The sequence below is a fragment of the Flavobacterium hercynium genome (assembly GCF_002217285.1).
Classification (GTDB): Bacteria; Bacteroidota; Bacteroidia; order Flavobacteriales; family Flavobacteriaceae; genus Flavobacterium; species Flavobacterium hercynium.
In genome coordinates this window covers 1-57216 of the sequence record NZ_MUGW01000062.1, presented here as the reverse complement: position 1 = coordinate 57216, position 57216 = coordinate 1, and the positions used below count along the sequence as shown (strand labels likewise).

Below are 57216 nucleotides of genomic sequence, written 5' to 3'. Positions count from 1 at the left end.
TAATTATAAAAATAAACACTACATTTATAAAAAATACACAAATAAGGATTTTATTGAAAATAATGCGATAAAAGTGCTGATTTTCAACTATGAAATTTGTTATTAAATCAAATTATAAAACATTACTAATAAAAATACATATTAATAATTATGAAATTCATAAATGTAATTTTACTCTTATTTTTATCTCTTATACTACCTACAACATCAACAGGACAAGTAAAAAGTATAGGATTACCTGACATTAAAAATTACAAGCGAACAGAATATAAAGGCGGAACACAAAACTGGAATATTGACCAGGATAAAAACGGAAATCTTTATTTTGCTAATAATAGTGGTCTTATTAAGTTTGACGGAGCAACATGGTACAAATACTCCTTACCAAATGGTGAAGCAATACGAAGTTTAAAAATTGATGCTACAGGAAGGATTTTTGTGGGAGGAAATAATGAATTTGGTTATTTTGAAAGCAACAATAAAGGTGCTTTAAAATACACTTCTCTTTCGAAACTAATCGACAAAAAAGCTAATACCAACATCAATCTGATTTGGAGGATACATTTATATAATGGAGAAATTATTTTTCAATCTTTCACCAAAGTTTTCTTTTACAAAAACAACAAAGTAAGATCCATTGATGCTCCAAATAAGTTTCAATTCTCCTTTTTGGTTAATAACAAACTTTACTTTCAGGATAAAGTACTTGGAATATTAGAGTACCGCAACAATAAACTAGTTGCTTTAAAAGGAACTGAGGTCTTTAATGATAAAGAAATTTGGTCGGTGTTTCCTTTACCTAACAACAGACTACTTTTAGCGACCTTAGAAAAAGGTTTATTTGTTACAGATGGAAAAACAGTTCAGCCTTGGGAAACTGAAGCAAATGACTTTATAAGAAAGAACAGTTCACTTGGCGGTTGCATCATTAGAAACAAATTCATCATTCTTAATTCTGTTTTAAACGGCTTTATCGTATGTGATCTCAACGGAAAGATAGTCCAACACTTAAACCGTCAAAAAGGACTTCAAAACAACACCATTCTAACTTCATTTGTTGATAATAAAAATAATTTATGGCTGGGATTAGATAATGGAATAACATTCGTAAACGAAAATTCGCCTTTTACTTTTTTCGATTACAGTTACAACATAGGAACAGTGTACTCATCTGTTTTGCACAATGGCATCTTATATGTTGCCACCAATCAAGGTTTATTCTATCACACCTGGAACAAACCTTTTAAAGACGAACCCTTTAACAGAATCGAAGGAACAATTGCTCAGGCCTGGAATGTACAGATCATTAACAATACACTACTATGCGCCAGCAATAGCGGCGCATTGGTCATTAAGGATAATAAGGTTTCAAAAGTACTGGACAATAAAGGATATTTTGGTTTTAAAGCGATTCCCAATCATGAAAATTATTTTATTGGAGAAAGTTATAATGGTTTTTCTATTTTTAGAAAAGATGCAAATGGAATTGAATACGTTAATCAGGTCGAAGGATTTGACGAAATAACCAACACCTTTGAAACCGAATTAGACCAAAATTATCTGTGGCTAAAGAAAGATCCTTATTTATACCAAATGACACTTTCAGATGACTTAAAGAGATTTGAATCGATCAAAAAACACACTCAAATAGCGCAGACACATAAAGGCATCAACAGCATTCAGGTCATCAATAAGAAAATTTATTTTCAGGTTAAAAATCACTTTTACCGCTTTTCAAGAGAGCAGGAAGCTTTTTTTGAAGATGTAAAAATGACTACCCTTTTTAAAAACACACCACAAATCAATACGGTTATTGAAGATTCCAATGGAAACCTCTGGTACGGTTTTAACGAATCTTTAGGCGTACTATTTAAAGATAAAACGGGTGCTTTTACTAAAAAAGAAGCTCCTTTTTCTAACCTCGCCGGAAATCTGGTCAACAATTATATATCGGTAAATACAATTGATCCAAATAATATTTTTATTGGGCTAACGGACGGTTTAACGCATTATGATTCTAAAATTTCAGAAAAATTCATTACCAAACCGAAGGCTTTTATTGAGAGCTTTTCGTTTCCAAATGACACTATTCTAATAGGAAATCTACGTGCAGTGACAGATAACGAAATTACTTTACCATACAGCTCTAATCACGTAAAATTCACCTTTTCCTCTCCTACTTATGAAAATCAGGAAAAACTATTGTACTCTTATAAATTAGAACCTTTTGACGACAATTGGAGGAATTGGTCTACCGTGGCAATAAAAGAATACACCAACTTAAGAGAAGGCAATTACACTATGAAAATCAGAGCGAAAAACAGCTACGGAGTAATCTCTGATATAAATGAAGTTGCTTTTAAAATAGCACCGCCCTGGTACAGACATTTCATTGCATATTTAATTTACTTCCTGCTTGTAATCGGTGCAATCTACATTACTTCCAATAGAGTTCAGTCAAAAATCAGAAAGAACAAATATTACGAAACAATCGAACAACGAAGATTGTATCTTGAAAAAGAATCTAAGATCAGACACGAACAGCACGAACTTGAAAAAGAAATTGAGAAACTAAAAAGCGACAAACTTCAAATAAAAATTCTGGCGAAAGACAAGGAATTGGTAAGCAATTCACTTCAGGTTGTAAAGAAAAACAAAGTATTAAACGGGATTATTCATAAACTAAAAGACATTGACACAAACATTCTGGATGATACTACAAAATTCGAATTCAACAAATTACACCGAAGCATTGTAAAAGAAGTAAACACAGACAAAAGCTGGAAGGATTTAGAAAAACACATTAAAAACGTACACTTTGAATTCCTTAAAAGATTAAAAGAAAAATACCCTACTATTTCACCTCGTGAACTGGATTTATCCACTTATCTTTTGATGAATATGTCGACAAAGGAGATAGCCGAGATCATGAATATTTCCGGTGGAGGTGTCGAACTTGCACGTTATCGTTTAAGAAAAAAACTAGGCTTAAACAAAAAAGAAAACCTAATCGGTTTTCTAATGAGTATTTAACCAAAACAATAACGCCATCATAATGATGGCGTTATTGTTTGTGTTTGTTTTTATAAAAATTAAATAAAATCCAATGATCGCTCTAACGCCATTCCTCTGGAACCTTTAATTAAAATAGTACTGTCATTAAAAGCTATTGTTTTTAAATAAGCAGCAAAAGCATCAAAGGTTTCAAAAAACTGAACATGATCGTTCGAAACTTTATGCTCATAAAACGCCTTACCAATCATATAACAATTCGCCTTGTTTTGATTTAAAAGCAAATCCAGAAGAAGCTTGTGCTCCTCTTTACTTTCATCACCCAATTCGAACATATCGCCCAGTATCATAATTTTGTTTTGATTCTCCAATTGCAAAAAGTTAGCAATAGCAACTGCCATACTACTAGGATTAGCATTGTAAGCATCTAAAATAATCTGATTTGATCCTTTTTTCAATAATTGTGATCTGTTGTTATCCGGTACATAACTTTCAATCGCTCCTTTTATAGCAGTTTTATCCACCTCAAAGTAAGTTCCAATTGCTACCGCAGCATTAATGTTATTCGCATTATACAAGCCAATAAGATTCGATTTTACATTGAAGCTATCATATTCAACATTCACTAAAGGATTTGCTTCTACAGCCTTAATTTTAAGATCTGCATGTTCCTTTAGTATTCCAAATGTAAATGCTTTTAGGTCTTTTGTTTTTTCTACCTGGATAGGATCTTCAAGATTAACAAAAACCCTTTTATTATTTTTAGAGAGATACTGATACATTTCACTTTTACCCTGTATCACACCTTGTACTCCACCAAAACCTTCTAAATGTGCTTTTCCAAAGTTGGTGATATAACCATAATCCGGAAGTGCTATTTCACATAAAAATTCAATTTCTTTTTTGTGATTCGCTCCCATTTCAACAATACCAATCTCAGTATCTTTTGTAAAAGACAATAATGTTAGCGGAACTCCAATATGATTATTTAAATTTCCTATAGTCGCTTTTGTCCTGAACTTTTTAGACAAGACCACATTAATAAGCTCTTTGGTAGTTGTTTTTCCATTACTTCCTGTTAGCGCGATAATAGGCAACTTCAAATAAGAACGGTGAAATTTTGCCAGCTCCTGAAGTGTTTGCAAACTATTTTCGACTAAAATGGTTCGATCATCGATCTCATAGTCTTTATTATCAATTACAACAAACAAAGCCCCTAGATCAAGCGCTTGTTGTGCAAAAGTATTGGCGTCAAAATTTTCGCCTTTAATAGCAAAAAACATAGAATCTTTTTCAATCTTTCTTGTATCAATTGAAACAGACTTACATTTCAAAAACAAATTATGAATGTCCTGAATATTCATTTATAAACATTTTTAAAAAACAAAAGCCCTTATAAAGGGCTTTTGTTACAATTAAATATATTGTTAGTTTCTTGGTGACTTTCTCTTTTCAGCTTTAGAACCAACTCTTGACATAGCACATCTAAATCCGATGTAATCTGTTGCCATATCCTGAGGGAAGTATCTTCTTTGAGCAGGATCTAACCAGTAAGCTCTATCTCTCCATGAACCTCCTTTGTAAACTCTTACTTTATCATCGATCAAAGTAGTACGTTTACTAGAATTGTCATATTTTCTACTCATTTGACCTAAACTGTCTGTTGTAATATTATGCTTAGGCGCATTGTACATAGTTTGATCATTTTTAGCTCCAGATTCTGGATCTCCAAAATCAAAATACTTAGATGATTGTTTATCACCATCTCTAAAGTTGATATTGTCGCTTGTACTAAAGTTTAATCTTAAGTATGTTTCGTTTTCATCAACTGGTACCTGAGCAATTTCTCCCGGAAGATTTCTTGCTACAACTTTACCATTACTTAAAGTATCGTATTTGATATTATCTTTAGTGATGATTTCAAGTTTACCATCTTTACCAATTTTGTTTTTACCGTATTGATTTCCTCTGTAGTAGTTGAAATCATTCGCTTCATTATCAATAATTGGTCTGTAAACGTCAGCAACCCATTCTGCAACGTTACCTGCCATATCGTACAATCCGAAATCGTTTGGCGCGTAACTTTTTACAGCATTTGTAATATCTGCTCCATCATCTGACCAACCAGCAATTCCACCGTAATCACCGTTTCCTTGTTTGAAGTTAGCCAATTGATCACCTCTGTTTTTACGTTTGTTTGAACGAGTGTAATCTCCAGACCAAGGATATTTCTTTTGTCCTTTGTATATATTGTACTCTCTTTGTCCAACATCTGCAGCTGCAGCATACTCCCATTCTGCTTCAGTAGGAAGTCTGTATTCAGGAAGAATAACTCCTGAAGAACGCTGTACATATACATTTTTAGCTTCCGGTGTAGTACCGTCTTTACCTGGTTTCAATCTTTTTCCACTTGGATTTTTCTTCAAAACAAGTTCTTCGTTTCCTCCGTAAGTAGTAGAAGGAGATGCAAGATAAGCTTCTGTATTAAATACACTTTCAGCACTTACATCTTGTGTTTTAGCTCCTCTTTTAAGGTAACCTTCTTTTTCTAAAACAGCTTCGTTTACACGGTCTGTTCTCCATTTACTAAATTCAACAGCCTGAATCCAGTTAACTCCAACTACTGGGTAGTTAGCGTAAGCAGGGTGTCTTAAATAGTTGTTTGTCATCGTTTCGTTGTATCCTAAACGATTTCTCCAAACTAATGTATCAGGAGATGCTCCTGCATAAATATTTCTGTAATTTTCTTCTGTTGGTGGAAAAACTTTCTTAAGCCATTCCAAATACTCTAAGTACATACCATTCGTAACCTCAGTTTCATCCATATAAAAGGACTGAACGTGCTGTTGCGTTGGAGTATTATTCCAATCATGCATAACATCATCTTGTACTTTACCCATAGTAAACGTACCTCCTTCAACAAAAACCAAACCAGGACCAGCCTGTTGTTTTTTTCCTGCATTTCTAGCAGCAGTTCCATTCTGACTATCTACATCCCAACCGGTTGCTTTAGAAGCTCGACTATTGGAACTCGATTTTTTGCTACAACTAGCCGTGCCTAACATCAATACTATTGACATCATTAAGTGCAGGGCCACAATTTTGTTTACTTTCATACTCATTCTTAGGTGATAAATTTAGGTGTTGCAATATAATAATTAACATTTAATTAGCAACATTGTTTCTAATAATTTTATTTAGTTGTTTTTTACTAGAAATTAGCCTATAGTTATGGATGCAAAAATAAGATATTTATCGTTCACTTTAACATAAAATACTATATTTTTACTTACTAAAAATAAATTAAATTTAATTCTGTTTTCAAAACAAGATGAAACAAGCCCTGATCGTATATCTTTTACTTCTCTCTTTTACCTCATTTTCCCAGATAAATGGGAGCTTTACGCTGGATTGGCAAAGCAAAAAAGAGACGAGTTTTGGTACAGAAAAAATAATCATACCCACCTTCACAGGAAACTCATTTAGATTCGATATTACTAAAAAAAGCATAACATTGTTAACAAAGTTACCCGAATCAAACTACTCAATTAGTAATACTTTACTCCTGTCTAACATAATTTATGAATCAGTTTCGAGTACAGAGCTGGGAAATTTAACACTTGAAAACATCCCAAACCAACCCAATGAGACGCTAAAAATTGCAAGAACGAGAAGCAGGAACGATGCTTTTATTTCTCTCCATCCGATTGTAAGAGACGGAAGCGGTTTTAAAAGAATCAAATCCTTCACTTATTCTGTAAATACAAGTACATCGCAAAGCATTAATTTTTCTTCTCAAAAGACAAAAGCAATTTCCAATTCTGTTTTAGCAACAGGGGAATGGTACCGCTTTTACATCGAAAAATCAGGCGTGTATAAAATTTCCAGATCGTTTTTACAAAGCCTTGGTTTTGACCCGGGAAAATCGGATCCCAGAAGAATTAAAATCTATGGAAATGGCGGAAAAATGCTTCCATTAGCCAATAACCAATACACAGCTGACGATTTAACTGAGAACGCTATTCAAATAATTGGAGAAAATGACGGAACGTTTAACAATGAAGATTACATTCTATTTTACGGAGAAGGAGTAGACAATTGGAATACAGAAAGTCAAACCAATCTTAATTTATACAACACTAAATCCTATTATTACATAACGGCTTCAGGAAACGAAGGAAAGCGCATCGCCCCATTAAATCAGCCTACCGGAAGCAGCACATTAGAAATTAATACGTTTGATGACTACCAGTACCACGAAATAGACCAAACAAACATTGCACGATTAGGACGTCAATGGTACGGAGAATCATTTGATATCAACAATGAACAGGAATTTGACTTCAACTTTCCTAATATAGAAGTTTCTGTCCCTGTAAAAATAGCTATAAGCGCCGCTTCTGCAGCCTACACCCCTACTTCGTTTTCCGTTACTGCCAACGGTCAAAATATAGGCACAATAAATTTTAATGCATTGGCCGCAAGTTCAGAAACAAGGTTTTACGATGGGCAATTACCCTCAAATACTACATTTACAGGAGCACAAAACATAAAAATAAAGCTTACCTATAATAATAACGGTGTTCCGGGATCAAAAGGTTATCTGGATTACATCAATTTAATTGCCAAAAGAAAATTGTTAGGAACCGGAAAGCAATTTAAATTTCAATATGACTTAGCAGCATCAAACATAGGAATTGTTAACTACACTATTGGAAACGCTTCAACTATTCCGCAAATTTGGGATATTACAGACCTATATAATGTATCCAAAATCGAAAACGCAAATCAAGCTAGCTTTAGCTTTAAAGCCAACCTAGGTGAAATCCGAAAATACATTGCACTTGAAGCTTCCGATTATTTTACTCCTTTAAAAGAAAGCCAATCAAAAGTTACCAATCAAAATCTCAAAGGGACTCTACTTAAAAACACCCAAAACAGCTTTCAAGACATTGACTACGCTATTATAGCACCTAAAAACTTGGTTTCTCAAGCTGAAAAACTGGCGAGTTTCCATCGCACCACATCCAATTTAAGTGTGAAAGTGATTCCGTTAGAGAACATCTATCATGAATTTTCTTCAGGCAAACAAGACATTGCAGCCATTAGAAATTGCATTAAATACATTTATGACAATGCGTCTTCTGCAGATAAGAAAATCAAATACGTCAATCTGTTTGGCGATGCATCATTTGATTACAAGGACAGAATTTCAAACAACACTAATATTGTACCTATATATCATTCATTAATTAGTAATACTATAGGAGAAATTGCTTTTGCATCAGATGATTTTTATGGCCTTATGGATGCTGATGAAGGAAATGTAGTCTCTTTTTTTGGAGGTATTGATATTGCAATTGGAAGAATGCTTGTTTCAGATAACGCACAAGCTCAGGAAATGGTCAACAAAGTACTGGAATACCATGACATTAAATCATACGGAAACTGGCGAAACAACTTTGTATTAATCAGCGATGATTCTGACAAGAGTTCTGACGCTACGCTGCAAGTACGCCAAAACAACTTAGCCGACGTTATTGCAACTGAAAAGCCTTTTTTTAACATTGACAAAATATTTCTTGACTCTTATACACAGGAGGCTTCTGCCGGAGGATCACGATATCCAAAAGCCAGAACCGACTTTTTTAACGCTTTCGAAAAAGGTGCTTTAGTCTTTAATTATTTAGGACATGGTGGAGAAGATGGTTTGTCAAGTGAAAGAATCTGGGAGAAATCAGATAGCCAAAATTTAAACAACCAATACAAATATCCATTATTCATAACGATTACCTGCGAATTCTCAAGATTCGATGATCCAACGAGACCGACAGCAGGTGAATATATTTACTGGAATACAAAGGGCGGCGCCATTTCTCTGCTTACGACTATTCGATCTATAGGACAAACAAATGCAGAAAACTTCAATGACGGATTAACGAAAAACCTGCTCTCCTACAATTCAAATCAGTATCCTACGATTGCCGAAGCACTTAGAATCTCCAAAAATGAGAATCCAAGTTCCGCAAGCAATGTTATTTTTTATATTGGTGATCCAGCTTTAATGCTGGCAATTCCAAAACCTAAAATTAATTTAACAAAGGTAAATGACATCGTGATTTCACAACCTATTCCGGATTTGAAATCACTCTCAAAAATCAAAATCACCGGAGAAATTACAGACGAAAATAATACCCTTTTAAGCAATTACAATGGCGAATTGGCAACCGCAATTTTTGACAAGATTGTAACACGTTCTACATTAAACAACGATGGTTATAGCCCTGCGATGTCATTTAAAAATTTAGGTGAAACCATTTTTAGAGGAAATGCTTCTGTAAAAAATGGTCAGTTTGAATTTAGTTTTGTTGTTCCCAGAGACATCAGAATTCCTGTTGACAATGGCCGAATCAGCTTTTACGCCAAAAAGAACAGTGCTCTTGAAAATCAGACAGGTTATAATAATATCATAAAAATAGGTGGTATTAATGAAAATGCACCTGAGGACAATATAAGTCCAAAAGTTAAGTTATATATGAATGATGAAACATTTGTTTCAGGCGGAATTACAAATAGTTCCCCATTTTTATTAGCCTTTTTAGAAGATGAAAACGGAATAAATACCGCCAGCGGTATAGGGCATGATATTGTAGCAATTTTAGATGGAGACGAGAGTAATCCTTTTATTTTAAATGATTATTACCAAACAAAATTAGACGATTATACCAACGGAAACTTGCGTTTTCCGTTACGAAATTTAGAAGCAGGATTACACACAATAAGTTTTACAGCGTGGGATGTTTACAATAATCCTGTTACAAGCGAAATACAATTTATAGTTGTTGGAGATGAATCTCTAACTTTATCACACGTTCTTAATTATCCAAATCCATTTTCGACATACACCCAATTTTGGTTTTCACACAACAGACCTTACGAACCACTGGACGTTCAGGTGCAAGTAATGACCATAACTGGAAAGGTTGTCTGGACCAAAAATCAAGTAATTACAACAGAAGGTTTCCTATCTCGCGAAATAACTTGGGACGGAAAAGACGATTTTGGTGATAGAATCGGAAAAGGTGTTTATATTTACAAGCTGACTGTAAAATCTAATTTAACAAATAAGAAAGCAGAAAAGTACGAAAAACTCGTCATATTGTAATAATCAATCTATATATTTGTACCATAAATTCATATTTGCATAAATGAAAAAAATATCTCTACTATTAACTTGCCTATTTATTATTTCGATCGCGAAAGCTCAAGACATCGTTCGTCCGATTACAACCGGAGTACCCTTTTTATTAGTTGCTGCAGACGCAAGAGCAGCCGGACTCGCTGATCAGGGTGTCGCAACATCTGCCGATGCTTTTTCTCAACAATGGAATCCCGCAAAATATGCTTTCGCAGAAGACAAACATGGTTTTTCAGTAAGTTATACGCCTTACTTAACCGATTTAGCAAACGACATCTCTCTGGGTCAAGTAACCTATTACAACAAATTCAATGAAAGAAGTGCCTTTGCAGGAAGCTTCAGATATTTTGGCTTTGGAGACATTGAGCTAAGAAGAACCGGAGAACCTAACGAAGTACCAAATGTTGTATCGCCAAATGAATTTGCCTTTGACGGTTCGTACTCATTAAAACTGAGTGAAAAATTCTCTATGGCTATTGGTGCAAGATATATTCGTTCTAACTTAAAAATTGCTTCAGAAGATGTTGATGCATCACCTGCAAGTACTTTTGCAGTTGACGTAGCAGGTTTCTATCAGTCTGAGGAAATTGCTTACAGCAGTTTTAACGGTAGATGGAGAGGTGGTTTTAACCTTCAAAACTTAGGTCGAAAAATAAGTTATGACAATGACGATTTAAGTGCAAACTTCTTACCTGCTAACCTAAGAGTTGGTGGAGGATTCGATTTTATTCTGGATGATTACAATAAGATAGCCGTAAGTGTCGAGCTAACAAAACTTTTAGTACCAACTCCTCCGGGACCTGGAACTCCTGTAGATCTTAATGGTGACGGAGATTATACAGATGATGGAGAAATTACGCAAGAGCAAGCGAATACGATAAGCTACAATAAATACAATGACATAAACTGGGTTTCTGGAATATTCAAATCTTTTGGAGATGCACCTGATGGATTTAGTGAAGAGCTAAAAGAAATCACATATAGTGTAGCTGGTGAATATACCTATCAGGATTCATTTGCAGTTCGAGCAGGATATTTTCATGAAAGCCCGATGAAAGGTGCAAGACAATTCTTCTCTTTAGGAGCAGGATTCAAATACAATGTTGTAAAAGTTGACGTTTCATACTTATTTTCATCATCAAAAGTTAAAAATCCGTTAGAAAACACACTTCGTTTTTCTTTAACGTTTAACTTTGGCGACAAATATGAAACCTATTAAGCTAAAAAATTAAAAACTAATTATATAATCCAAATTTCTACAACAGTAGAGATTTGGATTTTTTTTCCCTTAAAAAGAATGAAAGAAATAAGCATTACAACATCATTTTTAGAATACGATTCGCTAACAGATCTTCCACAAGACATACAGAGTTTAATGGATCAGGCTGTTGAAGTCCGTAAAAAAGCATACGCACCTTACTCGCAATTTAGAGTTGGAGCAGCTTTACTTTTAGATAACGGCAAGGTAATCGTTGGATCTAATCAGGAAAATGCCGCTTATCCATCGGGATTGTGCGCAGAACGTGTTGCCATTTTTCATGCAGGAAGTGTTTATCCTGAAGCGAAAATTTTAAAAATGGCAATTACTGCAGCTTCGGACACGAATCAGACAAAAGCACCAATTCCACCGTGCGGGTCTTGCAGACAGTCAATTGCAGAATATGAAATCAAGCAGGACACTCCAATCGAGATTTATTTTATGGGTGAAATTGGCACTATTTACCAATCGGCTTCCTTAAAAAATTTGCTCCCTTTTATGTTCGATAAAAAGTTCTTGTAAAAAAAGAACCAAAAAGTACCTTTTAAATTTTAGTTCTTAAACGGAATGTCTTATTTTTGCATCCCGACCTTTCGGGCGCAAATTTGTGGGAGGAAACTATTTTGCGTTACAGGCAACAATCGATAACACAAACAAACTTTAGCAAAAGAAAGAATTCAGATGAAAGAAATTACAAAAGAGGTATACTTAAAGTGGTACGAAGACATGCTACTTTGGAGAAAGTTTGAAGACAAACTTGCAGCATTATACATTCAACAAAAAGTTAGAGGTTTTCTACACTTATATAATGGACAGGAAGCTGTACTAGCAGGTGCTTTGCATGCTATGGACCTGACTAAAGACAAAATGATTACTGCTTACAGAAATCACGTTCAACCAATTGGTATGGGCGTTGATCCAAGACGTGTAATGGCTGAACTTTTAGGAAAAGCAACAGGAACATCTAAAGGTATGGGTGGTTCTATGCACATTTTCTCAAAAGAACACCGTTTTTACGGAGGTCACGGAATCGTAGGTGGACAAATTCCGGTAGGAGCTGGTTTAGCTTTTGCTGATAAATATTTTGAAACTGGCGGCGTTACTATGACTTATTTTGGTGATGGAGCTGCTAGACAAGGTTCTTTACACGAAGCTTTCAACATGGCTATGTTATGGAAATTACCTGTTGTATTTATTGTTGAAAACAATGGTTACGCAATGGGAACATCTGTAGAAAGAACTGCAAACCATACTGATATCTGGAAACTTGGTTTAGGATACGATATGCCTTGCGGACCAGTTGACGGAATGAATCCTGTAAAAGTTGCTGAAGCTATGACTGAAGCAATTGATAGAGCCCGTCGTGGTGACGGACCAACTTTCCTTGAAATGAAAACGTACCGTTACAGAGGACACTCTATGTCTGATGCACAATTATACCGTTCTAAAGAAGAGGTTGAAGAGTACAAAAAAATTGACCCTATTACTCAGGTTTTAGATGTAATCACGGATCAAAAGTTTGCTACACCAGAAGAAATTGAAGTAATTGACCAAAGAGTTAAAGACTTGGTTGAAGAATGTGTGAAATTCGCTGAAGAATCTCCATATCCTGAATTGCAACAATTGTATGATGTAGTATACGCACAAGAAGACTATCCATTCACACCTCATAAACTATAATATATTATGGCGATTAAAGTAACAATGCCTCGTTTGAGCGATACTATGACGGAAGGAACGGTAGCGACTTGGTTAAAAAAAGTAGGCGACAAAATTAGCGAAGGAGATATCCTTGCTGAAATTGAAACAGACAAAGCAACAATGGAGTTCGAATCTTTCAACGAAGGAACTCTTTTACATATCGGAATTCCTGCTGGAGAAACTGCTCCAGTTGATTCATTATTAGCAATCATTGGTAACGAAGGTGAAGATATTTCTGCTCTATTGAGCGGTGGAGATGCACCTGCTGCTGAAGCTCCAAAAGCTGACGCTGCTCCTGCTGCTAAAACAGAAACTCCTGCTCCTGCAGCAAAAGCTGCTACAGAATTACCTAAAGGTGTTGTAGTTGTAACTATGCCACGTTTAAGTGATACAATGACAGAAGGAACTGTAGCAAGCTGGTTGAAAAAAGTTGGTGATGCTGTTGCTGAAGGTGATATCCTTGCAGAAATCGAAACAGACAAAGCAACAATGGAATTCGAGTCTTTCAATGCAGGAACTTTATTGTACATTGGAATTCAAGAAGGAAACACTGCGCCAGTTGATAGCTTATTAGCTATTATTGGACCTGCAGGAACTGATATTTCAGGAATTGCTGAAAATTATACTGCCGGAGGAACTGCAACTGCGAGTGCTCCTGCAACTGAAGAAACAAAAGCTGCACCTGCTGCCGAAAAAGCACCGGAAGCTGCTGCTGAAACTTCAAACGGAAGAATCTTAGCTTCACCATTAGCAAAGAAAATTGCTTCTGACAAAGGAATTCAATTAAATCAGGTTAAAGGATCAGGAGAAAACGGACGTATCGTAAAAAGCGATATCGAAAACTTTACTCCATCTGCAACTGCAAAACCTGCTGCAACTGAAGCTGCTGCCGGAAAATCAGAAACTGCTGCACCTGCTGCACCAAAAGTTTTTGTTCCTGCAGGAGAAGTTTTCACAGAAGAGATCAAAAACTCTCAAATGCGTAAAATTATCGCAAAACGTCTTGCTGAATCATTATTCACAGCTCCTCATTACAACTTAGTAATCGAAGTAAGCATGGATGACGCAATGCATGCAAGAACAACTATTAATTCTGTACCGGATACAAAAGTATCTTTCAACGATATGGTAATTAAAGCTTGTGCGTTAGCATTGAAAAAACACCCAAAAATTAATTCTCAGTGGAAAGAAGATGCTATCATCATTAACCACCACGTTAATATTGGTGTTGCTGTTGCTGTTGAAGACGGATTAGTAGTTCCTGTATTAAGATTTACAGATGCTATGAGTTTATCTCAAATTGGAGCTAGCGTAAGAGATTTAGCAGGAAGAGCTAAAAACAAAAAACTTGGGCCACAAGAAATGGAAGGAAGTACTTTCACTGTTTCTAACCTTGGAATGTTTGGTATTACTGAATTTAATTCAATCATCAACCAACCAAACTCTGCAATCCTTTCTGTAGGTGCAATTGTAGAGAAACCAGTAGTTAAAAACGGTCAGATTGTAGTAGGAAACACAATGATGTTATCATTAGCTTGTGACCACAGAACAATTGACGGTGCAACTGGAGCTCAATTTTTACAAACATTAAAACAATACATCGAAAGCCCAGTTACAATGTTGGCATAAATCGATTGTTTTTACATATTTAGATCCCGTTCTGATAAATCAGAACGGGATTTTTTTATTACTTTAGATTCTTCAATCCAATACAAAACAAAATGAAAAAAACCTGCTTACTAATCTTATTCCTATCTGTTCTGGCTTGTCAGAAGAAAGAGACTGCCGAAACCGCAGCAACAACTGTTAAAGATGAACATACTTTTGCTAAACCGGAACTTGCCGTTGTAAAACACTTGGATCTTGATGTAAAAGTTGATTTTGACACACAAACCCTTACCGGAAAAGCTTCTTGGGATATTGACAACATTAGCAAAGGAAACGAAATTATATTTGACGAAAATACACTTGAGATTACTAAAGTAACGTTGGGTGACGAAGAAAAAGAAACAAAATTTGAATTAGGAAAAGAAGTTGAGTTTCACGGAAAAGCACTTCACGTGACTATCGAACCAACGACAACCAAAGTCAATATTTATTATAAAACAAGTAAAGACGCTGTCGCATTGCAATGGCTTACTCCTGCACAAACTGCAGATAAAAAGAAACCTTTCTTATTCTCACAAGGAGAAAGTATTTGGTCCCGCACGTGGATTCCATGCCAGGATTCGCCGGGAGTTCGTTTTACATACGATGCAAAAGTTACCGTTCCTAAAGATTTATTAGCCGTAATGAGCGCCGTAAATCCGCAGAAGAAAAATGATACTGGAGTTTATACTTTCAAACAAGACAAAGCTATTCCATCTTATTTAATGGCAATTGCTGTGGGAGATTTAGAATTTCAATCTATCGACAACAGAACCGGAGTTTACGCAGAACCTTCAATGCTGAAAAAATCAGCTTGGGAATTTGCTGAACTTGGAAATATGGTTGTAGCTGCTGAAAAACTTTACGGACCATACCGTTGGGGACGTTACGATGTTTTGGTTCTACCTCCAAGTTTCCCTTACGGCGGAATGGAAAATCCAAACCTAACATTTTTAACTCCGGGCGTTATTGCCGGAGATCGTTCGTTAACTAGCTTATTAGCACATGAATTAGGCCATAGCTGGAGCGGAAACTTAGTTACAAACGCAACTTGGGATGATATTTGGTTAAACGAAGGTTTTACAACTTATGTAGAACATCGAATTGGAGAAGCTATTTTTGGAAAGAAAGAATTTGAAATGCAAAACGTTATCACTCGTAAAGAACTAGTTGATAATGTTGCCGAATATGGAGATACAAATCCTGATACGAGATTGAAAGTTTCTTTAACAGGAAGAAATCCTGATGACGGAATCAGTTTAATTCCTTATGTAAAAGGATATGCTTTTTTAAGAGTTATTGAAAATGCTGTTGGTCGTGAAAAATTTGATGTTTTTATTAAAAATTATTTTGATGCACATGCTTTTCAGTCAATAACTACAGAAGATTTTGTAAAGTATTTGAATGAAAATCTTATTAAAGATGATAAAGCTCTGGCTGATAAAATAAAATTAGAAGACTGGATTTACAAACCGGGAATTCCTTCAAACATAACTACTGTAAGTTCTGCTGATTTTGATGCAATTGATAAAATCCAAAAAAGCTGGAGAGAAACAGGTCTAAAAGGATTGAACCAAAAAATCACAACAACCAGTGAAAAACAATATTTCATTGATCATCTTCCAACAGATATTACTTCAAAAGAAATGGAAGCGATCGATGGTGAATTTAACTTTACAAAAGGCGGCAATTTCATTATAAAACGTCAATGGTTCGTGCAGGCAATTCGTCATCAATACAAAGCTGCAAATCCTGCAATTGAACAATTTTTAATCGGAATTAGCAGAACAGGATCTGTAATGATGCTATATAAAGAATTAGCTAAAACTCCGGAAGGAAAAGCCTGGGCAAAAGAGATATTTGAAAAAGCAAAACCAGGATACCACCAAACAACAACCTTAGCTGTTGGAGATTTATTGAAATAAATTCTTCATCACACAACTTCAAAACAGGCTTTCTCTAAGGGAAAGCCTGTTTTTTTTATACTTTTTCTTCACAAAAAACACCTCAGGGAAAATTGTCCATTACATGGCGTAAATTCTCCATGTTCTAAAATCTGTCATCGTCGCATCTTTGTAATGTCAAAAGACAACAACTAATTAATAACATAAAAATTAAATAAGATGACACGATTAATAGCATTAAACCCAGAAGAAGCAACAGGAAAAACTAAAGATTTATTCAATGCCGTACAAGCTAAACTTGGCGTTGTTCCTAACATGATGAGAACAATGGGGAATTCTCCAGCAGTTTTAGAAGGATACTTAAACTTTAGCGGCGCATTAAGCCACGGAAAACTAAATGCAAAAACAGGCGAATTATTAGCTTTGACAGTTTCAGAAAGCAATTCATGTGATTACTGTGTAGCGGCTCACACTTTTATTGGAGGTAAATTATTAAAAACCGATCCACAAGTTTTACACGATGCAAGAACAGGAGACTCTAGTGATGCAAAAACAGCAGCTATCCTTCAATTTGCTAAAACATTAATTTCTAAAAACGGATTAGTAAGCAATGAAGATGTAAACGCAGTAAAAAATGCAGGTCTTTCTGAAGCAGAAATTGCAGAAACTGTAGCACATGTAGCTTTGAATGTTTTAACGAACTATTTCAACAATACTGCGAATACAGAAATTGATTTCCCAGCGGTTCCAGCTTTGGAATTACAAAAATAATTCAAACAAAAAACAAGCTATAAAGATAGTTGTGAATCGTTTCATGACTATCTTTATATTTCCAAAAAACAGCATTTAACATGAGCAATCAAAATGTTTATACCCTGATTAATCCACAAACAGGTAATCTGGCTTTTAAACTGCTTCCGTTTGGCGACAATAGTCATTTTGATCATTTACAACGTAATAATTATTTTTCTTTAATTTGGATTACCAAAGGAAAAGGCAAAGTGAAAGCGGATTTTGCAGAGCATCAATTTGAAGAAAACTCGCTCCTCGCCTTCTCTCCTTATCAGCCTTTTATGCTTTGTGTAAACGAACCAATTGAAGGAATCGCAATTCACTTTCACCCTGATTTTTATTGTATTCATTACCATCAAAAAGAAGTTTCCTGCAATGGCGTTTTATTCAACAATGTTTATCAGCCACCATTTACAATAATTACAGAGGAAGCTGCAACAACTTTTAAAATGGTTCTTGATCAGATGAAAATTGAAATGCAAAATTCTGAATTAGCGCAATATGAATTGCTAATTTCTTATTTAAAAATCTTTTTAATCACCGCCTCGAGACTAAAAAACCAACAGCTTGAAGAGATGAACGCTGTTCCAGATGCTAAAGAGCCGCTAATTTTACAAAGTTTAATAGATGCGATTGAACTGAATTTCAAAACCAAACATTCTGCAGGTAATTATGCTGATATGCTCAACATTTCTGCAAAAGCACTCGCCAAATTATCGAAGAATTATTTCAACAAAACCCTGACAGATCTAATTGCCGAACGCATTATAATCGAAGCCAAAAGAGAATTGTACATGACCAATAAATCTGTAAAAGAGATTGCTTACGAATTGGGTTACGATGACGAACATTATTTTAGCCGCTTTTTTAAAACAAATGCTGACGTATCACCTCAGTTGTATCGCGAAACTGTTGGTTTTGGCAAAGCTGAAGCTTAATTTTTGTTTTTAGCTTCGATCCATTTTGCCATGTACTTAGTGCTTTTTAAGGTATGATGCTGCAACAAACTTCCCATAAAGTTATTGAGACGATGATTTTCAGCATCATTTAGCAAAGAAGTTACGACACTGATTAATTCAGAAGCGTAGTTGTTTTTTTGATAACACTCATTTACGATCGCGATTCCGTTTTTCTGAGATTGCAGCCATAGTTTTTCGTCCTGATATAAAGAGGCTGCCTGTTTTGCAAATTCGGTGCTATCATCTGTTATAAAACCATTCCACGGTAAATCGGCATGCATTGCTTCGGCACCAATTGTTGTGGTTACACTCGGCGTACCACATTGCATGGCTTCTAATAATTTTCCTTTTAAACCTGCCCCAAACCGAATTGGCGCTAGGACTACTCTTGCTTGTTTTACAATTTCGTTAGCATCTTCCGCCCTTCCCATAATAAAAAAACCATTTTTAGGCTGATGCAATTGCAAGACTTTTTGCGAAGGATATGCGCCATAAACCTGCAAAACCGCTTCAGAGAATTGTTTTTTTAGCAAAGGCCAAATGGTTTCTTTCAAATACTGAACGGTGTTCCAATTGGGTTCGTGCAGAAAATTTCCGATGAAGACAAAATTATTACGTTCTTCAAAACGAGGTAATTCCAGTAAATGATCTTCAGTCATTTCATCTACCAAAAACGGAAGATAATGAAGTAAAGAAGCATCTATTTTAAAAAGATCATTCAGGACTTTCATTTCGAATTCAGAAATAATAAACGATAAATCACATCTCAGAATACTGGCAATTTCACGCTTTGCTACTTCCTCTGACAATAAATCCTGTAATGTAAAAGTTCTATTTTCTTTAAATGCTTTTTGTCTTGCTGTTCTTAAACAATGCAAATCTTCTGTATCTAATAACCGAATCGCTTTTGGACATTGCTCTGAAACGCGCCAGCCAAATTGTTCCTCGATCATAAAACGGTCAAATAAAACAACATCCGGATTTAGTTCGGTAATAAAAGAATCAAAACTGGCATTATTTAGTTCAATTGTCTTTTTTTCAACGCCATAACTTGCTAAGTCCACCATAAAATCACTGTCTAAAGCCGGACTTGCAAATGTAATGTCAAATCCATTTTGTTTAAAAATAGAGATCAATTGCATCATTCTTCCCCCTGCAGCAGACGATTTAGGTTCCGGCCAGACAAAACCAATAATTAAGAGTTTTTTTATTTGATTCATTTTACTTGTTTGAAGCTACAAAATAATGCATTTTTTACTACTAATTAGACCTCTTTACTAATTTTCGGTTATAAAAAGACTAATTTTGCAGGGTAGAATTTTTGAAAAGAATTATGTTAGGATTAAAATTAGCCACAGACCCAAGATGGGTAACCATCGTTGAATCGAATATCGAAGAAATTTTGACTGATCACGCATGGTGTGAACAAAAAGCAGCTTCGAATGCCATTAGTTTGGTTACTTATAACTCTGAATTAGAGGACTTAGTAACTGAAATGCTTGTTATTGCAAGAGAAGAGCTTGAGCACTTGCAAATGGTACATGATATCATAAAGAAAAGAGGTTTGACCTTGGGACGTGAAAGAAAAGATCATTACGTAAATGAACTTTTTAAATTCATGAAAAAGGATGGCAGCCGTAAAGATGCGCTTTGTGATCGTTTATTATTTTCTGCTATGATCGAAGCACGAAGCTGTGAACGTTTTAAGGTACTTTCAGAGAATATAAAAGATCAGGAACTGGCTAAATTTTATCGTGATCTTATGATTTCAGAAGCGGGTCATTATACTACTTTTTTAGGCTTTGCAAAAAAATATGCAGACAATATAGATGTCGATAAACGCTGGAAAGAATGGATTGAATACGAAACTTCTATTATTACCAATTACGGAAAAAATGAAACTGTACACGGATAATGCTTTGCCATCATTATCAATTATTTACCATTCCTAATCCTAACTAACTTTTGTTATGCCAAAAAATAAATACAAATCGGTGCTATTGAAAGTAGCAAAATACCTTTCCATTACATTTGTTGTTATTTTAAGCTTATTATTTATTACACCTATTGTTTTTGCCGACAAAATCAAAGAACAAATTAAGAAAACGGCTAACGAAAGATTAAGCGCCGAGCTTAATTATTCTGATGTTTATGTGTCGTTTTTTCATCATTTCCCTTCTTTGACCTTAACGTTAAATGATCTGAGCCTAAATGGTTCTGCTCCCTATAAATCTGAAAAATTTATTACCGCAAAAGAGGTTTCTTTTGGAATTAACATTGCCAGCTTAATTTTCAGCAAGGAAGTGAAAATTGACGAAATCTATTTGTCTGATTCTTATATTAATGTAAAAGTAAATCCTAAAGGAGAAGCCAATTACAACATTTACAAATCATCTGCTCAGGTAGAAAAACAAAAAGACAGTTCTGATGCTTCTTTAAAACTGGAACGAATTGAGATCATCAACAGTAAAATAATTTATGACGATCAGTCGACTAAAGTTCATTTTGATGCTTTAGGCTTTAATTATCTTGGAAAAGGCGATTTAAATAAAGCTGTTTTTGATTTATACTCAAAAGCTAAAATCGAAAAATTAAATATTGTTTATGAAGACGAACCGTATTTGATGAACAAGAAAATTGATGCTGACTTAATTACCAAAGTAAACGTAAACTCGTTATCCTTCTTTTTTGAGCAAAACAACTTGAAAATAAATCAGCTTGTAGTCGATTTCAGAGGGAATTTCAATTTCCTGAAAGACGGTTACAACATGAATCTCGTTATAAAATCTAATGATAGTGATCTGTATGATGTTTTTACCGCTTTTCCTCCGAAATACATTACGTGGCTTTCTAAAACGGAATTAAAAGGAAAAACAGATTTACTTTTAACCTTAAAAGGGGACTACATTGCTGCAAAAAATATTGCTCCGGACTTAAATCTTGATGTAAAGTTAGTCGACGGTTTTGTGAACTATGACAAAAGTGCTTTTCCTGTTTCAAATTTAAATCTGGACGTAAAAACCACTATTCCTTCTCTGAATCCTGATTTACTGATTGTAGATTCTAAAAACTTATCGCTTAATGTAGAGAAGGATTATATAAAATCGAAATTTTATATTGAAGGCTTGACAACGTCAAAAATCAATGCTGATTTCAAAGCTAAAATCAACCTTGAAAAACTGAACAAAGGACTTGGAATTCCTGATTTACAATTAAAAGGAATTTTAGTTGGAGATGTAAAAGCAAACGGAACATTTGACAAGGAAAACAATCTTTTTCCGGTTACGAAAGGTGTAATCGATTTGCAAAATGGATATTTGAAAACCAAATATTACCCAAATCCAATTACGAATATTGTAGTTAAAACTAAGATAGAAAACCAAAAAGGAACTTTTCAGGATTTGAAAATCAATCTTAAACCGGCTCAATTTACTTTTGAAGGCAAACCTGTTTATGTATCAGCAGATTTAAGCAATTTTGATGATTTAAATTACGACATTAAAGCCAAAGGTCAGCTTGACGTAGCCCGAATTTACAAAGTGTTCTCGCAAAAAGGACTTGCTTTAGATGGTTCTGTAAAAATGGATCTGGCTTTGAAAGGCAAACAAAGCGATGCTGAAAAAGGAAATTACAGCAAACTTTACAACAAAGGAACGCTGGAATTAAGAAATATTGGAATCGCATCTGAATATTTACCTCAGAAATTTATTGTCAGAGAAGGACTTTTTACCATCAATCAGGATAAAATGACCTTTGATAACTTCCTGGCTGCTTATGGCCAGTCTGATTTTGCTATGAATGGTTATTTACAAAATGTATTTAATTACGCTACTACCAAAACAGGCGTTTTAAGAGGTTCTTTTAAAGTTTCAGCACACTATGTCAATGTAGATGAATTCATGTCTGGTGCTCCTGAAAACAGCCCCGCAAAAGAAACAAACAATGAAACTAAAGGAACTGGTGTTGTTGTAATTCCAAAAAATTTAAATTTACAGTTATTAGCGAATGCTCAAAAAGTAAATTTTGACAAACTAACACTTCAAAATGCTACCGGAAACCTGAAAATGGAAAACGGTAAATTAAGCATGCAGAATACCGGTTTTAATTTAATTGGTACCAAGGTTGGAATGAATGGCAGCTACGAATCTATAAATACTCAAAAAGCATATTTTGATTACGCTATAAAAGCATCTGATTTCGACATTAAAAGAGCTTACAATGAAATTGACGCTTTCAAGAAAATGGTTAGTGCAGCTGAAAAAGCACAAGGAATTGTTTCTTTAGATTATCGTCTAAAAGGCCGATTAAACGAAAACATGGATCCAGTATATCCTTCGCTTGTTGGTGGTGGAACTCTGGCGGTGAAAGATGTCAAAATAAGAGGATTGAAAATGTTTAATGCAGTAAGTAAAAAAACAAGTACAGAAGCTATTAAAAATCCTGATCTGTCAAAAGTTGAAATCAAAAGTACGATCAAAAATAATATTGTAACAGTAGAACGTTTCAAGTTTAAATTTGCAGGTTTCAGACCAAGAATCGAAGGAACATCTAGTTTAGATGGAAAACTAAACATCAAAATGCGTTTAGGATTACCTCCTTTGGGTATTTTTGGAATTCCTTTAACGGTTACCGGAACTCAGGATAATCCTAAAATAAAACTAGGACGAAAAACCGAGGATCTTGCAGAAACTGTAGATACTGAATAAACACAAAAACCTGTTCTTAACGAACAGTTTTTTTTTATGTCATTAAATACCATATAGATTTTGAGAAACATATAAGATTGCCTTAGCCAATAACCATAATAGCACCGCGAAGCCTAATAATTTCCAAGCCCAGGCTTTACTTCTTTTCCAATCAGAAAAAAAAGAAAATATCTCAAAGTATTTAATCATAATGTAGATACTTCCGGCTATTAACGAAAACCATACAATTTCGCTTAAGCGAATATGAAAACCATACATAAAAACGGCTCCTAAAAAGAGAATTGTTATGAATTGTAAATAGTAATAGTTTGCAAAATTATATCTGTAATTGAATTTCGAAGACAAGATTAAAAATGAAAACAGCAACAAACTTATTAATGCTGCGATAACATTATAAAAAACAGGATTCCACTGCAATACCAAACCAATAACAGCAAGTAGCGCTATAATTGTGCAACCGCCTAAAGATTTTATACTCCTATCCTTCTGATCACTTTGAAAAGGAAATAAAATGCGATGTAAATATTTCTCTACAACGCGCCAAAATGGTAAAGCATAAACAGCAGTAAGCGAAGACAAAACTATCTCATAATTATAGAAAGTATCAGCCGGAACTTTATACAAAACATATAAAAGCGCTCCCGTAATAATAATAGCCGGAAGGCAGATCGTTTTAATTGCATCCCACGGATTTACTCCCCAAAATTTATTCTCTATTTCCAAAAAATATTTTTTAACCCAATATTCTTTTACAAAGATCGCCGTAGACTGACTCCACAACAAACACAATCCAAAATGAATAATTACGGTACGAAGTACAAACTCTTCAATAGTACAGCCGTAAAAAACACATGCTACTCCTACTAACAACAATTCATACGTTAATAAAACGGGAGAAAATAAAAGCCTGAATAAAGGCGCTAAGCGCTTTACTAAAACATCCAGCAACATATTCCAATAATTCCTAAACAAAGCAACAAGAGCACAAATAGCTATAAAAGCCGACAAATAAAACATCCAATTGGTTAGAAATTGTGTCTGCATCCAAAGTTTAACTGCGGAATCTTTTGGCGGAGCATACTCGATATGAGAATTTTCAAAAACCTGTTTTGCCAGTTCATCTCTCAGATCATTAGTTAATCCTGAAAATTGACTTTTATGTTTTAACCAAAACTGATCGGTGCTAAAACCGTTGTTTTTGAGAACTTCAAATTCGTATAAAATAGTTTTCTGCTTGTTGTTCAGCAAGCTCAAATGATTTGCAATGCTATCTGAAACGGGTTTCCCGTATGTACTAATGCAACACAGAAATATAAGTAGTATTATTTTTTTCAACTTTTAAATTTTAAAGCAATTAAACAGAAATCAAATTTCCTTCTTCGCAAATGTAAGTTTTAAAGTCTTTCAAAAAGTATAAAAAAACAAAAAACCCGTTCGCTTTGCGAACGGGTTCTGTAAATAAGTAATCTAATGATTATGCTTCGAATGGAAGGATAGATACATAAGATTTGTTATCTTTTTTCTTTTGGAACTTAACAACTCCAGCTACTCTTGCGTGTAGTGTGTGATCTTTACTGATGTAAACGTTTTCACCTGGATTATGTTTTGAACCTCTTTGTCTAACGATGATGTTCCCAGCAATAGCAGCTTGACCACCAAAAATCTTAACGCCTAGACGTTTTGATTCTGATTCTCTACCATTCTTCGAACTACCGACACCTTTCTTGTGAGCCATGACGTATGAGTTTAAATATTGTTATTATTCTTTAGTAGCTTCTTTTTTTGCTTTTGGAGCTGCTGCTTTTTTTGCTTTTGGAGCTGCTTCAACCTCAGTAGCTGGAGCATCTTCTGCTACAACTGCTTTTTTAGCTGCTGCTTTTTTAGTTCCACCTGCTGCAGTAATACCTTCAATTACAATTTGAGTAAGATATTGTCTGTGACCATTTCTCTTTTTGTATCCTTTTCTTCTTTTCTTTTTGAAAACGATAACTTTATCTCCTTTTAAGTGTTGTAACACTTTAGCTTCTACTGAAGCACCTTCTATAGCTGGGGCGCCTAAAGTTACATTTCCATTATCGTCTAATAAAAGAACTTTGTCAAAAGAAACTTTTGAACCTTCTTCATTAGCCAAACGGTGAACATAAACCTTTAAGTCTTTGCTTACTTTGAATTGTTGCCCTGCTATCTCTACGATTGCATACATACCAAATTGATTTATTGATTTTTAAGGTTGCAAATATACAATTAAAAATTTATCCTGCAATCTCTTAATCTAAAAATATTCATTTCTCTTTAAAGTCTGTTTTTCAAGGCATTTTAGCTCGTTTTAAAAGCTTTTTTACAGGAATTGACTGTTAAAGTATTATCAAAACAACCTCTAATTCCCAAATCCTAAGTAAAAAAACTTATTTTTGATGTAACTATAACCAATACTTGTCTACCTACTATATATATTAGGTAAATAAAATTATTAATCTTTATGAAAAACACAATAATGATGTTAAGTGCTGCATTAATGCTTGGCGGAGTAGCTCATGCTCAAAAAGTAGCTTTTGAAGAATACGATTTAGACAACGGCATGCATGTCATCCTGCATAACGATTCTTCCGCCCCGGTTGTCATTACATCTGTAATGTATCACGTTGGTTCTAAAGACGAGCGCACAGATCGTACAGGTTTTGCACATTTCTTTGAACATTTGTTATTTGAAGGAACAAAAAACATCAATCGTGGTGAGTGGATGAAAATTGTTACTGCAAACGGAGGCGTGAACAATGCCAATACTTCTGACGACAGAACCTATTATTATGAAGTTTTTCCGTCGAACAGTTTAGAACTTGGTTTATGGATGGAATCTGAAAGATTAATGCATCCTATTATCAATAAAATTGGTGTTCAGACTCAGAATGAAGTCGTAAAAGAAGAAAAGAGAATGCGTTACGACAATCAGCCTTACGGAAACATTTTGCCTGAGGTTAAGAAAAACATGTTCAAAAACCACCCATATCGCTGGACTACAATTGGTTCCATGAAAGATCTTGATGCTGCAACGCTGGAAGAATTTCAGGATTTTAATAAAAAATTCTATACACCAAACAATGCTGTTTTGGTCGTTGCAGGTGATTTTGACAAAGCAAAAACAAAAGAATGGATTCAGAAGTATTTTGGTCCAATTCCAAAAGGTGAAGTCGTTAAAAAACAAACCTATACTGAAGAGCCTATTACTCAAACGATAAAAGCAACTTACGAGGACCCAAATATTCAGATTCCGATGATTGTTGCTTCGTACCGCACACCATCTATGAAAACCAGAGATGCGCGAGTTTTGGATTTAATATCTTCTTATTTAAGTGATGGTAAAAGTTCTAAGTTGTACAAAAAAATAGTTGATGACAAAAAAATGGCGCTTCAAATTGGTGCTGTCGGATTTAGTCAGGAAGATTATGGCATGTATATCTTATATGGTCTGCCAATGGGAACGTACACTACAAAAGACATTTTAAAAGAAATGGATGAGGAAATTGTAAAAATTCAAACCGACTTGATTTCTGAAAAAGATTATGAAAAACTGAAAAACAAATTCGATAATAATTTCGTCAATGCTAATGCAAGTGTCGAAGGTATTGCTGAAAATCTGGCTTCTTACTATCTGCTTTATGGAGACGTAAATCTTATAAATACTGAAATCGATCTTTACCACTCTATTACCAGAGAAGAAATTAGAGACGTAGCTAAAAAGTATTTAAACCCTAATCAGCGTTTAATTTTAGATTACATTCCTTCAACAAAAGTTCAAAACTAAGATTTCAGCATCATGAAAAAATTACATACATTTTTAATCCTTTTATTCCTCACCGGAATTATGCAAGCACAAGATCGTTCACAACCAAAACCAGGTAAATCTCCAAAAGTCAATATCAAAAAACCGCAAACTTTTGTTTTGGAAAACGGCATGAAAGTCCTGGTAGTTGAAAATCATAAATTACCACGAGTAAGTTTTAATCTAACATTAGACAATGCTCCTTTTACGGAAGGAAGCAAAAAAGGTGTTGACGATTTAACGAGCAGTATTATTGGTAACGGAACTAAAAAAACCAGCAAAGAAGTCTTTAATGAAGAAATAGATTTTTATGGAGCAAGTATCAACTTTACTTCTCACGGTGCTTATGCAAGTTCACTTTCAAAGTATTCTGGACGCGTTTTAGAACTTCTGGCAGAAGGAGCTTTACAGCCAAACTTTACCCAAACTGAATTTGATAAAGAAAAAGCAAAACTACTTGAAGGGCTTAAAGCCGATGAAAAAAGTGTTCCTGCAATTGCGAGCAGAGTTGTTGATGTTTTAGCTTTTGGAAAAAATCATCCTGCAGGAGAATATCTTTCCGAAGAAACGGTAAAAAACGTAACCATTACGGATGTTCAAAACAATTACGCTACTTACTTTGTACCTGAAAACGCTTATTTGGTTGTAATTGGTGATATTAAATTTAAAGAAACAAAAGCGGCAGTTGAAAAGCTTTTTGGCGGATGGAAAAAACAAGCTGCTCCAAAAAACACGTATCCTGATCCGGAAAATGTTTCGAAGCTTCAAATTGATTTTGTTGATGTACCAAATGCCGTGCAATCTGAAATTTCACTGGTAAATACAGTAAACTTAAAAATGAGCGACCCTGATTTTTTCCCTGCTGTAATTGCGAATCAAATTCTGGGTGGTGATTTCAACAGTTACCTAAACATGAATTTACGTGAAAAAAATGCGTGGACGTATGGCGCAAGCTCTAATATTGGAAGCGGAAAATATGTAACTAAATTTAAAGCTTCATCTGCGGTACGAAATGCTGTTACAGATAGTGCGGTGGTAGAATTTGTAAAAGAAATTAAACGCATCAGGTCTGAAAAAGTTTCTGAAGATGTATTAAAAAATGTAAAAGCAGGTTATATTGGACGATTTGTTATGCAGGTTGAAAAACCGCAAACTGTTGCCCGCTATGCTTTGAACATTGAAACAGAGAAGCTTCCTGCTGATTTTTATGAGAAATACATTCAAACCATTAACAACGTTACTCCTGAAGATATTTATCGCGTTTCTAATAAATATTTCCTTTTGGACAACATGAGAATTGTAATCACAGGAAAAGGATCAGAGGTTATTGAAGGTCTTGAAAAACTTCAGATTCCTATTTTCTATTTTGACAAATACGGAAATCCAACTGAAAAACCAATTACCAAAAAAGAAGCTCCTGCAACATTAACTGCAAAAACTGTTTTTGACAATTATATTCAGGCAATTGGTGGCGAAAAAGCTGTTTCGAGTGTTAAGACACTTTACATGATTGGAGCTACAACAATTCCACAAGCTCCTTCTCCTTTAAGTTTTGCATCAAAATTAGATGCTAAAGGAAAAATGGCAATTTCACTGAACATGGGAAGCATGCCTATAATGAAACAGGTTGTTAACGAAAAAGGTGCCTATATCGAGCAGCAAGGACAACGCAAAAACTTAGAAGGCGCTGATCTTGAAGAAATGAAAGCTAGCGCAATTCCGTTTGAAGAACTTCGATTAAGCAAAAGAACTGATTTAAAAGTAAATGGAATTGAAGCTATTAACGGAAAAGAAGCGTACTCTATAAAAGATGGCAAAACGATTTACTTTTATGACGTAAAAACAGGCCTGAAAGTAGCGAAAACTAAAGTAAAAGAACAAGGCGGACAATCTACTACTCAAAGCACTTACTTCAATGATTATAAAGAAGTAAAAGGGGTAAAAATTCCTTTTAATATGATTCAGAATGCCGGTTTCGAATTAGACATTAAAATGTCTGATGTGAAAATCAATGAAGGTGTTTCGGATAAAGATTTTCTTTAGAGGTTCTGAGGCTCTGAGGTTCTGAGGTTCTGAGGTTCTGAGTTGCTAAGATTTAAAGGCTTTGTCGAAGTTTAAAAACTTTGACAAAGCCTTTTTTTATTATTTTATTTTACTTTTTCGCAGACAAATAAACGCCAATTAAAATAACGAAGGCGCCAAAGAACTGAATTGGGGTTAGCATTTCGTTATCTAATAATCCCCAGAAGAAAGCAACAATCGGAATTAAATAGGTTACCGAAGTAGCAAATACAGGTGACGACATTTGTATTAACTTAAAAAACAAAACGTTTGCAATTCCTGTTCCCAATATACCAAGAATAGCAACAAACAAAATAGAATGTTCTGTCGCTTCAAGATGTATTCTTTGTGTAAAATCTGTTGTGCTTAAAATAATTAAAGCCGGAAGTAGCAAAACGGCAAAATTCCCCGTAGTGATACTTAAGGAATTTAAATCTGATAAATATTTCTTGATTAAATTGACATTGATCGCGTAACACAGCGTTGCGATTACAACCAAAATCAAATAGTAATAATTTTGATCTGAACGGGAGGAATCTCCATTCAAGACCAGCAATAAACAACCTACTAAACCAATAAATACACCAATAACCTGTCGTTTTTGAAATTGGATTCCAAAAGCAATAATTCCTAAGATCAATGTATTTAGAGGTGTAAGCGAATTTAAAATGGCTACCATTGAACTGTCTACCTGCGTCTCAGCAATAGCAAAAAAGAAAGCCGGAATAAATGTCCCGAATACTGATGTCAGCGCAATAAACTTCCACTGACGACGCGAGATTTTCTTTAAACTCGAAAATCCAACAATAAGCAAAAACAAAGCGGCAAAAATAATTCGGAGTGATCCCACCTGAATTGCGGTTAAACCAACCAAACCTCTTTTTATTAGAATAAAAGAACTTCCCCAAATAAGAGAGAGTAGCAGCAGATAAAACCACTTTAATCGTTTTGCATCCATAGATCGTATTTTGGTACAAATTTGTAATTAATTTATGAACTGACCTTCCCTTTTTTCTTAATTTTGCAAACAATATCAATAGTAATCATAAAATCATATATAATGAAATTTACAAAAATTATCGCTGTCGCTGTAATAGTAGGTTTAGCATTCGTAAGCTGTAAAAAAACAACAACTGAAACATTAACTCCTGCAACTGCTGAAGCAAATATTGTTAAAGAACACAAACCAATTGCTGCTGAAAATGTACAAACTGCAAGTTTTACAATTGAAGGAATGACTTGTGCAATGGGATGTGCAAAAACAATTGAGCAGGAATTAGCCGATTTAGAAGGCGTAGAAAAAGCTGCTGTTGATTTTGATAAAAAAACCGCTACTATAACTTTTGATAAAACGGTTCAAAATCCGGAAAGTTTAACTAAAGTAGTTCAGGCAACCGGTGACGGAGCAACATATAAGGTTTCGAATTTTAAATCATAAGCACCAAAAAAAATGTATAAAAAAAGCGTTTGCAGAGGCAGACGCTTTTTTTATAAGTTTTATTTCCATTTTAATGTTTCCATAAGCCGCTGCATATCATTTTTGATATAACTTGCCGCTGGCATAATAGAGTCAAAATTAGGTTTTGCATAAAAATAAACAGAACCTGTTATAAAATGTTTTGTACTGTCTGTAACATAAAATTGCGAATTGGTTGCTGCATTACCATTTACCTGATAAAACATTCCGAAAACTTTTTTTTCAGGGTTTAAATAAGGCTGTTCCAATATATCATCTGCTTTAATAACATGCTCGTAAGTTAGCTTTTGAGCATCTCTCAGTAGTTTTTCAATATCATTATGTACCGGTTTATAGGTCAAATAAATTGTTGCTTTCATTTTAGGATAGGTAATTGCAAATCCACAATCTTTTTCTCCTTTTATATTGGCAGCTTCATTCATTTCAAAAGTAAACGGACAATTATTTTCAAAATTAGCATAGCTCGCCTCCGGATAATCTAAACGCAAATAACTTGACGGCTTTGGTAAAACGTCATCTTTACAGCTTACTACCGTTAAGGTCAGCAAAATCATTGCAATTGAAATTATTCTTTTAAGCATTTTATTCTATTGTTACTTTTATTTGTTTTACACGCTTTTTGTCTAGTGTTTCTATGGTAAAAACACAATTTTCAAAAGCTACTTTTTGGTCTTTTTTAGGGAAATTACCTAAGATCTCTAAAATAAATCCTGCCAGAGTTTCTGCTTCTCCCTTGTGAGATTCAAAAACATCTTCATTAACATCTACGATTCTATAAAAATCTTTCATGTTAATTTTACCTTCAAACAGAAAATTCTTTTCATCTATCTGAGAGAAATTCAAATTTTCATCATCAAACTCATCACTGATGTCTCCCACAATTTCCTCGATAACATCTTCCAAAGATACTAAACCGGATGTTCCGCCATATTCATCAACTACAATTGCTAAGTGACTTTTAAGGCTTTGAAAATCTTTTAATAAATTGTCTAACTTCTTGTTCTCAGGAACAAAAAAGGCTTCTCTGATCAAAGATACCCAATCAAATTCTTTTTTATCAATATGAGGCAATAAATCCTTCACAAACAAAACGCCTTCTATCTGATCTATATTGTCTCGATAGACAGGAATTCTTGAAAATCCTTTTTCGATTATTTTAGGATAGATGGCTTCAAATGTTTCTGCTATTTCTAAGGCAAAAATATCAATCCTTGGACTCATGACTTGTTTAGTATCAGTATTCCCAAAAGAAACGATTCCTTCTAATATTTTTTGTTCTTCGCTTGAGGTTCCTTCAGAATCAGTAAGTTCCAAAGCCTGTGAAAGTTGGTTTATTGAAAAACTATTCTTTTGCTTTCCTAATTTGTTTTGTAAATACAAGGTAAGCTTACGCATTGGTAAACTTATTGGAGAAAGCAATTTATCAAGAAATGCAACTGGATATGCTACCCATTTTGCAAATTTAATGTTATTACGGCTTGCATAAACTTTAGGCAAAACTTCTCCAAACAAAAGGATAAAAAAAGTAACCAGAATAACTTCGAGAATGAATTTTAAAGCAGCAGAGCTTACGGCAGAGAAAATGTTCTGACCTATATAAGAGAACAATATAACTAATCCAATATTCAGAAAGTTATTAGCAACCAGCAAAGTCGCCAGCAGTTTTTTTGGTTTATCTAAAAGATTTGAAATAATTTTTCCTTTAGAGCTATCTTCTTGCAGTGTATCTTCGATGTCTTTTTGAGACAAAGAAAAAAGTGCAACTTCGGCACCTGAAACAATTGCTGATAAAAACAGCAAAATAAATATTCCGACAAATCCAACGATTAAATTGGTGTCTAAATTAGCAGCAATAAATAAACTGGGCTCCGAGTCCAAATTAAAAAAGATTAGTTAAACAATCAAAAAGGCAAATCATTTACAGGCAGGCCTTCATTCGTTGCGTCAAAGTTAGCACTTTTTGCGGATTCTGATTCGTGATTTTGTTTAGGATTTCCAGTTTCTTTTTTGGTTGTCAAGAAAGTAAACTCAGTTACCTGTATTTCTGTCGTATATTTTGTTGTACCGTCTTCAGCTTGCCACTGACGTGATTTTATACGTCCTTCGATGTAAATCTTATCTCCTTTAGATAAATATTTTTCGCAAATTTCTGCAGCTTTATTGCGCACAACTAAATTATGCCACTCTGTAGAAGTAATTTTTTCGTTTGTAGTTTTATTAATATAGACCTCATTTGTAGCCAATTGAAAACGCCCAATGCAGTTACCCCCATCAAAGTAATGCATTTTTACATCATCACCCAAATGACCAATAAGCATCACTTTATTTAATGTTCCGTTCATAATTTATTTGTGGTATTTATCCCAAAGATACAGTTTTTTAGCAATTTATTTCCTGCTTTTCGATAAAATTGTAAATTACTATCGGAAAAGGAAATGTTTTTAAATTATAAGCATCTACACCGTTTTCAATTACATCTTTAATTTTAATTTTCCAGAATTGAATATGTAAATGCTGGTGCGACAATTTATGAATTACAGTTGCATTATTACACTCTTCTATACTTATAATAGTATAAGATGGAAATATTTCATTTTTTACAGCTGTAGAAACAAAATCAAATTCGACAATAGCTGTTGTTTCTAAAAGCGGAAACTCATATAAGTTATGCCAAATACCTTTTGAAGCTCTTTTTTGAATCAAAGTATTACCAACGGCATCTTCTAAAATTAAATAATTAAAGAATCGGTTTGTTACTTTTACCTTTTTAGATTTTACTGGCAACACATCCACTTTTCGTTTTTGTAAAGCGACACAGCTTTCATTAAAAACACAAACAGTACAATCCGGACTTTTAGGTACACACTGCAAAGCACCGAATTCCATTATTGCCTGATTGAATATAGCTGGGTTATCTTTCGGCATTAATTCGAAAGCAAGTTCTGTAAATTCTTTTTTAGTGGCAGGAAGTGTAATATCAGATTCAATACCAAAATAACGAGAAAGTACTCGAAATACATTTCCGTCGACTACAGGGACCGCTTCATTATAAGAAAAAGAAGCAATTGCGGCTGCGGTATATTCTCCAACACCTTTTAGTTTTAATAATTCTTTGAAGGATTCCGGAAAAACGCCATTTAGTTCATTTGCCACATATTGAGCCGTTTTATGTAAATTTCTGGCTCGAGAATAGTACCCTAATCCCTGCCAAAGTTTCAAAACTTGCTCTTCATCAGCATTTGCCAAATCAAACACCGTGGGAAAATTCTTTGTAAAAGAGAAAAAATATGGCATTCCTTGCGCAACTCTTGTCTGCTGTAACATAATTTCTGACAGCCAAATTTGATAAGAATTGGTCGTATTTCGCCACGGCAAATCACGTTTGTTTTGTAAATACCAATTTATCAATATGTTATGAAAATTCATTGCAAAATACTTAGAATACAAAAGTAAATCTTTATGTAATTAAAATTTAACGAATTAGCTTGATTAATTATTTTTTTAATTCCTATATTTGCAAACTCAAAAAAATAGTACCCATTTATAAAATAAAATAGGAAAGAAAATGACGAAAGCAGATATCGTAGCGAAAATTTCAGAGAAATTAGGTCTTGAAAAAGGAGATGTTCAGGCAACAGTAGAAACTTTTATGGAAGAAGTTAAAACTTCACTAGAGACTGGAGACAATGTTTACTTAAGAGGTTTTGGAAGTTTTATCGTAAAAACCAGAGCTGAAAAAACAGGTAGAAACATTTCTAAAAATACCACTATCAAAATTCCAGCACACAACATTCCTGCTTTTAAACCTGCAAAAGTTTTTGTAGAAGGAGTAAAAACGAATAACGAAGCAAAATAATATATTAATTAATTATAAAATCGACACGATATGCCAAGTGGTAAAAAAAGAAAGAGACATAAGGTAGCTACTCACAAAAGAAAAAAAAGAGCGAGAGCTAACCGTCACAAGAAGAAAAAGTAGTTTTAAACTACTTTTTTCTTTTTAAAAGTTCATTGAAATTGAAAATTAGCGTTAAGTCATCCGTTCTTAGTCTTCAGTCTGCTGATTGCTTAGAACTACCAGCTGCCAGCTAATTTTCGCCGGGTAAAAAAACCTGTTAAAATATTGTTTAATCCATCTGTAAATAAGATTTTAGATCTTAGATTTTAGATTTTAGATTCTTTGACTCTATGCTCTTCTCTCTATACTCTATTTTCTGAAAAAACAGATAAAAATTTACAGTGTGAATAAAGAATTAATCATTAGATCTAGTTCTGAAGCCGTAGATTTTGCCTTATTAAAAGATGGAAAACTAATTGAATTACACAAAGAAGAAGAAAAAAGCAATTTTCAGGTTGGTGATATTTTTATTGCCAAAATACGAAAACCAGTTGCCGGACTTAATGCAGCTTTTGTAAATGTAGGCTTCGAAAAAGATGCTTTTTTACATTATCACGATTTAGGTCCAAATTTAGCTTCCCAACTGAAATTCATAAAACTTGTAAGCGCAGGTAAAATAAAAGATTTCTCCCTAAAAACCTTTCAGTTTGAAAAAGAGATTGACAAAGATGGCATCATTACTGATATTTTAAGTGCCAATCAATCTGTTTTAGTCCAAGTTGTAAAAGAACCTATATCTACCAAAGGTCCAAGGATAAGTGCTGAGCTTTCATTGGCAGGAAGATTTATTGTTCTCGTTCCTTTTTCTGATCGTGTTTCTATTTCTCAAAAAATAGAAGACAAAAAAGAAAAGGATCGTCTAAAAAAACTTGTTCTATCGATCAAACCTAAAGGATTTGGTGTTATTGTTCGCACAGTAGCCGAAGGCAAAAACGTAGCCGAATTAGAAAAAGATTTGCAGAACCTGCTTAGCAGATGGACTGCAATGTGTAAAAAATTACCAACTGCTCATCATCCCTCTAAAGTATTAGGAGAACTCAACAGAGCTTCTTCGATATTAAGAGACGTATTCAATGATACCTTTAGTGGTATTCAGATAGATGATGAAGAGTTGTTCTACCAAACGAAGGAATATCTGCAAGAGATTGCACCTTCAAAACAATCGATTGTTAAGTTTTATCAATCAAATGACACTCCAATTTTCGAGAAATACAATATAGAGAGACAAATCAAAACTTCATTTGGAAGAACGGTTTCAATGAGTAAAGGTGCTTATTTAATAATCGAACATACAGAAGCTTTACACGTTATAGACGTAAACAGCGGAAATCGTTCGAATAAAGCAACGAATCAGGAAGATACCGCCATGGAAGTAAATATGATTGCTGCCGCTGAAATTGCCAGACAACTTCGTTTGCGTGATATGGGCGGAATAATCGTAGTTGATTTTATCGATATGTCTAATCCAGAAAACAGGAAAGTTTTGTTCGACTTCTTGCGAGAAGAAATGAGCGACGATAAAGCAAAGCATAAAATCTTACCTCCTAGTAAATTTGGACTCGTTCAGATTACCAGACAAAGAGTAAGACCAGAAGTTAACATTAAAACTAGAGAAGAAGATCCAAACAATGAACACGGCGAAATTGAAGCGCCAATTTTAATCATTGATAGAATCACCTCTGATTTAGAAAGAATTTTAAAAACCCACAGTAAAGTTGTACTTAACACACATCCTTTTGTGGCTGCTTACCTCAGTAAAGGTTTTCCATCATTACGTTCAAAATGGTTTTTTGAACATAAGAAATGGGTGAAAATCATACCTCGTGACGCTTACACGTACTTAGAATACCATTTCTATGATAAAAAAGGAAATGTTATTTCAGAATAAAAAACAAAACCGCCTATCGAAAGATTGGCGGTTTTTTTATGCCTTTTATTTTTATCAACCATCAAATTCACAAATCATTGTCAAAATTAATTCGTGAATTCGTGGCTAATCAAAAGCTATTCTCTTATAATTTCTATTTTTCTTCTAATTTCATTGCCATAAGCATCCACAACTGTAATATGATGCGTTCCTGCAGTTGGTGTAATTTGCAGTTCATGAAACGTTTTTGTGGTTGCTTTATAAACATCATCTAAATACCAAAATAATTCCTTATCGCGCTCAGAATAGGCTACTTTTAATATTACTGGCTGGACTTCACTATTAAAATTCTTCGTCAGGTAGATTTTGCTATTTGGTTTTGGATAAATAAAATCCATTGTCGCGCTTTGCGTTCCCTGACAATCTTCTTTAAATGGCGGTAAAGGCTGATAGGCAATATGCTGACTTTTGTAATACCATGCCATTACAGGCGGCAAAACAAACCAGCTCTTTGTAACAATATTATCAATACTTTCGCAACTGCTGTTGACCTGAAATTGCTCTGTTTTATCTAAATGAACTGTTTTATGATAAGGGCAAACTACTGTAGCTTTTCCTTTTACGGATACCCACTGTTTTATTTTCGGACATTCTTCTTTTGCCAAATAACCACTTAAACTACAAACTTCAACAGCTGTAAGATCATTATAAGGTGTTTGAAACCATTTTTGTCTTGGCAATAAATTAAAAACATCAAACAAAATAGGCGCTGCACTGCTAACTCCTGTTAATGTTGGTCGGCCTTCTCCTGTAGCATTTCCAACCCAAACTCCCACTACATATTTAGAATTGGTTCCAATTGCCCAGGCATCACGATTTCCAAAACTCGTTCCTGTTTTCCATGCAATCTTCAGTGAACTGTCATAAAATTTCCATGCTTCATCTCCTTCTGGTCTATTCACCTCTTCCATTGCATTGTACGTCAACCAAATTGATCCTGATCCTAAAATATTTTTCTGAGTGCTTTCTTCTCCAAAATCAACTTCTGCATCATTCTTGTAATTTATTTCCGCAAACTCTTTGGTTCTGTATTTCCCTTGATTACTGGTAAAATAATTCAATGTCGAAGACAAACCTGCATACGTTCTACACAGGTCCCACAAATTACTTTCGGCACCCCCTAAAATTAGAGACAAGCCATAATGATCGGGTGTTTTATTTATATCTCTTAATTTGAATTTCTGCAATTCTTCATAAAATTTATTTACTCCAAAATCCTGTAACATCAAAACGGCCGGAATATTCAATGATCTCGATAATGCCCGATGTGCCGGAACTGCTCCATCAAACGTTAGATTATAATTTTCTGGCGTGTAGCCTGATATTTGAGTAGGAACATCGGCCACCAATGTATTGGGCAATAATTCTCCATCATCTAACATCGAAGCGTACAAAAGCGGCTTTAAAATACTTCCTGTACTTCTTGGGGCACTAATAATATCAACATCTTTTTGATGGTATTTATCTGCTGGAGCATTTCCAACATAACTCATCACATTTCGGTTTGAAACATCAATTACCAAAATCGCCAGATTATGAACCTCATTCTGTTTGTACTGATTGTAATAATACTTTGCAATTTGATTTACTCTATTCTGCAAAGCAAAATCAACGGTTGTTTTTACGCGGGTTCCTTCTTCATTTTTAGCAATTCTTTGCAATAAATGGGGCGCTATCTGAGGTAAATCATACGGTTTTTGAGGTAATGGTTCTTCAATAGCAAGTTCGTACGTCTGCTTATCAATTACATCTTCCTGATGCAATTTCAGTAAAAGCCGATTCCGTTTGTTTAATAATTTTATCTGATTTTTACCGGGATAAATTAAACTTGGTGCATTTGGCAAAACTGCCAGCGTAGCGTTTTCTGCCCACGATAGCTGATTGGACTGAACGCCAAAATAACGCCACGATGCCATTTCTAATCCTACTACATTTCCGCCAAAAGGAGCATGAGCAGCATATAATTCTACGATTTCATTTTTTGAATACCCTAATTCTAAACGCGTTGCCAGAATAATTTCGATTATTTTCTCAAAATAGGTTCTTCCTTTTCCTTTTCTTGACAATCGAATAACCTGCTGTGTCAATGTACTGCCTCCTCGAACTACTTTTCCCGCTTTTCTGTTCTGCTTGATCGCATTTATCATTGCCACAGGATTGAAACCAGGATGCTTGTAAAAATATTCATCTTCAAAATAAACGATGCATTTCTTAAATTTATCAGGCACACTATCCTGAGCAGGAAATCGCCATTGTCCATCTCTGGCAATTTTAGCCCCCAGCAATTCACCTTCTTTGCTTTCTATCACTGTAGAATAAGGTTCCTGAAATAAAGTTCGGGGTATTGCAAAATAATACAACAGCAAGAGCACAAATGCAATTACTGATTTTTTCTTATTTTCTTTTACCCAATTTATAATACGCTGTACGAACGTAATAAGTTTATTTTTCAAAGTAATCTTGTTGTTTTCAAACACTAGTGCATTGTAGTATCAAAAAAATACCTAACAGGTTTTTGAAACCTGTTAGGAAACTAAAATTGACATCTCAGTATCTTTATTATCTACATATCCTAACAGGTTTCCAAAATCTTTTAGGTATCTAATTATTTTGTTTGCTTTTTTAAAGTTTCTCTCTTAACTAATCCTACAATAATACCTAACAGGTTTTGGAAACCTGTTAGGAGAGTAAAATTGATACCTCAGCATCTTTATTATATACTTATCCTAACAGGTTTCCAAAACCTGTTAGGTATCTAATTATTTTGTTTGCTTTTTTACAATTCCTTTCTTAGCTAACCCTACAATATACCTAATAGATTTTGGAAACCTGTTAGAAAATTAAAATTGATACCTCACCATCTTTATTCTGCATATCCTAACAGGTTTCCAAAACCTATTAGATATCTAATTTTTTGTTTGCTATTTAAAGCCTGTCTCTTAACTAATCCTACAATAATACCAACAGGTTTTGGAAACCTGCTAGGATATACTCTTTTCAAAAATTATTATTTCACTACCTCAACCCAGAATCCTTTTGTTCTGGCCAGGAATGTATTGTCATACATGGCTTCGCATTGTAATCCAGGCAAATAATAATTACCTAAATAAGATGCGTTTAGTAAGATTCGGAAAACTTTTGTTTCTCCTGCTTTCATACCAAAATAGAAATTAGTTCGGTCATCGCGTATGTCGATATAATCTGCAATATTGTTCACAGCATCCCCATAATCTGTAAAACGCGTATTTACAATTTCGAATCCAGATGGCAGAATCTGAGACAATGCTACATTTTCTACACGCTCATTTCTTTGATTTTTAACGGTTACCTCAGCAATAAATTCTGTTCCCTGATTAATTCTGGAAACGTTAATTGTAGCTCCTTTTCTGTTTTTGAAAACAATTTTTGCCGATACATTGCTCTGTACTACATTTTCTTCTCCAATTGGCAAAATTCCTGTGTTTAATAAACGTACATAAATCGTGTTCTTTTTGTTATTTCTTAAAGTGATACTATTATTACCAGTTTTAACAACAAGGCTCTTATCTGCAATTGTTTTTTGTGTGTTTATCGTTTGCGCTTTACCATCTTTAGTAAATTGAATATCGATTCCTTTTGGACCATTATTCAAGGCAAACTTAGACATTGCATACAAGCAATAAGCCGTTGTTTGTGTACTCATCCAACGGTTATCTGACATTTGCTTGGCTAATTTTTGAGCAATTTCAAATGATTTTTGTTTTTGTCCTAACAATAACATTGTTTCAAGTGCCATCGCTCTGTTTCTCTCACTTGAACCATAGTAATAATAACTGTAACCATCTGATTCTTCTTCGATTTTACTATGTAAAAACAAATTCTGACCTGCTGATTTTTGTCCTGCTAAAACATACGATGCCGCTAAACGCAATTTGCTTTCATTCGAAATACCTTTGGTTTCACGCAATCTGTTCATCGAAGACAAATCTGCATTTCCTGCTAATGCCAATGTATACAATCTATAAGACTGTGCTAAATCATTACCATACTTTGGTTCAAATCGCCATTGTTTGGCTTCTTTTTGCTGATACGAAAGCCATTTTGATTTGAAATTAATTGGCAATGCGTAACCTTTTTTCTCTGCTTCAATCATGAAATGCCCTGCATAGGATGTTCCCCAATCGTCTGCAGTTGTATTTCCCTGCCAGTACGAAAGTCCACCATTTGATAACTGAAAACTTCCTAGTCTATTTATTCCTGCTGCTACATTTTTTTGAATAAGCTGCTGACGTGTTGCATCAATATCCATTACATCACTTAAAAATAACTGAGGGAATACAGATGATGTTGTTTGCTCCACGCATCCGTGAGGATATTGGATCAGATATTGTAAGCGTCCGTTTAAGTTAATGGTTGGCATTGATGAAACTTCTAATTTCGCTTTATTGCTTCCCGAAACTCCAAAAGTTTTCCAGCTGATTGTTTTAGAGCTATTTGGTTCTAAAATAACATCTGTAAAAGTACTTGTTACCGGATTCGGGTTGGTCATATCAATCTCAACATCATAAACCGATTTTTCTTTTCCTGAAGTTGCAATAATCTGCACTTTAGCAATTCCTGTAGCGCTTCCAACCGCAAGATTAAAGTACGCCATTTTCTCATCGGGCTGTGCAAACGTCAAGCCTTGTGTACTGCTTCCTATAACTTTTAGTCCGCTGCTGGTTTTAATTTGAACAGTAACATTTTTAACGTGTTTCTCCATTGCAAAAACAGTAACCGGAATGGTTACTTTTTCTGAAGGTGAAATTTTTCTTGGTAACGAAGCCAATACCATCAAAGGACTTCTAACTGGAGTAGCTTTTTCTACACTTCCGTATGCACTTGTAGCAGCATCTCCTGCCACAACCATAGTACGAACAGATCCAATATATTTTGGTAACTTAAGCTGATGTGTTTTTGTATCTCCTTTGTCCAATTTATACGGTCCGTAATACAGCACAACTGGTTTAAAGCGGTTGGCTTTTTTGGCTTTTCCGCCACCCAAATCCTGGTCTCCACCAATACTGAAAATCTGATTGATTTTTCCTCCGTAAGCTCCAATAACATCGTCGTATATATCCCAGGTTTTTACCCCCAAAGCTTCACGTACGTAAAAACTTCCCCAGGCATTTGGTGTTTTAAAACGTGTTAAGTCTAATAGTCCTTCGTCGACTACAGCAATAGTATACGTCATTGCTTTGCCTGTTTTCTCTCCTACTTTTACGGTAAAAGATTGCTCTGGTTTTAGCACGTCCGGCATTTCTATTGTAGGTGCCAAAATGGTGTTTTTATCGACAACTTCTATAGGTACAATACCGTACATACGAATTGGAGAATCATTTTTAGTGGATGCATGCGGCTGCAAAAGCGTAATATTAAAATATACGTTTGGCGCCATTGCAGCAGTAATCGGGATATTAACTTTCGTTTCTCCTTCTTTTGTTTCTGCCCAAAGTGTTTCTACAACCTGAGATCCATTTTCTATTGAAACTAAAGCACGTCCTCCCACACTTGAAGGGAAAGAAATCTGAGCTGTCTCACCTACTGCGTAATTTTTCTTATCTGTAGAAAAAACAAGCATATTCGCTGATGAAGCATCTCTGTTTCTGGTTTTTCCTGACCAGATTGGCCAATCGATATTTACGGTTAACGAAGTTGCATGTCCATCATTTTCATCTGAAACGCGAATTAAGTAACGTCCCCATTCTTCATCTTGCAATGAGAATTGAATACTTCCTTTCCCGCTTGAATTGGTATCAATACGATATGTTTTATAAGAAGTCGTAGCACTTGATGAATTATAATTGGATAAATTATCACTAGAAGCATCCCACCACCATCTCCAGTCTACCTTATACACTTTTACTTCCAGATTTCTAACTGCTTTTGGTCTTCCGTTTTCATCTAAGGTTACGATATCAAATCTATTCATCGTTCTGGTTTCCAGCATGCCATATTTATTTGGCTCAGGTGATTTTATTCCCACATAGGTTTTATAAGGAGAATACGTTGTTGAAATCACATCGGTACTAAAATCTCCACCTTCTTCATATACTTTTGTTATAAAAGAAGCACGAAGCATTCCCGGCGCCTGACCTTGTAATTTAGGTTCGATGTTAACGGTCGCTTTTCCGCTTTCGTTTAATTTACCAGAGAAAATATTAATCTCTTCGCTGCTAAATTGTCGCGCTAAATCATCAAAAGCATATTTTTCATATCCTTTAAAAGTGGTAGCCTGCTGCGTAAACTTTCCTTGCATCTCCACATTCAAATTCTTTGCTATAGCGCCATGAAGCCAAGTAACTTCAAGATTACTTGTATTCGGATAAGACGCAGAAAGTATCGCTCGTTTGAAATTATTTTTAATTTTTAAACGATTTGGCTTTATGGTTTCAATTTTAATGCTCTTATAAAATTTTGCGCCTCCAACGCTTACCAGCGCTTCCCAATTTCCTGTTGGAGCATCAGCATCGGTTGGAACAATAAAAGAATAATGATTTAAATCGTTTGTTCTTTGAACGGTCTGATAGGTCGTTTTTCCATTTGGATCATTCAATCTAAACTTTATTGGATGTGTTTTTGGCAGCTTGTTAGCAACATCGTTCAGTATAAAAGACAAATACAAATTATCTCCAGGACGCCAAACACCGCGTTCTCCGTAAATATATCCTTTAAGCCCTTTTTGAAGTTTTTCACCTGACACATCAAAATTACTTACTGACAATGAAGTACCATCGTCTAATTTTACATAAGTAGCCTGATCTTCTAATGTAATAATGGCAAAATAAGCAAACTTGTCTAATTTAAATGATGCAATACCGTCGCTGTCTGTAGATTCTGTTGCTATTTTTTGTTGCTGATAAGTATACAATTCGACTTTTGCCTTTGATACTGGTTCTGTGGTAACAATATTATTTACTGCAAACAGATACGATTTGTTTTCACCTCTTTTAGCAATTACACCCAAATCAGATGCCAGAATATTGGTTGCTATTTTTGCACTGTAATAATAGGAGTTTGAACACGGATTTTCACTTTCTCTCCAATCATAATCGTAATAATCACCATAGTCGTCATACGAGTTTCCACTGTAATTAACATCGTTTTCATCAACTTCTTCCTCCTCTTCCGGTGTTAGCTCCTCTTCCGAACCATCGCATTTGTAAAGTGAATAGGCTTTTTTATAAATAAATTCTACTCTGTAAATTGCTCCTGGCTCCGGTGTAATTATTTTAGATAAATCCAGAGCAAATGTGTTCCATTTACTAAGATTAGATAATGAACTTTCTTTTAAATCAAGTGTAGTTTTTGCTACAGGCTGCCCTACTTTTTTAAGATTTTGACTGCCATTTAATTCATTATATTGAAGGAATTGCAGAATGTTATTTTTATAGATTTTGTATACCTTAACATCTACTGCTTTTAGATTTACAGCTTCAAAATTTAGCTTCAAATTATTTGAACTTGGCAATATAGTTCCGTTTTTAACGAATCGAACACTTGGTTTTAACTGCTCAAAAGAAATTTTCTGCGAATAATTCTCTGCCATCTTTTTACCATATTGACTTTCTATTCCCTGAAAAATTTCGAGCAGCAATTCGCCGGTCAGTATGTTTGCGGGCTCTTCTACTGCAGTTTCCTCCTGCACTTCAACTACAGGAACGGCTACCGCAACACTATCAATGCCTATATTTGCTTCTTCTGTAACTGTACTTGAAGAATCAACGGCTACGGCTTCTACCTCAGATCTAACTTGTACTTCATGAACAGTCTCCTTGACTGGTTTTTCATTACTAAAATAAACTTTCAGAATATTACCCTGCGTCGAAAATTTAAGATTATTGGTGTTCTCAATAGCGACCAATCCTTTAAAGTCCTGTCCTTTTTCTAAAGGTTCAGAAAAACTAATATGAACAGATTGATTAGTCCCTTCCTGGACTTCTACACTTACAACTTTGAATTCATCGATACTGGTAATTGGAAAATCAATCTGACCTTTCTGATCTATATCAAATTCTTCACCATCATATATGATTTCAACATTGGATACTGCCGAAAATCGTTGGATACTATCTACAATAAATCGGAATTCTTTACCGGAATTTGAGGTTTTATCAAACTTAATTTTTAATCCGTTTCCGTTTTGTTTTGCCTCAACCAGCTTAGTTGCTGTTTCCAGATCTATGTTATCTGCTGTTTTTAGTATACAATTCAGATATTGATATTCTTTACTGTACGATTGAATATCCAGAGTTTCTACGATAAAATCCTGCTTGATTGTTTTTACTGTAAAATTGAAATCTGAAAGTTGTTTTTCTTTCTCTTTTGGCAATGTAATCAACTTATCTAAGTGTAAAGTCACCTGATAATCTGTTCCTGATTTTAATTTCTTTTCCGGTATAAAAGCCACTGTATTGCTAGACAAAGCAACTACCTTACCATCTACACTTGGAGAAATATCAAATAAGTCGTTATCTAAAACCTGATTAACTTTCCATTCTTTTTTATCGAAGGCCAAGACTACCCGTATGTCTGATCCTGAAGAAATAATCCCACCAGTAAAACTGATAATGTATTCTTTGAATAATGCTAAATCAGAATTAAAATCTGTTTTTTTGGTACAGGCCTGAAAAATAAAAAACGTAATAAACGCGTAAACTAATCCTTTTGTCTTCACTTTAATATGGAGTTAATTGTTACAAATACAACTTTATATGAGAATATAGCATTTGAGAATTTTAAAATATAATCTATAAAATGCCCGACATATGCTGGTAAAAATATGTCTTTTTTATGAATGTTTTAGCAAGAAATTCGTTAATAATTATTATTAATTTTTTGTCTTATTTTTACAAAAAACAAGTAAATTTCGTGCTAAATTTCGTCCATTTTAATAGTCCGAAATATGCCAAATAAACTACATAAATATTCTACTGAAAATGAATTCATTGTACAAAACAAGTCAATAATTATATACCTTTTAGCTTTTATAACATTTTGCATCTCACTAGGTTTTCTAGATTATTATGTCTTACCAAGCTCCAAAACCACGGATATAATAACGCATTATATGATTAAAACTTCACGGGGGAAAAATAACAATAATCCTCAAACAGTATCTTGTCATTATTACACAGAAAAGGGATTCACTTTTTCAACACCAAAGAACTACATCGAGGAGAGCGATGTAGAACTTTCATATTCTTTATTATTTAAATCGGTAACAACAGTCAAATCAAAAAATACTGATTACACAAGTAATCTTTCTAGCAATTTAAGTAGTAATGGAATGCTTTTTTATTGTTGCTGCACACTACTTCTCTCAATAGCTATAAGTTTAAAAATATTACTTTCAAAAAAAGGTTTCACTGAAAACACTTTTTACAATATAGTATGTTTCAATTCCTTCATGGTGATCGTATGTTTATATATGACTTACCTCTTTTAAAATTATTTACGCCTTTCTATAAAAAAACGTTTCATCAGATCAGCAGCTTCATTTGCCATTATTCCGGATACGACAGTAGTTTTAGGATGCAATTGTGTTCCCATTGTCATGAAACCACGCTGTTCATCACGGGCTCCGAAAACAATTTTTGAAATCTGACTCCAATATAGTGCTCCTGCACACATCTGACAAGGTTCTAATGTAACATACAAGGTGCAATCTTTTAAATATTTACCGCCCAGATAATTTGCGGCAGCAGTTATCGATTGCATTTCAGCATGCGCTGTAACATCATTTAGTAATTCAGTTAAATTATGACTGCTTGCAATTATTCTATTAGCAACAACAATAACAGCGCCTACAGGAATCTCTCCTTTATCAAAGGCCATCTCTGCTTGCTGCAAAGCTTTTTTCATAAAATACTCGTCGGTGAAGGGATTTATCATAATTGCAAAAATAAGATTTTACAAGCTAATTTTTATTACATTTATTTTTTCATCTGAAACCTATGAACAATCATTACAAAATAACAATTGCCGAACCCTGCCAAGAAGATTGGAATAAAATGACTCCAAATAAAGAGGGACGTTTTTGCATGAATTGTTCAAAAACTGTTACTGATTTTTCTGCAATGTCAGCAGATGAAATACAGCGTTTTTTTATTGAAAATCAGAACAAAAAAATCTGTGGAAGGTTTAAAAAATCGCAATTAGACGCTATAATAATTCAGATTCCGAGTCGTATTTTATACACACAAACAAGTTATCACAAGATGTTTTTATTAGCATTGTTTATCACAATGGGAACAACTTTGTTTAGCTGTGCTGATAATGAAGGAAATAAAGTAACTATTGAAAAAATAGAAGTGGTAGAAGATATTAAAAAAGCGATTCCATTACAAACTGAAATAGATAGCCTGGACGACAGACCGAATCCTATGATATTTGAAGATATTAAAGCAATGCCCGATGTAGTAAACTTTGTAGAAGGACCAAGACCATATTATGATACTTACATTACTGGAACTCCAGCTCTTGATACTTATCCTATTTGTTACATTGAAAAGTTACCTGAATATCCCGGCGGAAATGAAAAATTTTATAGTCTTCTTAAAAATGAATTTAAAATTCCGAAAAAAGCAAAAAAACTTACCGGAGAAATTGAGGTGTCATTTGTAATCGATAAAGATGGTATTCCTAATCAAATTAAAGTTTTTGATAATATCGGGCATGAAACCGGAGAAGAGATTATTAGAACTTTGCAGCTTTCTAAAAAATGGAAGCCTGGTGTTAACGAAAAAGGAAATATTACCGTGATGAGACTAAAAATTATGATAGAAAAAGACAGTCTTAATCCTGAAAGAAGAAACAGAAAGCTTTCCAAAATTAGCTCTATTGCTTTTATTAATGAGCGTAATGAAAGCATAAGTCAGATAAACTAGTAAAGAGCAAATGCAAAAGAAATACAAAATAACAATTCCCGAATCCTGTAATGAAGATTGGAATGAAATGACTCCAAATAAAGAGGGGCGCTTCTGTATGCATTGTTCTAAAACAGTTATAGATTTCTCTACGATGTCCGCAGATGAAATACAGCGTTTTATCATTCAAAATAAAAATAAAAAAATCTGCGGGAGTTTTAAAACTGAGCAATTAGAACGTTTAATTATTCAAATTCCGAATCACGTTTTATACACACAAACAAGTTATCATAAGATGTTTCTATTAGCCTTGTTTGTTGCTATGGGTACTACTTTATTTAGTTGTCAGGACAAAGAAGGTAAGAAACAAAAAATTGACAAAATAGAAGTTATAAAAGATAGCATAGCGTTAAAAATCACTTCAAATAAAGATACTGTAAAAATAAAAGTCCCCCCGGTAAATCCACCAACTCCATCTATACCTGAATCTGTAATCTACAGAACTACAGGGGAAATAATTGTAGAAGACTATACGGAGCAACCCGAAAAACCTATTGATTACGAAGCTATTTTTAAATCTCATGATTTAGAAGTTTTACCTACTCCTGAATACGGATTCGAAAAATTCTACGCGTATTTCCACAACAATTATATTGACGCGTCTAAAATAGAAGATCACGAAGGGCGAGTATTCATTTCGTTTGTTGTAGAAAAAGATGGAAGTCTGAGCAATTTTGAAGTCGTTAGAAATACATTCAATGCAAATGAAGAGGAAGTAATTAGAGTTTTAAAAACAGGTCCAAAATGGATTCCGGGAAAAGCAAACAATCAAATTGTGCGATCAACTTATAATTTGCCAATTACCTTTAAAAAATAAAATCAACCCAATCACATCTAGTCTTTAACTAGTAATAAATTTAAATTTAAAACCGTAAATTCGCTTTTTACTTTACAATGAAAAGCAACTTACTTTCCAACATACAAAATCCAGCTGATTTACGCTTGTTAACAGAAGCGGAATTGCCTCAGGTTGCGCAGGAATTACGTCAGTTTATTATTGATGTTGTTTCTGTAAAAGAAGGTCATTTGGGCGCCAGTTTGGGTGTAATTGAACTTACAATTGCTTTGCATTATGTTTTTAATACTCCCGATGATTTGTTGGTTTGGGATGTTGGACATCAGGCATACGGACATAAAATATTGACGGAAAGAAAAGAAATTTTTCATACGAACCGACAAATTGGTGGCATTTCCGGTTTTCCTAAAAGAGCGGAAAGTATTTATGACACTTTTGGTGTTGGTCACTCTTCCACTTCTATTTCTGCCGCACTCGGAATGGCTATTGCTTCTAAACTAAAAGGAGATACAAACAAGCAACACATTGCTGTTATTGGGGATGCTTCGATTGCATCCGGAATGGCTTTTGAAGGCTTGAACCATGCCGGCGTTACTGACGCTAATATTTTAGTTGTTTTAAATGATAACGCGATTGGAATAGATCCTAGTGTGGGTGCTTTGAAACAGTATTTAACTTCGGTTAAAAACGGAAAAAACCCAAAGCAAAATAATATGATCAAGTCTTTAAACTTTGATTATACCGGTCCGATTGACGGTCACGACTTTCCTGCTTTAATAAAAGAATTAAAAAGATTAAAGAAAATAAAAGGACCAAAGTTTCTTCACATTGTTACGACAAAAGGAAAAGGACTTCAACAGGCAGAAGAAAATCAGGTAAAATATCATGCCCCCGGAAAATTTGATGCTGCTACAGGAGAGATTCATTTAAAAGCAGAAGAAAATTTACCTCCAAAATATCAGGATGTTTTTGGTTTAACCATTTTAGATCTAGCGAGAAAAAATGAAAAAATTATTGGTATAACCCCTGCAATGCCCTCAGGAAGTTCTTTAAAATTCATGATGGACGAAATTCCGGAACGTGCCTTTGATGTTGGAATTGCAGAACAACATGCCGTAACGCTTGCTGCCGGGATGGCAACTCAGGGCATGATTGTGTATTGCAATATTTATTCGACTTTTCTGCAAAGAGCTTATGATCAGGTAATACACGACGTAGCATTACAAAATTTACCAGTCATTTTTTGCTTAGATCGTGCTGGTCTGGTTGGCGAAGATGGCGCAACGCATCATGGCGTTTTTGATATTGCTTATTTACGTGCTATCCCAAATTTAATTATTTACGCACCAAGGAATGAAATTGCGCTTCAAAACATTCTTTATACGGCACAATTAGGCTTAAAAAATCCGATTGCCATTCGATATCCGAGAGGCCGTGGTGTTCTCCCAAATTGGGAAGTAGAAAATTTCAGACAATATGAAAATATTAAAATTGGAGCAGCAACGTGCTTAAAAACAGGTACAAAAACCGCCATTTTAACTACAGGTACAATTGGCAACAATGTAACTTTAGCATTGGCAGAATGTAATAATCCGGAAACAATTGCACATTATGACTTCCCTTTTATTAAACCTTTAGATTTCAAATTATTAAATAACATACTAACCGATTTTAACACTATTATTACAGTAGAAGACGGTACAATAAATGGCGGATTTGGAAGTGCTATTTTAGAATTTGCTGCAGCAAATAACTTCAATAATTCAATCCAGATTTTAGGTATTCCTGATACCTTTATTGAACACGGAACCGTTGATCAATTACAACAATTCTGTAAAATTGACGTTAAAAGTTTAGCAAATCTTTTTTCTTATCAGGGAAAATAATTATTTTGCAAGGTCAAAAAAGAAACAAAAATGTCACACTAATGAGATTATATAGATTTACCTTATTAATTTTACTTTTCATTTTTTCAGCTACTATATCTGCTCAAAGCATCATTAGAACTACCTTAGATCCAGGTGAACTACCTGTAATACCATCAAATTGGACTAAAAAAAATGTGGTTGGTTTAGATATTACCCAAATTGCTTTTGTCAACTGGAATGCCGGGGGTACAAGTTCTATTTCCGGATTGTTTAAAGGTGAATTTTCAAGAACTTACATCAAGAAAAACAATAAATGGAGTAATGAGCTTTTTGCAAAATATGGTTTGAATAAACAAGAAGAAACGGAATTAAGAAAAACCGATGATGAAGTTAAATTCATCTCTACGTATGGTTTTAGAAAAGATTCACTTTCCAATTGGTTCTATTCTGCCAAATTCAATTTTAATACACAGTTTACAAATGGATACAATTATCCAAATGTAGACAAACCAATCTCCAGATTATTTGCACCAGCTTATTTATTTTTAGGAGCCGGGGTGGAGAATGCAGTCAAAGAAAAAGACCGTAAATTTTACTTCTCTCCTGTAACTTTGAAGACTACCTTAGTTCTTGATCAAGACCTTGCTAATCAAGGAGCTTTTGGTGTTAGGAAAGGAGAATTCATACCAGATCCTGTAAATCCTGACGAAAAAATATGGATTACTCCAGGCCAGAAAGTAAAGACGGAATTTGGTATTTTGTTTGAGGGACACATGAAAAATGAGGTATATAAAAATGTCTTCTTTGAAAACCGATTACAATTATATACCGATTATCTTCACAAATTTGGAAATGTTGATATTGACTATGATACCCGTCTAGATCTTGTGGTTAATGCTTATGTAAAAGCAAATATTGGTATCCGTATAATATATGACGACGACATTCAATCGAAAAAAGATGTTGTAGATCCAACAACAGGTACAGAATCTCAAGTAGATAATGGCCCAAGAGCCCAATTAAGACAAGTATTGGGCGTTGGACTTGTTTATGCTTTCAAATAATTAATTGCTTTTTCTACCGTTAATTGTTTCGAATAGCTCTAAAGCGTTTCCGTCTGTTAACAACGATACATAATGGCAAATATGAAGCAAACGTTCGTATAAATTAGTTTTTTCTAAATGGTGTTTTTCCGGCAACATTTTCAAAATTAAATTATCATAATTCGATGCTTTTCCTTCATATTTGTTATTAAACGCTGTAATAAATTTATCCAGTAAGGTCTGAATAATTTCATAGCCTACAATTTCCTTCTCAATAACTTCGCGGCTTTGATAGATTTTATCAACACTTAATTTTATGATATCATTCATCTGCGCTTTGTATTTGCTTTTATCTGTTAATGCAAAAGGAAACTGACCTGCCAGAATAGCTTCTTCATTTTCAATAAAAACATCTACTGCATCGTTGATCAGGCTGTTTATAGCCAAGGCACGCAAATAACTTATTCTGTCTTCTTTTGTTTGAAGGTTGTTGTACTTTGTTCCTCCAATATTATTTTGCACTAGCTTAATAAGATATTCTAAAGCATAATCTTCAGATACCAAACCTAGGTTTATACCATCTTCAAAATCAATTATTGTGTAACAAATATCATCAGCAGCTTCTACCAAATACGCTAATGGATGTCTTTCAAAACCAATATCTTCTCCCGTTTTATTGGCAATCATTCCCATATCTTCCGCTACTTCTTCAAAAAAGGCTTTATCAGTCTGAAAGAAACCATACTTTTTGTCTGCAATATTGTTGGTTGGTTTTTTAGGAAGGCTTTCTTTTGGATATTTCATAAAAGCCCCTAATGTAGCATACGAAATTCTAAGTCCTCCTTCGATTCCCGGGCGACTTGCGGTAAGAACTGAAAAACCATTGGCATTTCCTTCAAAATCAATTAAATCCTGCCATTGTTTAGCTTTAAGATGATCTTTATACTTCTGTCCTTTTCCTATCGAAAAATATTCCCCAATTGCTTTTTCGCCAGAATGTCCAAATGGTGGATTTCCTATATCATGTGCCAGCGATGCAGCGGCTACAATTGCACCAAAATCATTCATGTGATAACCATGAACTTCTTTTAAATAAGGATATTTTTCAATAATTTTTTTTCCTACCAAACGACCTAAAGAACGCCCTACAACCGAAACTTCTAAACTATGTGTTAATCTGGTGTGTACGAAATCTGTTTTTGAAAGCGGGATGACCTGGGTTTTGTCTTGTAATGATCTAAAAGCGGCAGAAAAGATAATTCGGTCATAATCCACCTCAAATCCTAATCGGGTATCGTCTTGTTCTACACGTAATCTTTTAGAAGTATCGCCTTGGCGTTTAAGTGACAAAAGTTGTTCCCAGTTCATTTTTCAATTTTAGATATTAGACCGATGATTTTAAAGTATCATCCAGACTTCAAAAATACATTTTATTTTAGATTTTTTCTGCTTTAAAACTCTAAAGCGGTGCTGTGTTTGATTTCTCCCATTACAAAAATACTGTTTGTATTTTCAATGTTTTCAATTATTGATAGTTTATTCATTACAAAATCCTGATAACTAGTCATATCATCAACAAGAATTTTTAGCATAAAATCATAATCACCTGCAATATTATAACATTCGATGATCTCGAGAAATGCTACAATATCTTTTACAAAATTGCGCCCCACATTTTTTACATAAAAAAAGCGCCCCAATGGGGCGCTTTCCTTAAATAAACTTTATTAACGATTAGAAGTTTTTAGAAATTCCAACGTTAAATGCTTTTCCTAAGTTAAAATCGAAAGTGTTAGTTTTTGGTCCGTTATCTTGATAATTAAGAGTACTGTAACCTAAACCTCCAATGTTGAAGTTTAAACCAAAACCTTTTGACATGTTGATGAACAAAGCTGGTGTAATACCTACATACATACCATTTTGTTTTACATCTTCAACTTTTTGACCTTTGTAACCAGCCCCTAATTCAGTAAAGAAAGCAAAAGATTCGCTGAATGGTACTGTGTAACGTAAAAACGCACCAACTTTAGTAGTATTTGTTTTTACTTCAACTATATCTCCGTTGAATCCTTCTTCTGGTCTTTTTGTAGAACCGAAAGAAGTCTCGATACCTGCAGTCCAGCTATCGTGGAATTGGTAACCAACTTTTGGAGAAAAATCTACTGAAGAAGTTTTTGATTCAAAACCACGGAAGCTTTCTTTTTCAGAAGTGTAACCTACACTACCACCAACTAAGATTGTTCCTTTTTGAGCATTTGTGAAACCAAATGTTGCTAATGCAACGATAAGTAAAAATTTTTTCATGTTTTATAAATTTATAATTGAACCTGACACAAACAAAAACAATGCCACCAGAATTTTTCTTTAAGTTTTTTTTATGATTTGTTTAAAGTGTAAAACTTTAGCTATAGAATTTTTTTTCCTTTACTTTTGTATTAAATAAAATTAGTTATGTCGATAGAAGTAAACAGTATATCAAAAAGTTACGGAACTCAAAAAGCGTTGAACTCCATTTCTTTTTCCATAAAAAAAGGTGAAATTGTAGGTTTTCTCGGTCCAAATGGAGCAGGGAAATCGACGTTAATGAAAATACTTACAACTTATTTACTGTCAGATGAAGGAACTGCACATGTCAATGGTCACGATGTCATGACAAACACTAAGGCCGTTCAGCGTTCGATTGGTTATTTACCGGAACACAATCCTTTATATTTAGAATTGTATATCCGTGAATATCTGCAATTTAATGCTGATGTTTATAAAGTTGACAAATCTCGAATTGAAGAAGTGATTCAGCTGACAGGACTGACACCAGAAAGCCATAAAAAAATTGGTCAGTTATCTAAAGGATATCGCCAGCGTGTAGGACTTGCCAATGCTTTACTACATAATCCCGATGTCTTAATTCTTGACGAGCCAACTACAGGACTGGATCCCAATCAGTTAATAGAAATACGAAATGTAATTAAGAATGTAGGTAAAAATAAAACTGTTTTTTTATCAACTCACATTATGCAGGAAGTCGAAGCTATTTGTGATCGTGTCATTATTATTGACAAAGGAGAAATTGTAGCAGATAAGAAATTAGACAACCTAATTGCTGCCGACTCACAACAAATCATCGAAGTAGAATTCGATTATAAAGTAGAAGAACAACTGCTATATAAGCTTGAAAACATTACTTCATGCATAAATACACATGATATGACGTGGGAGCTTACTTTTACCACGGAAAAAGACATGCGCCCCGCTATATTTGATTTTGCAACCGCAAACGGGCTAAAAACATTGCAATTAAATCAGAAAAACAAAAATCTGGAAGCTATATTTAGAGAAATCACGAAATAAGTTTCCACTTATATATCATTTGAAAGCCTGTTTAAAATTTTAAACAGGCTTTTTTATTTCCATTTTTCGCAATTTTCACAAAGTAAGCGTTAAACAAATGCCAACAAAAACGATATCGTATCTTTTAAAATTACATTTATTTTAAAATTTGTTAAAAAACATTGCCATATTGCGATTATACATTAACAGAAACATCAATATCATGAATACTTAAGAATAAACTTGCTAAATAACATTTAAAACTTGCGCTAATCTTAATTTAACAATTCTCTAAAAGCATTCATTATTAGCGTTTTAAAAGATTAGCAAAAAATAGTTCATTGTTTTTATTTAGACTTGATATAAATAGTGTTATATTTGAAAATTGAAACTTCAAAAAACAATCCAATGTTCTCTTTGTTTAGCGCCATAAAAACTTCCTTATATATTCTATTTAATCGAATTCTGCGTTTCCGAAAAAACCTTTCTGATAAAGTAGAACAAATTTCTTTGAAGTAAATCTCAAAACATCCTACATCAATCCGAAATCGCAAACTTTCTGAGTTTGAAGTTTCGCTTATTCCCTCACACATTAAAAAAGTAATATGAAAAATATTATAACCTCGCTTATGCTCGCCTTTTCCGTCTACTCTTATTCTCAAACTGAAAAAGAAACGGACAGTATTGTTGAAACTTCTATAAACGCACTCGATGAAATTGTTATCGTAAAAAAGAAAGTACTTTATACCCAAAAATCAGACAGAATGGTTTTTAATGTCGAGAACAGTATTGTCTCTGAAGGTGGAACGGCATTAGACGTTTTGAGTCGCGCTCCGGGTGTTGTAGTATCACAAGATGGTGAATTATCCATTAGAGGTCAACAAGGTGTTGGTGTAATGATCAATGGTAAACTAACGCAACTTTCTCAAAAAGAACTTGCCAATTATTTAAAGTCTACAACATCATCAAATATAAAACAAATTGAAGTTATAACGAATCCATCGTCTAAATATGATGCTACCGGAAAAGCTGGAATGATTAACATTATTCTAAAAAAACCAACGGCTGGCGGCTTAAAAGGAACTGCTTTTACCAGCTACGCAAGAGGTCGAAAAAACAGAACTAATTCAGGAGTGAATTTAAGTTATAATAAAGATAAATTTGGCGTGTACGGAAACTACAGTTATACTTTTCGTGGTGAAGAAGAACGTAAAAAATTCGAACAAATACAATATACTGACAATACAAGACAGCAAATCGCAACAAAGAATTTTCAGTATTCGAATACAGATGAGCCACTGACTTCTAATAATTTTAAAATTGGAACTCAGTATGAAGTTTCGCCTAAAACCAATCTGGAGGTTTATGTTGATGCTAAAATCGGACGCTACGAAAATATGGCGAATGGACGAAACACATTATTAAATGCAATGGATCAAATGCAGTTTGATGCTTTTACTTATAATGACAGTAAAGAGAAATGGAATGACTATACGTATGCTTTTTCTGGTGTTCATAAATTTAATACGGAAGGAAAAAACATGTCGTTTGATTTTGAATATGAAACGTCTAAATTCAGATCAAATCAGTTTCAGAGTGCCTCTAACGTTGATCCTTCAGTTGCTAACACAATCAATGACAGAAGAGGTTTTATTCCGTCTCAACTAAAAGTTTTTACCGGAAAGGTAGATTTTGTGAATCCATTAAAAGAGAAACAAACTCTGGAATGGGGATTTAAAGGAAGTATAAAAAACAATGAAAATCCTTCTGTGTACGAATACAATCAGAATAACGAATGGATTGTTGATGTAAATTCGACCAATCATTTTGAATATAAAGAACAAATTTATGCTGCTTACGCGAATTATAAATATCAACTGGATAAATTCAATATTCAAGGTGGTTTAAGAACGGAGTATACCGATATTACTATTTTGCAAAAAACATTAAACCAAGAGCATAAAAATGATTATTTAAAATGGTTTCCAAGTATATCGATGAAGTACGAATTAAGTACTAACAATTCCTTTCATGCTTCATACAGCAAGAGAATAAACAGACCAAGTCAATTCGATTTGAATCCGTTCCGTTTTTATGATGACTCTTTTAATTACTCAGAAGGAAATCCAAATCTGGTTCCGGAAATTACGCATGCTGCAGAAGTTGGATATGCCTGGAAAAGTGCTTTCATGGCTTCGGTATACTTTAGCAAAACCAAAGATATTTTTACAGAAGTTTATGTTTACAACCCTGAAAATAACACTACTGTTACTTCACAAATCAACGTAAACAAATCATTTAATTACGGTGTAAATATTACAAACACAACCGAATTTTATAAATGGTGGTCTTTGAGTACGCTTTTCAATATTTTTGAGAATAAATTTATGGGCAATGCGGTAAATACAGATACAATTGATCCTATACTGACGGCAAATTTAAGCGCCCAGAACTCTTTTACAATTAGTGAAACGTGGAAAGCCGAAGCAAATGCTCAATACCAATCAAAATCTAATCTTGGGATTTACAAGAGAGATGCTTTTTTTGATTTCAGTATCGGCATCTCGAAACAGGTTTTGTCTAATAAAGGGAATATCAAACTGAATATGACAGATATTTTAAACACCAATAACTTTTACATCAATTCTGTTATCGGACAAACTGCTCTAAACAAAAGATATGATTTAGATAACCGAATTGCTACTATCGCATTTACGTATAGGATTTAAGATTTTAGATTGCAGATTTTAGATTNNATTTTAGATTTTAGATTTTGTATAACGTGATTGTATACTGTAAGTTGTAATTTAATATGATATACTGAAATACAAAATCTTACATACAATAATTTTACTCTTTATTTTTTTATTTTTTTT

The 57216-nt window shown here is 34.1% G+C and carries 39 protein-coding genes; 22 read left to right on the top strand and 17 right to left on the bottom strand.

Translation table 11 applies throughout. The annotated features are described in order from the left end of the window. Positions 1–150 precede the first annotated feature (150 nt). Positions 151–3033 (top strand): helix-turn-helix and ligand-binding sensor domain-containing protein, encoded by a 2883-nt coding sequence (locus B0A66_RS21175; protein ID WP_089051843.1) that lies wholly within the window; start codon positions 151–153, stop codon positions 3031–3033. Positions 3034–3092: 59 nt separating this feature from the next. On the opposite strand, the gene B0A66_RS21170 is transcribed toward B0A66_RS21175, so the two are convergent. Together B0A66_RS21170 and gldJ are read right to left on the bottom strand one after the other, a co-directional pair. Continuing rightward, entirely contained in the window at positions 3093–4376 is a 1284-nt protein-coding gene (locus B0A66_RS21170) for a UDP-N-acetylmuramoyl-tripeptide--D-alanyl-D-alanine ligase (protein ID WP_089051842.1), read from the bottom strand. 63 nt (positions 4377–4439) lie between these two features. Beyond that, complete coding sequence (gldJ, locus tag B0A66_RS21165) at positions 4440–6128, bottom strand: gliding motility lipoprotein GldJ (RefSeq protein ID WP_089051841.1); 1689 nt, start codon at positions 6126–6128, stop codon at positions 4440–4442. A 215-nt stretch (positions 6129–6343) separates the two neighbouring features. On the opposite strand from gldJ, the gene porU reads away from it, so the two are divergent. The 8 genes from porU to B0A66_RS21125 all read left to right on the top strand — a co-directional run bounded on the left by porU (position 6344) and on the right by B0A66_RS21125 (position 18450). After that, positions 6344–10177, top strand: coding sequence for a type IX secretion system sortase PorU (gene porU, locus B0A66_RS21160; protein ID WP_089051840.1), 3834 nt, complete (start codon positions 6344–6346; stop codon positions 10175–10177). Positions 10178–10220: 43 nt separating this feature from the next. Beyond that, positions 10221–11429: a type IX secretion system outer membrane channel protein PorV gene (gene porV, locus B0A66_RS21155; protein WP_089051839.1), complete on the top strand. Its 1209-nt coding sequence runs from the start codon at positions 10221–10223 to the stop codon at positions 11427–11429. 78 nt (positions 11430–11507) lie between these two features. Continuing rightward, positions 11508–11990: a cytidine deaminase gene (cdd, locus tag B0A66_RS21150; RefSeq protein WP_089051838.1), complete on the top strand. Its 483-nt coding sequence runs from the start codon at positions 11508–11510 to the stop codon at positions 11988–11990. A gap of 159 nt (positions 11991–12149) precedes the next feature. Continuing rightward, positions 12150–13148, top strand: a complete 999-nt coding sequence (gene pdhA, locus B0A66_RS21145; RefSeq protein WP_089051837.1) for a pyruvate dehydrogenase (acetyl-transferring) E1 component subunit alpha — start codon at positions 12150–12152, stop codon at positions 13146–13148. Positions 13149–13154: 6 nt separating this feature from the next. Beyond that, positions 13155–14798, top strand: a complete 1644-nt coding sequence (locus tag B0A66_RS21140; protein WP_089051836.1) for a pyruvate dehydrogenase complex dihydrolipoamide acetyltransferase — start codon at positions 13155–13157, stop codon at positions 14796–14798. 92 nt (positions 14799–14890) lie between these two features. Continuing rightward, on the top strand, positions 14891–16741 hold the full coding sequence (locus tag B0A66_RS21135) for a hydrolase/aminopeptidase (protein ID WP_089051835.1): 1851 nt from the start codon (positions 14891–14893) through the stop codon (positions 16739–16741). Between the two features lie 198 nt (positions 16742–16939). After that, positions 16940–17491: a carboxymuconolactone decarboxylase family protein gene (locus tag B0A66_RS21130; RefSeq protein ID WP_089051834.1), complete on the top strand. Its 552-nt coding sequence runs from the start codon at positions 16940–16942 to the stop codon at positions 17489–17491. Between the two features lie 80 nt (positions 17492–17571). Continuing rightward, complete coding sequence (locus B0A66_RS21125; protein WP_089051833.1) at positions 17572–18450, top strand: helix-turn-helix domain-containing protein; 879 nt, start codon at positions 17572–17574, stop codon at positions 18448–18450. Here the strand turns inward: B0A66_RS21125 and B0A66_RS21120 are convergent. Beyond that, the gene (locus B0A66_RS21120; protein WP_089051832.1) at positions 18447–19691 is read right to left on the bottom strand and encodes a glycosyltransferase; all 1245 of its coding nucleotides are present in this window, start codon (positions 19689–19691) and stop codon (positions 18447–18449) included. The genes B0A66_RS21125 and B0A66_RS21120 overlap by 4 nt on opposite strands. A gap of 113 nt (positions 19692–19804) precedes the next feature. On the opposite strand from B0A66_RS21120, the gene miaE reads away from it, so the two are divergent. Then, positions 19805–20386: a tRNA-(ms[2]io[6]A)-hydroxylase gene (gene miaE, locus B0A66_RS21115; RefSeq protein ID WP_089051831.1), complete on the top strand. Its 582-nt coding sequence runs from the start codon at positions 19805–19807 to the stop codon at positions 20384–20386. 55 nt (positions 20387–20441) lie between these two features. Continuing rightward, the gene (locus B0A66_RS21110; RefSeq protein ID WP_089051830.1) at positions 20442–23177 is read left to right on the top strand and encodes an AsmA family protein; all 2736 of its coding nucleotides are present in this window, start codon (positions 20442–20444) and stop codon (positions 23175–23177) included. A gap of 42 nt (positions 23178–23219) precedes the next feature. Here the strand turns inward: B0A66_RS21110 and B0A66_RS21105 are convergent, their stop codons facing one another. From B0A66_RS21105 to rplU, 3 genes are all read right to left on the bottom strand, one after another. After that, positions 23220–24512, bottom strand: coding sequence for a hypothetical protein (locus tag B0A66_RS21105; protein ID WP_244283568.1), 1293 nt, complete (start codon positions 24510–24512; stop codon positions 23220–23222). A gap of 139 nt (positions 24513–24651) precedes the next feature. After that, a complete protein-coding gene (gene rpmA / locus B0A66_RS21100; protein ID WP_017497241.1) occupies positions 24652–24912 on the bottom strand; it encodes a 50S ribosomal protein L27 in 261 nt (86 codons plus the stop codon). A 24-nt stretch (positions 24913–24936) separates the two neighbouring features. Continuing rightward, complete coding sequence (gene rplU, locus B0A66_RS21095; protein WP_089051829.1) at positions 24937–25380, bottom strand: 50S ribosomal protein L21; 444 nt, start codon at positions 25378–25380, stop codon at positions 24937–24939. Positions 25381–25656: 276 nt separating this feature from the next. Between rplU and B0A66_RS21090 the strand changes: the two genes are divergently transcribed. Together B0A66_RS21090 and B0A66_RS21085 are read left to right on the top strand one after the other, a co-directional pair. Next, entirely contained in the window at positions 25657–26979 is a 1323-nt protein-coding gene (locus B0A66_RS21090; protein ID WP_089051828.1) for a M16 family metallopeptidase, read from the top strand. 12 nt (positions 26980–26991) lie between these two features. Next, complete coding sequence (locus tag B0A66_RS21085) at positions 26992–29040, top strand: M16 family metallopeptidase (RefSeq protein ID WP_244283567.1); 2049 nt, start codon at positions 26992–26994, stop codon at positions 29038–29040. A gap of 109 nt (positions 29041–29149) precedes the next feature. Here B0A66_RS21085 and B0A66_RS21080 read toward each other — a convergent pair whose 3' ends face one another. Continuing rightward, on the bottom strand, positions 29150–30016 hold the full coding sequence (locus B0A66_RS21080) for a DMT family transporter (protein ID WP_089051826.1): 867 nt from the start codon (positions 30014–30016) through the stop codon (positions 29150–29152). A 102-nt stretch (positions 30017–30118) separates the two neighbouring features. On the opposite strand from B0A66_RS21080, the gene B0A66_RS21075 reads away from it, so the two are divergent. After that, positions 30119–30496 carry a heavy-metal-associated domain-containing protein gene (locus B0A66_RS21075; RefSeq protein ID WP_089051825.1) on the top strand — a complete coding sequence of 126 codons (378 nt, stop codon included), beginning with the start codon at positions 30119–30121 and terminating at the stop codon, positions 30494–30496. Positions 30497–30555: 59 nt separating this feature from the next. On the opposite strand, the gene gldD is transcribed toward B0A66_RS21075, so the two are convergent. Genes gldD through mutY form a run of 4 tightly spaced genes read right to left on the bottom strand, consistent with a single transcriptional unit; the run spans position 30556 to position 33961 of the window. Then, on the bottom strand, positions 30556–31116 hold the full coding sequence (gene gldD, locus B0A66_RS21070) for a gliding motility lipoprotein GldD (RefSeq protein ID WP_089051824.1): 561 nt from the start codon (positions 31114–31116) through the stop codon (positions 30556–30558). A 1-nt stretch (position 31117) separates the two neighbouring features. Next, positions 31118–32413 (bottom strand): gliding motility-associated protein GldE, encoded by a 1296-nt coding sequence (locus B0A66_RS21065; RefSeq protein WP_089051823.1) that lies wholly within the window; start codon positions 32411–32413, stop codon positions 31118–31120. Between the two features lie 23 nt (positions 32414–32436). After that, positions 32437–32877: a single-stranded DNA-binding protein gene (locus tag B0A66_RS21060; RefSeq protein ID WP_089051822.1), complete on the bottom strand. Its 441-nt coding sequence runs from the start codon at positions 32875–32877 to the stop codon at positions 32437–32439. A 37-nt stretch (positions 32878–32914) separates the two neighbouring features. Further along, positions 32915–33961: an A/G-specific adenine glycosylase gene (gene mutY / locus B0A66_RS21055; RefSeq protein WP_089051821.1), complete on the bottom strand. Its 1047-nt coding sequence runs from the start codon at positions 33959–33961 to the stop codon at positions 32915–32917. 139 nt (positions 33962–34100) lie between these two features. On the opposite strand from mutY, the gene B0A66_RS21050 reads away from it, so the two are divergent. Then, entirely contained in the window at positions 34101–34391 is a 291-nt protein-coding gene (locus B0A66_RS21050; RefSeq protein WP_007805026.1) for an HU family DNA-binding protein, read from the top strand. A 385-nt stretch (positions 34392–34776) separates the two neighbouring features. Next, a complete protein-coding gene (locus tag B0A66_RS21045; RefSeq protein ID WP_089051820.1) occupies positions 34777–36321 on the top strand; it encodes an Rne/Rng family ribonuclease in 1545 nt (514 codons plus the stop codon). A 116-nt stretch (positions 36322–36437) separates the two neighbouring features. Here B0A66_RS21045 and pbpC read toward each other — a convergent pair whose 3' ends face one another. From pbpC to B0A66_RS21030, 3 genes are all read right to left on the bottom strand, one after another. Next, a complete protein-coding gene (pbpC, locus tag B0A66_RS21040) occupies positions 36438–38813 on the bottom strand; it encodes a penicillin-binding protein 1C (protein WP_089051819.1) in 2376 nt (791 codons plus the stop codon). 554 nt (positions 38814–39367) lie between these two features. Continuing rightward, complete coding sequence (locus B0A66_RS21035) at positions 39368–45055, bottom strand: alpha-2-macroglobulin family protein (RefSeq protein WP_089051818.1); 5688 nt, start codon at positions 45053–45055, stop codon at positions 39368–39370. Between the two features lie 773 nt (positions 45056–45828). Next, entirely contained in the window at positions 45829–46272 is a 444-nt protein-coding gene (locus B0A66_RS21030) for a nucleoside deaminase (RefSeq protein WP_089051817.1), read from the bottom strand. A 62-nt stretch (positions 46273–46334) separates the two neighbouring features. Between B0A66_RS21030 and B0A66_RS21025 the strand changes: the two genes are divergently transcribed. The 4 genes from B0A66_RS21025 to B0A66_RS21010 all read left to right on the top strand — a co-directional run bounded on the left by B0A66_RS21025 (position 46335) and on the right by B0A66_RS21010 (position 51034). Beyond that, positions 46335–47267 (top strand): energy transducer TonB, encoded by a 933-nt coding sequence (locus B0A66_RS21025; protein WP_089051816.1) that lies wholly within the window; start codon positions 46335–46337, stop codon positions 47265–47267. A gap of 10 nt (positions 47268–47277) precedes the next feature. Next, the gene (locus B0A66_RS21020; RefSeq protein WP_089051815.1) at positions 47278–48123 is read left to right on the top strand and encodes an energy transducer TonB; all 846 of its coding nucleotides are present in this window, start codon (positions 47278–47280) and stop codon (positions 48121–48123) included. Positions 48124–48200: 77 nt separating this feature from the next. Continuing rightward, complete coding sequence (locus B0A66_RS21015; RefSeq protein ID WP_089051814.1) at positions 48201–49988, top strand: 1-deoxy-D-xylulose-5-phosphate synthase; 1788 nt, start codon at positions 48201–48203, stop codon at positions 49986–49988. Between the two features lie 41 nt (positions 49989–50029). Next, complete coding sequence (locus B0A66_RS21010) at positions 50030–51034, top strand: DUF3078 domain-containing protein (protein WP_089051813.1); 1005 nt, start codon at positions 50030–50032, stop codon at positions 51032–51034. Here B0A66_RS21010 and B0A66_RS21005 read toward each other — a convergent pair whose 3' ends face one another. The 3 genes from B0A66_RS21005 to B0A66_RS20995 form a co-directional block, all read right to left on the bottom strand. Then, positions 51035–52381, bottom strand: a complete 1347-nt coding sequence (locus B0A66_RS21005; RefSeq protein ID WP_089051812.1) for a deoxyguanosinetriphosphate triphosphohydrolase — start codon at positions 52379–52381, stop codon at positions 51035–51037. Positions 52382–52464: 83 nt separating this feature from the next. Next, on the bottom strand, positions 52465–52686 hold the full coding sequence (locus tag B0A66_RS21000; protein ID WP_244283565.1) for an Lrp/AsnC ligand binding domain-containing protein: 222 nt from the start codon (positions 52684–52686) through the stop codon (positions 52465–52467). Between the two features lie 61 nt (positions 52687–52747). Then, complete coding sequence (locus tag B0A66_RS20995) at positions 52748–53317, bottom strand: outer membrane beta-barrel protein (RefSeq protein ID WP_089051811.1); 570 nt, start codon at positions 53315–53317, stop codon at positions 52748–52750. Positions 53318–53464: 147 nt separating this feature from the next. Between B0A66_RS20995 and gldA the strand changes: the two genes are divergently transcribed. Further along, positions 53465–54361 (top strand): gliding motility-associated ABC transporter ATP-binding subunit GldA, encoded by an 897-nt coding sequence (gldA, locus tag B0A66_RS20990; RefSeq protein WP_089051810.1) that lies wholly within the window; start codon positions 53465–53467, stop codon positions 54359–54361. A gap of 584 nt (positions 54362–54945) precedes the next feature. Beyond that, positions 54946–57069, top strand: a complete 2124-nt coding sequence (locus B0A66_RS20985) for an outer membrane beta-barrel family protein (RefSeq protein WP_089051809.1) — start codon at positions 54946–54948, stop codon at positions 57067–57069. Positions 57070–57216 lie beyond the last annotated feature (147 nt).

Coding starts and splice junctions, on each gene's coding strand:
- B0A66_RS21175 (WP_089051843.1), top strand. CDS start 151: ATGAAATTCATAAATGTAATTTTACTCTTATTTTTATCTCTTATACTA.
- B0A66_RS21170 (WP_089051842.1), bottom strand. CDS start 4,376: ATGAATATTCAGGACATTCATAATTTGTTTTTGAAATGTAAGTCTGTT.
- gldJ (WP_089051841.1), bottom strand. CDS start 6,128: ATGAAAGTAAACAAAATTGTGGCCCTGCACTTAATGATGTCAATAGTA.
- porU (WP_089051840.1), top strand. CDS start 6,344: ATGAAACAAGCCCTGATCGTATATCTTTTACTTCTCTCTTTTACCTCA.
- porV (WP_089051839.1), top strand. CDS start 10,221: ATGAAAAAAATATCTCTACTATTAACTTGCCTATTTATTATTTCGATC.
- cdd (WP_089051838.1), top strand. CDS start 11,508: ATGAAAGAAATAAGCATTACAACATCATTTTTAGAATACGATTCGCTA.
- pdhA (WP_089051837.1), top strand. CDS start 12,150: ATGAAAGAAATTACAAAAGAGGTATACTTAAAGTGGTACGAAGACATG.
- B0A66_RS21140 (WP_089051836.1), top strand. CDS start 13,155: ATGGCGATTAAAGTAACAATGCCTCGTTTGAGCGATACTATGACGGAA.
- B0A66_RS21135 (WP_089051835.1), top strand. CDS start 14,891: ATGAAAAAAACCTGCTTACTAATCTTATTCCTATCTGTTCTGGCTTGT.
- B0A66_RS21130 (WP_089051834.1), top strand. CDS start 16,940: ATGACACGATTAATAGCATTAAACCCAGAAGAAGCAACAGGAAAAACT.
- B0A66_RS21125 (WP_089051833.1), top strand. CDS start 17,572: ATGAGCAATCAAAATGTTTATACCCTGATTAATCCACAAACAGGTAAT.
- B0A66_RS21120 (WP_089051832.1), bottom strand. CDS start 19,691: ATGAATCAAATAAAAAAACTCTTAATTATTGGTTTTGTCTGGCCGGAA.
- miaE (WP_089051831.1), top strand. CDS start 19,805: ATGTTAGGATTAAAATTAGCCACAGACCCAAGATGGGTAACCATCGTT.
- B0A66_RS21110 (WP_089051830.1), top strand. CDS start 20,442: ATGCCAAAAAATAAATACAAATCGGTGCTATTGAAAGTAGCAAAATAC.
- rpmA (WP_017497241.1), bottom strand. CDS start 24,912: ATGGCTCACAAGAAAGGTGTCGGTAGTTCGAAGAATGGTAGAGAATCA.
- rplU (WP_089051829.1), bottom strand. CDS start 25,380: ATGTATGCAATCGTAGAGATAGCAGGGCAACAATTCAAAGTAAGCAAA.
- B0A66_RS21090 (WP_089051828.1), top strand. CDS start 25,657: ATGAAAAACACAATAATGATGTTAAGTGCTGCATTAATGCTTGGCGGA.
- B0A66_RS21085 (WP_244283567.1), top strand. CDS start 26,992: ATGAAAAAATTACATACATTTTTAATCCTTTTATTCCTCACCGGAATT.
- B0A66_RS21080 (WP_089051826.1), bottom strand. CDS start 30,016: ATGGATGCAAAACGATTAAAGTGGTTTTATCTGCTGCTACTCTCTCTT.
- B0A66_RS21075 (WP_089051825.1), top strand. CDS start 30,119: ATGAAATTTACAAAAATTATCGCTGTCGCTGTAATAGTAGGTTTAGCA.
- gldD (WP_089051824.1), bottom strand. CDS start 31,116: ATGCTTAAAAGAATAATTTCAATTGCAATGATTTTGCTGACCTTAACG.
- B0A66_RS21060 (WP_089051822.1), bottom strand. CDS start 32,877: ATGAACGGAACATTAAATAAAGTGATGCTTATTGGTCATTTGGGTGAT.
- mutY (WP_089051821.1), bottom strand. CDS start 33,961: ATGAATTTTCATAACATATTGATAAATTGGTATTTACAAAACAAACGT.
- B0A66_RS21050 (WP_007805026.1), top strand. CDS start 34,101: ATGACGAAAGCAGATATCGTAGCGAAAATTTCAGAGAAATTAGGTCTT.
- B0A66_RS21030 (WP_089051817.1), bottom strand. CDS start 46,272: ATGATAAATCCCTTCACCGACGAGTATTTTATGAAAAAAGCTTTGCAG.
- B0A66_RS21025 (WP_089051816.1), top strand. CDS start 46,335: ATGAACAATCATTACAAAATAACAATTGCCGAACCCTGCCAAGAAGAT.
- B0A66_RS21020 (WP_089051815.1), top strand. CDS start 47,278: ATGCAAAAGAAATACAAAATAACAATTCCCGAATCCTGTAATGAAGAT.
- B0A66_RS21015 (WP_089051814.1), top strand. CDS start 48,201: ATGAAAAGCAACTTACTTTCCAACATACAAAATCCAGCTGATTTACGC.
- B0A66_RS21010 (WP_089051813.1), top strand. CDS start 50,030: ATGAGATTATATAGATTTACCTTATTAATTTTACTTTTCATTTTTTCA.
- B0A66_RS21005 (WP_089051812.1), bottom strand. CDS start 52,381: ATGAACTGGGAACAACTTTTGTCACTTAAACGCCAAGGCGATACTTCT.
- B0A66_RS20995 (WP_089051811.1), bottom strand. CDS start 53,317: ATGAAAAAATTTTTACTTATCGTTGCATTAGCAACATTTGGTTTCACA.
- gldA (WP_089051810.1), top strand. CDS start 53,465: ATGTCGATAGAAGTAAACAGTATATCAAAAAGTTACGGAACTCAAAAA.
- B0A66_RS20985 (WP_089051809.1), top strand. CDS start 54,946: ATGAAAAATATTATAACCTCGCTTATGCTCGCCTTTTCCGTCTACTCT.